The sequence below is a fragment of the Micromonospora sp. NPDC049662 genome (assembly GCF_040675055.1).
GTDB lineage: Bacteria > Actinomycetota > Actinomycetes > Mycobacteriales > Micromonosporaceae > Micromonospora.
Genome location: NZ_JBFAOC010000004.1, coordinates 1 through 56655, shown reverse-complemented (window position 1 = coordinate 56655; position 56655 = coordinate 1). Strand labels below are relative to the sequence as shown.

The following is a 56655-nucleotide window of genomic DNA, read 5'->3' as shown; positions in this document are numbered from 1 at the left end:
ACAAGAGCAACCTTCGGGACCTCGAGTTCAACCTGTTCGAGGTCTTCGGGGCGGACCGGTCGTTCGGCCAGGAGCCGTACTCGGAACTGGACACCGACACGGCCCGGAGCTTCCTCGCCGAGGTGGACCGCCTGGCCCGCGAGGACCTGGCCGCCAGCTACCCGGACAGCGACCGCAACCCACCGGTCTTCGACCCGGCCACGCACACCGCGCCGCTGCCGGAGTCGTTCAAGAAGTCGTACCAGGCGTTCATGGACTCGGAGTTCTGGCGGCTGGACCTGCCTCCGGCGCTGGGTGGCACCAACGCCCCGCGTGCCCTCTGGTGGGCCCTCGCCGAGCTGGTGCTCGGAGCGAACGCGCCGGTCTGGATGTACTCCTCCGGCCCCTCCTTCGCGCACGTGCTGCACGTCGAGGGGACCGAGCGGCAGAAGGCCTGGGCCAAGCTCTTCATCGACAAGCAGTGGGGCTCCACGATGGTGCTCACCGAGCCGGACGCCGGCTCGGACGTGGGCGCGGGTCGTACGCGGGCGATCCAGCAGCCCGACGGCAGCTGGCACATCGAGGGCGTGAAGCGTTTCATCACCTCGGGCGAGCACGACCTGAGCGACAACATCGTGCACTACGTGCTGGCCCGCCCGGTCGGTGTGGAGGGCGTCGGCGGCCCCGGCACCAAGGGCCTGTCCCTGTTCGTCGTGCCCAAGTTCCACTTCGACGAGACCACCGGCGAGCTGGGCGAGCGCAACGGCGTCTACGCCACGAACGTCGAGCACAAGATGGGTCTGAAGGTCTCCAACACCTGCGAGATGACCTTCGGCGAGCACGGCGTACCGGCCAAGGGCTGGCTGCTGGGCGACAAGCACGACGGCATCCGGCAGATGTTCATGATCATCGAGTACGCCCGGATGATGGTCGGCACCAAGGCGATCGCCACGCTCTCCACGGGCTACCTGAACGCCCTGGAGTACGCGAAGAACCGGGTGCAGGGCGCCGACCTGGTCCAGCAGGCCGACAAGACCGCCCCTCGGGTCACCATCACCCACCACCCGGACGTGCGGCGCTCGCTGCTGCTGCAGAAGTCGTACGCCGAGGGTCTGCGGGCCCTGGTCCTCTACACCGCCACCTGGCAGGACAAGGTCGCGCTCGCCGAGGCGGCCGGCGACGAGAAGGCCACCAAGCTGGCCAAGCGGGTCAACGACCTGCTGCTGCCGCTGGTGAAGGGCGTCGGTTCGGAGCGGGCGTACGAGTTGCTCGGCCACGAGTCCCTGCAGACCTTCGGTGGCTCTGGCTTCCTTGCGGACTATCCGCTGGAGCAGTACGTCCGGGACGCCAAGATCGACACCCTGTACGAGGGCACCACCGCCATCCAGAGCCTCGACCTGATCTTCCGCAAGATCGTCCGGGACAACGGCAAGGCGCTGCTGGCGGTGTCCGGCGAGATCCAGGAGTTCATCTCCACCGAGGCGGGCAACGGCCAGCTCAAGGAGGAGCGGCAGGCGCTCGGCAAGGCGCTCGCCGAGATCCAGAACATCCTCGGTGTGCTGACCGGCTGGCTGGGTGAGGCGCAGGCCGGCGACCCCCGCGCGCTCTACAAGGTCGGCCTGAGCAGCCGGCGGTTCCTGCTGGCGATCGGTGACCTGGTCGTCGGTTGGCTGCTGCAGAAGCAGGCCGACGTCGCGCTCAAGGCCCTCGCCGGCGAGGTGTCCGCCACCGACAAGGCGTTCTACACCGGCAAGGTGGCCGCCGCCCGGTTCTTCGCCCGGGAGGTGCTGCCGCGAATCGGCGCCGACCGGCGCATCATCGAGGGCACCGACCTCGACATCATGGACCTCCCGGAGGAGGCCTTCTGACCGCGCCACGGCACGCGTGAGCGGTTCCGGGTCGCACCACCCGGCACCCTCGGTGACGGCCGGTGGGGCCCACGCGCCCCGCCGGCCGTCGCCGTCTCCGAGGGCCACCAGCCGAGCGGTACGACGCGCGGCGCGTGTTGGCCGGGCGCGGTCGGGTATGCCGCTGCCGTGGCGGGTAACCCGCCTCGACCACGGGAACGCCCAGAGCCACCGCACGGGGGAGTGCAGCGCACATGGGTGTAGGAAGCGGCATCTTTCTCATCGCGCTCGGCGCGATCATGACCTTCGCGATCCGGGCCAACGTCTGGTGGATCGACCTGCGCGCGGTCGGCTGGGTGTTCATCCTGGCCGGGCTCGCCGTGCTCCTGACCACCCTCTGGTTCTGGCAGGACCGGCGCAAACGGGCCCGGACCCTCATCGTGGAGGAGAACCGGCTGTCCCATCCCACGGCGATGATGCCTCCGCCGCCGGACCCGCCGCCGCCGACCGCGCCACCGTCCTGACCCCCTGAGCGCGTACGCCTGAGCCATCCGCCGAACGGCGGGTGGCTCAGCCGCGTGCCGTGTGCCGCTGGGCGATCGGCGCTCCGCCCCGGTCCCACTGGGTCCAGGTGGCCGCGCTGCGGTGCACCGCCAGTTCGGCGGTCCGCAGCCCCTCCTCGTCCGCCGTCTCCGGGTCGAGAAACGCGGAGAGCAGCGAGACGCCCGGATTGTGGGCGATCAACAGCACCACCCGAGCCGCCGGATCGGCCGTCCGGGCCAGCGACAACAGCTCCTCGGGGTGGGCGTCGTACGCGCCGGGCTCGTAACGCACGCTCGGGCGGGGACCGGCCGGCCCGCCCTCCGGGGGCGAACCCGTCATTCCCATGGCCACGCCGTGCCAGGTCTGCCGGGTCCGCAGGGCGGTCGAGCAGATCACCACGTCGGGCAGCAGGTCGTGGTGGGCCAACCACGCGCCGGCCGCCGCCGCGTCGGCCTCCCCGCGGGCGCTCAACGGGCGCTGGGCGTCGTCCGTACCCTCGCTGCCCGGCTCGGCCTTCGCGTGCCGGAGCAACACCAGTGTCCGCGCCTCGGCAGGGCTGTCCGTCATGCCCCCAGCTTGCCCGATTGGCGATCTCCCTGCCGGGGTAAGTCCACGGATGCCGCACCCCCTACCAACGGCCGCGGCGGGTCGTACGCCAGGTTAGAGCCGAGGAGCGAGACATGGGCATTGGTGGCAGCATCTTCCTGATCGCGCTGGGCGCGATCTTCGCATTCGCCGTGGAGGCCGACCTCGGGTGGCTGAACCTGTCCGTGGTCGGCTGGGTGTTGATGCTCGCCGGTGTCGCCGGCCTGCTCGTCACCCTCTACTTCTGGAACGGTCGCCGTCGTACCGTGGTCGCCGCGCCGGTCCGCGAGGACGTGGTGGTCGACCGGGTGGTGCCGGTCCAGGACGACCAGGTCATGCGGGAGTACCGCGAGGTTCGTCGGCCGGGCCGTCCGGTCTGACCCGCAACCGCGTCAGCCGGGGCCCCGCAGCGTGGCGGGGCCCCGGCTCGCGTCTGCGGCTGCGGTAGCTCAGGCGAACAGCGCGAAGTAGATCGCGACGTGGTGGCACAGCGCGGCCACCAGCGTGCACGCGTGGAAGAACTCGTGGTGGCCGAAGACCGTCGGCCACGGGTTGGGCCGGCGCAGCGCGTAGAACACCGCGCCGACGCTGTAGATGGCACCACCGACGATCAGCAGCACCAACGCCGTGACACCGCCGCCGTGCAGGATGTCCGGCAGCATGGCGACCGCGACCCAGCCGAGCGCCAGGTAGAGCGGCGCGGACACCCAGCGCGGCGCGTGCGGCCAGACGAGCTTCAGCGCCACGCCGCCGAGAGCCCCACCCCAGACCAGGGCCAGCATGATGGTGGCCTGCCGGGTCGAGAGCAGCATGGTGCAGAGCGGGGTGTACGTGCCGGCGATGAACACGAAGATCATGCAGTGGTCCATCCGGCGCATCACCTGGTAGCCGCGCTCCGACCACACTCGACGGTGGTAGAGGGCGCTGGTGCCGAACAGTCCGCAGACCGTCAGGCTGTAGATGGCGCAGCTCACGAGGGGCGCCCAGCCCGGGCGGCTGGCGGCGATCGAGCAGAGCACGATGCCGGCGACCAGCGCGACGAAGAACGCGTACGTGTGTAGCCAGCCGCGCATCCGGGGCTTACCGATGTCGACCGGCTTCAGGCGAAGCGGGGCGGAGGTGCTCACGCCCTCAGGTTACGGCACCGTAGGTTACTTTCAAGTAGTCCAACCGGTGACGCGTGGCACGCGCCGATCTTGCGGTTTCGGTGGTTGAAATGAGTGGGCAGCTCCATTTGTCGCCACAGAAAGTGCAAGATCGCGAGGGATGGAAACGACACCTGTCGGTGAAGATGGGGCGATGCGGATTCGGCCCGTCGGGGCGCACGCCCTTCTGATCGAGTTCGGCGTACTTGCCGGCCTGCCTGCGGCTCACCTGGTCGAGGCGTGGCGGGCCGAGTTGTGGCAGCGCCGCGAACGCGGGGACCTGGCCGCAGTGGAGATCGTTCCCGCGGCCACCACGGTCCTACTGGACGGGCTACCAAACCCCACCGCGACCGCCACCCTGCTGTCCCGCTGGGCACCCGAAGTCACCACGGCAGCGCGTGAAGCCGCCCGCGCCCACCCCGCCGATCTTGCACTTTCTGTCCCGACAGAACGGTCTGATCGGGTCATGTCGACAGCAGAAACTGCAAGATCGACGCACGGGACGGGCGCGACGGAGGTCGTCGTTCCGGTCTTGTTCGACGGGCCGGACCTGTCGGTCGTCGCCGAGCACTGGGGCGTCGACGTGCCGGCGGTGCGGCGTCGCCTCACCGGCACGCCGTTTCGGGTGGCCTTTTGCGGGTTCGCCCCCGGCTTTCCCTACCTGACCGGGCTCCCCGCCGAGCTGGCGTTGCCCCGGCTGCCCACCCCACGCCCACGGGTACCGGCCGGCTCGGTCGCCCTGGCCGGCCAGTACGCCGGGATCTATCCCAGCGCGTCCCCCGGCGGTTGGCTGCTGGTCGGCCGGACCGACCTGACCCTCTTCGACGTCGACAGCGACCCGCCCGCCCGGCTCGGTCCCGGCACCCGCGTACGGATGGTGACGGCGTGACAGGTCCCGCCGAGATCGAGGTGCTACGCGCCGGGGCGCTCACCACCGTGCAGGACCTCGGCCGGCCCGGCTGGGCGCACCTCGGCGTACCCCGCTCCGGCGCTCTCGACCCCGCCGCCCTGCGGCTCGCCAACCGGCTGGTCGGCAACGCCGAGGAGGCCGCCGGCCTGGAGATCACCCTGACCGGCTGCGCGCTGCGGCTGACCCGCGCCTCCACCGTGGCCATCACCGGCGCGCCGGTGGCCGTCCGGGCCGGGGACCGGGCGGGCGACACCGGACGCCCGCTCAGCCTGCCCGCCGGTACGGTGCTGCGCGTCGGCCCGGCCCGTCAGGGCGTACGGAGCTGGCTGGCCGTGGCCGGGGGCATCGACGTGCCGGCGGTGCTGGGCAGCCGCGCCACCGACACCCTCGCCGGGCTCGGCCCGGCCCCACTGCGCGACGGTGACCGGCTGCCGCTCGGCGTACCGACCGGCGAGCCCGCACCGGTGGACGTGACCATCGGTGCGACCCCCGCACCGGAACTGCGCCTGGGCGTACGCCTCGGCCCCCGTGACGACTGGTTCACCCCGACCGCGCTCGACCGGCTGTTCGGCAGCGCGTACACCGTGAGCCCGGTCAGCAACCGGGTCGGCGCGCGGCTCGCCGGCGCGCCGCTGCCCCGCGCGGTGGCCGGCGAACTGCCCAGCGAGGGCATCGTGCTCGGCGCGGTGCAGGTGCCAGCGGACGGCCAACCCCTGATCTTCCTCGCGGACCATCCGACCACCGGCGGTTACCCGGTCATCGGGGTGGTCACCGACGTGACCCCGCTCGCGCAGGCCCGCCCAGGTACTACCGTCAGATTTCATGGACCTCAACGCTGACCTGGGCGAAGGATTCGGCATCTGGCGGCTCGGCGACGACGACGCCCTGCTGGCCCTGGTGACCAGCGCCAACGTGGCCTGCGGCTTCCACGGTGGCGACCCGTCCACGATGCGACGGGTCTGCGAGGGCGCGGTACGGCACGGGGTAGCGGTGGGCGCGCAGGTCGGCTACCGCGACCTGGCCGGCTTCGGTCGGCGACGGATCGCGTACGACTTCGCCGAGCTGCGCGACGAGATCACCTACCAGTTGGGGGCCCTGGACGCGTTCTGCCGGATCTTCCGGACCCGGGTGCGCTACCTCAAGCCACACGGCGCGCTGTACCACGCCGCCGCCACCGACGAGTCCCAGGCGGCGGCCGTGGTCGCCGCCGTCAGCGACCACAACCCCGACCTGCCCGTACTCTGTCTGCCCGGCTCCACGCTCGCCCAACTCGCCGTCGGCGCGGGCCTACCGGTGGTCGCCGAAGCCTTCGCCGACCGCGGCTACCTGCCCAACGGGTCGCTGGTGCCGCGCGGCGCGCCCGGCGCGCTGATCAGCGACCCGGAGGAGGTGGCCACCCGGGCGGTACGGATGGCCACCGAACGGACCGTCGTGGCGGTGGACGGCACCGTGATCCCCTGCCCGGTCGAGTCGATCTGCGTCCACGGCGACACCCCGGGCGCGGTGTCCGCCACCGAGCTCGTACGCGCCAGCCTGATCGACGCCGGCGTGACACTCACCCCGTTCGCGTGAAAGGAAGGGCCCCTTGTTATCGGATTTTGTATAACAAGGGGCCCTTCCTTTCACTTACGCGTCGAGGCCGCGCAGCACCAGGGGCAGCCGGGTCGCGGCGCCGTCGACCACGCGGACCGGGACCCCCCAGTCCTGCCGGGTCAGGTGGCAGGCCGCGTGCTCGACGTCCGCGTCGCAGGTCGCCGCCTGCGCGGTCACCTGGAGCACCCCGCCGGTGACCTCGCCGTTGAGCACCAGCCGGCGGGACAGTTCGGTGCCCGTACCGCCGCCGTCGAGCAGCAGCTCCGGCGGGGACGCCGAGACGACCAGACGGGTGGACGGCCCGTACGTCTCGTCCAGCTTCTGGCCCGGGGCGGGGGTGAAGACGATGTCCAGGGTGACCTCGCCGGCCGCCACGTCGGTCGGCTTGCGCTCGGTGCGGTGCCGAGGGCCGTCCACCGTGCTCGCGCCCGCCGCCGACAGGGCGCCCGGAGCGAGCCGGGTCAGTCGGTGCGCGGCGGACTCCACCACCAGCACCTCACCGGACGGGGTGAGCACCAGGTCGCTCGGCTCGGCCAACCCGTCCGCCACCGTGGAGACCTGGTTGCTGGCCGGGTCGAAGCGGCGCACCGCGCCGTTGTAGGTGTCCGCGATCAGCACCGAGCCGTCCGGCAACGCGCACACGCCCAGCGGGTGTTGCAGCAGCGCCGACTCGGCCGGCCCGTCCACGTGCCCGAAGTCGAACAGACCCTGGCCGACGGCGGTGCCCAGCACCCCGTTCTCGACGTACCGGACGGCGCTGGTCTCGCTGTCGGCCACCCAGAGCCGGACGCCGTCGGCCGAGACGGACAGCCCCGACGGCTGCGCCATCCACGCCTCGGGCAGCGGCCCGTCCCGCAGCGCCTCCACGGTGGTGCCCGCGTACATGCCGGCGGTCCGCTTGATCGGGTCGAACCACCAGAGCTGGTGGATACCCGCCATCGCGATGATCAGCTTGTCGTCGTACCAGGCCAGGTCCCACGGGGAGGAGAGGTCCACGGCGAGCGCGTCGTGGGCGTGGTCGTCGACCGCGGCACGCCACTGCCGGCCGCTGCCGGCGACGGTGACCACCTCGCCGGACTCCAGCCGTACGCCGCGCAGGAGGTGGTTGACGGTGTCGGCGACCACCAGGTCGTAACCGGCCACCTCGGCGACGTGCGTGGGCAGCAGGCACAGGCCCTGCGGCTCGGAGAAGGTCGCCGAGCCGACCGGCCCGTCGGCCCGACCCCGCTCGCCCGAGCCGATCCGGCGTACCGGCGTCTCGCCGTCCGGGGCCACCTCGACCAGCGAGTGCCGCGCCGAGTCGGAGACCAGCAGGTTGCCGTCCGGCAGCAGCACCGCCTTGCCCGGGAAGCGTAGCGCCGTCTCCGGCGCCGGCGGAGGAACGTACGGCCCGTCGCCCCGGTGCAGGGTGCCCTTCGCCTCGTGGGTGGCGATCAGCTCGTCGATCAGCCGGGCCAGCCCTTCGGCGTGACCCTCGCCGGCCATGGTGGCCACCACGTACCCCTCGGGGTCGATCACCGACAGGGTCGGCCAGGCGCGGGCCGCGTACTGCTGCCACATGTCCAGCTCAGGATCATCGAGTACGGGGTGGTGCACCCCGTACCGTTCGACGGCGGCGACCAGCGCGTCGGCGTCCTTCTCGTGCTCGAACTTCGGCGAGTGCACGCCGATCACGACGAGCACGTCGCCGTACTTCTCCTCAAGCGGCCGAAGCTCGTCCAGCACGTGCAGGCAGTTGATGCAGCAGAAGGTCCAGAAGTCGGCAAGAACGATCTTGCCACGCAGGTCCTGGAGAGTCAGATCCTTGCCGCCGGTGTTGAGCCACTGCCGGCCCCGAAGCTCGGGGGCCCGTACGCGCGCTGTCGTTCCCATGCCTGCCAGCCTGCCACGCGGCATCGGTGCGGCCGTCGTGACCCGGACGACATCACGCGCCGGGACCACCCGGACGCGAAGCGGCGGGGCCACGGTCGCCCGTGGCCCCGCCGTCGTCGGTCCTACTTGGTGGCCGGCTTGAGGCAGAGCACCCGGTTGGTGCCCTCGCCGGGTAGCACCACGTGGGGCTGCGCCGGGTCGGCGCACTTGTCCTTCGCATCCACCTTGGAGACGATCGTGAACGCGCCCGCCTCGGCGCAGTTCACCTCGGAGGCGCCCTGGCCGACCTGCTTGACGCAGGTGCCGACCGCCGGGTCGAAGGCTGGCGTGTCGTTCCCGCCACCGAACTTGCCGAGCAACATGAGCAGGCCGAGCGGCACCGCCAGGATGAGCACGGCGGCGATCAGCACCGCGGCCAGGACCCGCCCGTTGCGCACCTTCGGCGTGGGCGGTTCCACCTTGGGCTCGTCCGCGTCCGGCTTGAACGAGTCGAACCGGCCCTGGTCCGATTGGCTGGCCTCCTGGCCCCAGGACGGTGTGGGCTGCGGCGGCGGGAAGGCCGGGAACTGCGCCCCCGGCGGCTGCTCGACGGCTGGTCCGAAGCCCGCAGCGCCGTTCACCGTGGCGGTGCCGGCGGCCGGCGCGCCCGGTCCGAATCGGTCGTCCGGACGCTCGCCGCCGGACTGCGGCCGTACCCCGTTCATCGGCCGGTTGTTGCCCGGCGTGTCGACGAAGGACGGCACACCGGGCGGGAAGGCCGGCGGCGCGGCTGCGGCCGCCGCGGGCGGCTCACCGAAACCGTTCGGCGCGGACGGCGCTTCCTCGCCCCATCCGGGGAAGCCCTGCCGTTCCGGCCCGTTCTGCCAGTCCGGCGGGCTCTGGCGCTCGGGCGCCTGCGGCCAGTCGGGCACGCTGGGACGGCCGGCGTCCTGCTGCCAGTCCGGTACGGCCGGACGCTCGGGTGCCTGCGGCCAGTCGGGGGCGCTGGGGCGGTCGGCGTCCTGCTGCCAGTCGGGCGTGCCCGGGTGCTCGGGGCTCGGGTTGGCCTGGAACGCCTCGGGACCCGCCTGCTGCGGCTCGTCCTCCTCGGGCCGGGACGGACGGCCGTACACCCGGGGTTGGGGCGCGGCCGCGCTGGCCGGCCGCATCGCCTGGTCGGCCGGGGGCATCACGCGGCTGGCCAGCGGCACCGAGGCGCTCGCCGAGGCACGGCCCGCCGCGCCCGCGGCCGGTTCGGCGTCCGCCGCCGGTACGACCGCGCGGCCCGCCCCGGACTCCGGCGACGTACGCGGAGCGGGCACGAGGGCGGCACCCGGCGAGGCCTCCTCGCCCCGGCCCCAACCGACCGGCTCGGCGTCGTGCTGCACGTCCGGGGTGTCCCGCTCGGGGTACGCCGGCTGCTCGGGGAGCGCGGCGAATGGCGTCGGGGGCACGTAGTCGGCCGGTGGGGCGGCGGCGAGGCTCGCACCCGGTACACGCTGCTCCTGCGGTGGCAGCGGCACGGCGTTGGCGGGTGAGATGCCGGGTGCGGGCGCGGGCTGGTACACCGGCGGCTCGTCGCCCCGGTCGGCGTCCCAACCGCCGCGGGCCTGTGCGGATGCCTCCGCCTCGGCGCGGCCCCACACCTCGCCCGCTGACCACGGCTCGGCCTGGGCGACGCCGGGAGCGGCCGGCGCCTGGTTGTCTGGGCCGGCGGCGGCCCAGCCGGGCGTCGCGTCGTTGCCGGGCACGCTGACGCTGGCCCGGGCGGACGCGGGGCCGGCCTGCTCGGCTTGGGGCCATGCGGTCGGTTCCGGATGCTCGACGGGCTGGTCCTGGGACGGAAGCACCCAGTCCGGCTGCTGCGGACGGCTCTCTGCCGCACCCCAGGCGGTGGGCTGCGGGGCGTCGTCCTGCGCGGGCCAGGTACCGGCCGGGACCTGGGCCGCGCCGCGCGCTCCGGCCGCTTCGGCCGGCGCCCAACCAGGGGATGCCTCTTCGGCCTGCCCGGCCGGTTGGCCCCAGGTCTGGGGCAGCTGCTCGGCCGGCGTCCACACGGGCTGGTCTTCCCGGGCGGCGGCGGCCCCGACGGGCCATCCGCCCGATCCGGACGGGTCGTCCTGCTGCGCGGGTACGCCAGCGCGGCCGGCGTGCTGCGCCGGCTCGGCGTGCCACTGGGGGGCTGACGGGCTGACCGGGGCCGCCCCGCCGGCCCATCCGCCGGAGCGGGACGGGTCGTCCTGGGCGGGCCAGGCGGCGGTGGCCGGGGGCACCTGGGCAGCGCCACGCGCGGCCGGTTGGGTCTGCGCCCAGTCGGGCTGCTGCTCGGCCGAGGCGGCGGGCCAGGCGGGGGCCGGCTGCTCGGGTGGCGTCCAGGCCTGCTGCGCGGGAGTCCACTGGGCGGTCGGGGCCGGCTCCGGAGGGCCTCCGGCGGCCCAGGCGGGCTGTGCCGGATCGCTGGGCTGCGGCGCGGCGGCAGCGCCCCATGCGGGGTTCGGTTGCTGCTCCACCTGGGTCGCCCAGGACGGGTTCGGTCGCGCGGGCGGCGGGGGTGGTGCCCAGCCCAGGTCGGGGCCGGCGGCGTTGCTGCCGTTGTCCGGCTGCGCCGGGCGGTCGCCGTACGGCGCCGGTCCGCCGGCGCCCGGTGACACCTCGTCCGGCTCCTGGCCGGGACGGTGCGGGCCCTCGGACGTCATGGGTGCGCCTCCTCCATCACATGTCGGCCGCCGGTGCCGATCGGTCTCCTCGGCATGGCTGCCGGCGTCACCGGCGTACCGCCGTGCCGGCTCCCCGCACCGTATCCGGTGGCCCCTTGGGGCGTCCAAAGGAGCACCGGTCGTCACTGCCCGTCGCCGGGTGGTGTCGAGCAGCTTCTATCGGCTCGGCGTCGGCCGGGCCGGCGGGCGGCGACCGAAGCCCACCGTACCGGGCGCTGCGGCGGTGCGGAATCCCGGTGTCACGTGCGGGCGTCCCGGTGTGACGCACGGGCGGAACGCCGATGGCCCACCCGGTGGGCCGGGTGGGCCATCGATCTGGAGGAGGTGAGGAAAGTTGTGGAGCGTCAGCTCATGTGACGCTGGGCGATGACGAGAAGCTCCTCGCGAACGGCCGGCGAGTTCGCCGAGCGCAACGCGTGCTCGATGGCACGGGCGCGGCGGTTGGCGTCGCGGTGGTTGCGGATTCGCTCGATCATGCTGCTCATTGCTGGGTCCCCCTGGCTATTCGGTTGTCGGCCCCTGATGTGTCTATTCAACCGCAGAAGCCGGCCAACTTCCATCGATTATTAGGTGAGCTGAGACACCTGCCTAACAATCAAAGGTCAACAGGGCTCGCCGCCGACGGTTCCTTCGCCCAACGGACACGGCCGGTGTGCCGGGCGTTAACCCGTGGCACACCGGCCGTGGCTGGCGTCTCGAACCGTCAGGTCCAGGCGAGCAGCGCCGCCTCAGGGTCGGCGAGGAAGTCGCCGATGTCGCGCAGGAACTTCGAGCCCAGCTCACCGTCGATGATCCGGTGGTCGAAGCTCAACCCCAGGGTGGTCACCTGGCGAACCTTGACCTTGCCCTTGTGCACCCAGGGCATCTCCCGCACCGCGCCGAAGGCGAGGATCGCCGACTCGCCCGGCGGCAGGATCGGCGTTCCGGTGTCCACGCCGAACACCCCGACGTTGGTGATGGTCAGGGTGCCGCCGGACATGTCGGCGGGTGAGGTGCGGCCGGACTTCGCCGTCTGCACCAGGCCGTTCAGCGCGTCCGCCAACTCGCGCAGCGAGAGCCGACCGGCGTCCTTGACGTTGGGCACGATCAGGCCGCGTTCGGTCGCCGCCGCGATACCGAGGTTGACGTACTCCTTGACCACGATCTCGTCACCCGCCCAGGTCGAATTGACCATGGGGTGACGCTTGACGGCCAGCAGCACGGCCTTCGCCACCAGCAGCAGAGGCGAGACCCGTACGTCGCGCCACTCGCGCCGGCCCCGCAGGCGCTCCAGCGCCCGCATCGCCCGCGTCACGTCGACGGTCAGGAACTCCGTCACGTGCGGGGCGGTGAACGCCGAGCGGGACATGTTCTCGGCGGTGAGCTTGCGGACCCCCTTGACCGGGATGCGCTGCTCACGATCCGCGCCGAAGCTCGCGGCGCTCGTCGTGGTCGAGGTGGTCGCGACCGACTCGGCCGCCACGGCCCCGCGAGACGCCTGCTGTACGTCCTCCCGCGTGATCGAGCCCAACGGCCCGGACCCGACCACCGCCCGCAGATCAACCCCAAGATCCTTGGCAAGCTTCCGAACCGGCGGCTTCGCCAAAACGCCCGCCCCGCCGGACCCCGCCCCGTCGCGTCGATCATGGACTCGTGGTGTCGTACTTGCGGGAGTTGGGATGGCTTTGTCACCCACCACAATTCCATGATCGACCCCAGCGGGGGTCGCGGGGGTCGCGGCCTGCGCTGGGACGCCGTTCTTGCGGGGGCGACGCTTCGCGCTGGTCGTACGGGGGCCGTAGCCGACCAGGACCGCCGTGCGGCCGCCCGGGGCGGCGCCGCCGATGAGGCCGGGCTCGACCATGCCCTCGGCGGGGGCCACCTCCACGGCCGCCAGCGACGCCGCCGACGGAGTGGGCAGGTCACCGGTGGGCGTGGCCGTGGTGGACGGGACGTCCAGTGGACCCGCTCCCGGGTCGGTGTCGATCGCGATGATCGGCGTACCGACCTCGACCGTGGTGCCCTCGGGGTGGTGGATGGCCTGCACCTGTCCGGCCCACTTCGCCGGGATCTCCACCGCCGCCTTGGCCGTCTCGACCTCGACGATCGGTTGGTTCAGCTCGATGGTGTCGCCGACCTTGACCAGCCAGGCCAGGATCTCGCCCTCGGTCAGCCCTTCGCCCAGGTCGGGCAGGTTGAACGTCTTGATCCGGGACATGTCGCTCACCAGCCGAAGGTGCGGTCGACGGCGTCGAGCACCCGGTCGAGGTCGGGCAGGTACTCCTCCTCCACCCGGGCCGCCGGGTAGGGGGTGTCGAAGCCGGTCACCCGCAGCACGGGCGACTCCAGGGAGTAGAAGCACTCCTCGGTGATGCGGGCGGCCAGTTCGGCGCCCAGCCCGATGTTGGACGGCGCCTCGTGCACCACGACCGCGCGGCCGGTGCGCTTCACCGACTCGTAGACCGCGCCCAGGTCCAGCGGGGACAGCGTGCGGAGGTCGATGACCTCCAGCTCCCGGCCGTCCTCGGCGGCGGCCGTCGCGGCCTCCAGGCACGTGCGCACCATCGGGCCGTACGCCAGCACGGTCACGTCCGTGCCGGGCCGCACCACCCGGGCCGAGTGCAGCGGGTACGCGTCGGACAGCGACGCGTCCAGGTCCACCTGGCCCTTCTCCCAGTAGCGCCGCTTGGGCTCCAGGAAGACGATCGGGTCGTCGGACGCGATGGCCTGCTGGATCATCACGTACGCGTCCTGCGGGTTTGAGCAGGTCACGACCTTCAGACCGGCGGTGTGCGCGAAGTACGCCTCCGGCGACTCGGAGTGGTGCTCGACCGCGCCGATGCCGCCGCCGAACGGAATGCGGATCACCATCGGGATTCTGAGCTTGCCGCCGGAGCGGTAGTGCATCTTGGCCACCTGCGACACGATCTGGTCGTACGCGGGGTAGACGAAGCCGTCGAACTGGATCTCGCAGACCGGTCGGTAGCCACGGATGGCCAGGCCGACGGCGGTGCCGATGATGCCGGACTCGGCGAGCGGGGTGTCGATCACCCGTTGGTCGCCGAAGTCCTTCTGCAGTCCGTCGGTGATCCGGAAGACGCCGCCGAGCTTGCCGACGTCCTCGCCCATGATGACGACCTTGTTGTCGTTCTCCAGCGCGCGGCGCAGACCGGTGTTGAGGGCCTTGCCGAGGGTGAGCGTCTCCGTGGCCATCAGTGGGCGCTCCCCTCGAACGACTCCATGTAGCGGTTGAACTGCGCACGCTGCTCGTCGAGCAGCGGGGAGCCGTTGGGGTAGACGTGGTCGAACATCGTCACCGGCTCCGGGTTGGGCATGCTGAGCACCCGCTCGCGCAGGTGCACCGACTCGCGGCGGGCCTGCTCGTCGACCTCGACGAAGAAGGCCGCGTCGGCGATCTGCTGCTTCTCCAGGAAGGTCTTGACCCGCAGGATCGGGTCCTTCGCCTGCCACGACTCCACCTCGCTGGCGATCCGGTAGCGGGTCGGATCGTCGGAGGTGGTGTGCGCGCCCATCCGGTAGGTGTACGCCTCGATCAGGCTCGGGCCCTGCCCGTGCCGCGCGTTGTCCAGCGCCGTGCGGGTCACCGCGTACGACGCCAGCACGTCGTTGCCGTCCACCCGTACGCCGGGGAAACCGAAGCCGGCGGCCCGCTGGTAGAGCGGGACGCGGGTCTGTCGCTCCAGCGGCTCGGAGATGGCGTACTGGTTGTTCTGGCAGAAGAAGACTAGCGGCGCGTTGAACACGCTGGCCCAGACGAACGCCTCGTTGACGTCGCCCTGGCTGGTGGCCCCGTCACCGAAGTAGGCGATCGCGGCCTCGCCGTCGTCGGTGCCGACCTTGCCGTCCATGGTGATGCCCATGGCGTACCCGGTCGCGTGCAGGGTCTGCGCCCCGATGACGATCGTGTACATGTTGAACTTGAACTCGTTCGGGTCCCAGCCGCCCTGGTCGACGCCGCGGAACAGGCCGAGCGGCATGATCGGGTCGATGCCCCGGCAGTAGAGGACGCCGTGCTCCCGGTAGGTCGGGAAGGCCATGTCCTGGGTACGCAGGGCGCGCCCCGAGCCGACCTGCGCCGCCTCCTGGCCCAGCAGGCTGGCCCAGAGGCCCAGCTCGCCCTGCCGCTGCAACGCGGTCGCCTCGGCGTCCAGCTTGCGGACCAGCACCAGGTCGCGGTAGAGCCCGCGGTACTCCTCGTCGGTGAAGTCGACGCGGTACTCGGTGCCGTCCGGTCCGGTGGCGCTGTCGATCCGCTCGCCTTCGGGGGTGAGCAGCTGCACCAGCTCGGGGTTGCCGGCCGCGCCCTTTCTGGAGCGGGGAGCTGCCCGCCTGCTGCGGGTGGTGCCCCCGGGGTCGCCCTTTGCCATCGGTCTCTCCCTGTCGTGTCTGCGTCGGCACCGGGGGGTCACCCGGCCACGCAACTCGTGCGCCTGTCCGGCTGCTGCCGGACCGGTTCCTGGCGGCCGCGCCTAGCCCGGGTGGGGGTTGCCGCGCGGCGTGAGCCGGGTTCTGGCCGAACCCGGATCGGGAGCGCCGGCGCCGGGCCGCGTCTGCCGCGGGGGTGCGCGGAGGTCGCGGCTGCGTTGCCGTCGTGCTCCATATTCGCAGAGCAGGTGAGCGTGCCCACAGTACGCCCGGGTCGCATTCCGACCGTCTACGGTTTGCCGCCCTTTGTCGCCATCATGCCGCTGCGCGTCCACCGGGTGATCCGGTGCTGATTCGTCACCGTTCGGTCAGTGCCGCGTGTCGACACGCGGTGGGTGTTGGCTGACGGACCGTAACTGGGCGAGGCTGATTACGCAGGATCGCGCCGATCGGGTGATTAGCCGGATTACACCCTCGCGCGGTGCCCACAGCGACCCGCAGGGTCCGACGACGAGGGGTGTGCGGTGGACGAGTCAGGTGACGGGCCCGGCACACCCGTGCTCGGCCGCCACCGTTCGCCGGGCGGCTACCGCCGGGTGATCGGCGCGCACCGGGCATCCGGCGCGGGTGGTCCCTCCCGGGGATACCTGCTCACCGTCGCACTTCTGGCCGGCACCGCGTCGATGCCCGTGCTCGCGGCGATCAGCGCGGGCTCGGCCACTCCCGGCACCTCCGCGTTGCCGGACACCAGCACGCCGTTCATCCCGACCCCGTCGGTCGGACCGGTGGTCATCCCGATGCCGGTGACCAGTCAGCCGCCGTCGCCCGTGCTCCCGTCTCCCGGCCCGCCCAGCGCCGGCCCGACCGCGACCACCGGCTGGCTGCCCGGCGCGCCCCGGCGTGTCCCGGACGACTCGTGGTACGGCCCGCACGTCGACGACCGGGTGCCCACCCGCCGGGTGGTGTCCGCGCCGCCGGCGCCCCGGCCCACCCGCAGCGCCCCGCCGGCCGGGCCACCGGCCAGCCCGTCGCCGGTGCCGTCGCCGACCGCGCCCCCGGATCCGGATCCGGACCCGACCGAGACGTCCACCCCGAGCCCGTCGCCGACCGATCCGACGACCCCCACCGCCACCGATCCGGGAACCCCCGCCACGACCGACCCGACGACCCCCACCGATCCGACGACCCCCACCGATCCGACGACTCCCACCGCCGTCCCCACCAGCACCCTCTCCGCCCCGGCGACCACCGCCCCGCCGTCGCCCACCCCACGCCCATCCCCCACCCCACGCCCATCCCCCACCCCACCCCCATCCGCCACCTCAGCCACCTCACCCGAGCCCACCACCGCGCCGTCCCCGACGCTCGCGCCCGGTCCCGCCGCCGCACCCGGAGACCCCCGCGATCTTGCACTTCCTGTCGCGACATAAGACTCGATACGCCCATATCGACAACCCAAACCGCAAGATCGGCGCGATCGTGGACGCCCCGCCCGGACCCACGACGTCAAGCGCTCCGGCGACCCTGCGCGGCCCATCACCCGCGGAACTCCGGTGATCAAGAGCTTTGCGTCAAGGATCGTGGTCGCGATGACGCAAACTTCTTGATCACCGCGAGCGACCGCGGGGGGCGCGGGGGGTGGGGTGGGGTGGGGGCGTTGGGTGGGTCGGGCTGGCGGCGGCGGGACCTGTGCATTCGAGGGCCGTCTCGGCGGTACGGTGACGGGCAGGTGCCGCCGAGACGGCGCTGGTCAGCGGTGGCGAGTAGCAGGGGGTGGCGTGGGCGGCGGTGCGGAACCCCGCCCGGTCGCCCCTCGTCCCGGTCCGGGGCTGCGGGTCGCCCGGCTCGTCACCGAGCTGACCGCGCCGGCCGTGCTGGTGTCGCTACTGATCATCACCGTGAGCTGGCACAGCAGTCGGGACAGCGTTCGAGGGCTGGTGTGGGGCCTGCTCGCGACGGTCTTCGTCACCGGCATCCCGTTCGCCTACATCGTCGGTGGGGTCCGCCGGGGGCGACTCACCGACCACCACATCGGCCGTCGGGAGCAGCGCCGGGTGCCGCTGCTGGTCGGACTCGGCTCGGTCACCGCCGGGCTGGCCCTGCTCGTCGTCCTCGGCGCACCACGGCCCCTGCTGGCGCTGGCGGTGGCGGGGCTGGTCGGACTGGTGGTCGCCGTTTCGGTGAGCCACTGGTGGAAGATGTCGATCCACTCGGCGGTCTCCGCCGGCACCCTGGTCATCCTGGCGCTGACCTTCGGACGCGGGCTCCTGGTCGCCGCGCCGCTGTTGGGCGTGGTCGGCTGGGCCCGGGTACGCCTGCGGGACCACACCGTCGCGCAGGTGCTCGCCGGCGGGGTGCTCGGCGCGCTGATCGCCGCCGTCGTCTTCGGTGCCCTGCGCTGAGCGGGCGAAACCACGCGGCCGAGCGGACCCGTCGGGCGGGTGGCCTGGTGCTGCCACCCGCCCGGATGCCGTCAGGCGCCGTCGTCGGCGAGTCGGTGCCGGTTCGCCTCGATCCAGGCGTCGAGCGCGGCCGGGTCGTCCGGGTCCACGCCGTCGGCCATGAGTTGCGCGACGGCCGCCGTGGCCGGGCTACGCCGCTCGCCGGTCGAGTAGAGCCGGGCGAACTCCGGCACCATCTCCTCGATCGCCTCGTCGGTCCGTTCGGCGGCGGCCTCGGGCAGCCCGCGCTGCTGTGACGCGTACCGGGCCCAGGCGCGCAGCACCCGGGGCAGCATCGCCGCGTCGTCCATGTCGAGCACGGCACGGCGGTGCACCCAGTCGAGCAGGAAGAGCCCGGACACCGCCGGACTCCACCGCATCGGGTCGGAGTCGGGGAAGGACGCCGCGTGGTCCAGCAGCAGGCTCAGGCAGAAGTGCAGCGACGCGAGCTCGGGACCGTCGACGCTGTCGAGCCCGAACCGGGCGGCTTCTGGCGACGCCAGGAACCGCCGGACCAGGTCGGTGCGTTCGGCGGCGGACAGCGGTTCGACCTCCGCCGGGCCGGTCGGTCCGGCGGCCATGGGCAGCACCGCGAGCCGGGCGCCCACGAGCGCGCGGTCGGTGGCGAGCGAGCCCTCGCCGGGCAGTTCGCCCAGGTCGTCGGTGACCGAGAGGTGACGGGCCACCTCGCCCCGCAGGCGGGACGGGTCCTCGGTGCGGAACCAGGTCAGCTCGTCGTCCGCGCACATCTGCCGGACCTGGTCCAGGATCCGTTCGGCGGGCCCGCCGACGAAGATGTCCTTGGTGATTCCGATGTTGTGGTCGACGAGGGCCACCAGCGCGTGCTCCGGGCCGCCGGCCGAATCGTCGTACGCGAAGGTGGCGAGGTAGGAGGTCTGGTCGCCGTAGACGTCGCCGTACGCCCAACTGCCGGTGAGGTGCACCCGGGTGAGCTGGCTGGACCAGGCGGGGGCCTGGCTGCCGGGGCGTACCCGCTCGACGCCCTCGGCGGTCGGGACGAGGGCGGCGAAGACCTGGCGGATGGTGGTCGCCGCCGCGATCCGGCGGCGGGCGGTGGCGGCGAGGAAACCGGTGACGAACTCCCGTACGGCGGTGTCGCGGTCGGTCTCCGCGATTGCGTAGACACTGCCCAGCAGCGCGCTGCCGAGCATCTCGGCGTCGAGGGCGGACTCCAGCTTGGTCACGTCGCGTGCGGCGTGCAGCACCGCGTCGTAAGGGGTCTGAGGCGTGGCCATGCTTCGACCCTACGCCGCTCGGGGCGTACGCAGAGGCGTCAGCGGCGGGCAGCCTCACCGAGCGCGTCGCGCGCCTGCGCGTACGAGGTGAGCACGATCCGTACCGGGGCGAGCACGTACTCCTCGCCGACCGAGGCGACCCGGACCGTCAGCCGCTGCCGGGCGCGGGCCCGCGCACGTTGGGCCGCCCAGCGCACGACCGGTCGGGTCAGCGCCGCCGTCAGCAGCCCGGCCAGCAGGCCACCGAGCAGCAGCACGGTCGGCATCGGCACCTGCCCGACCATGGGGTTGTCCAGCGCGGGCAGGCCGAGCGCCCGCAGCGCGTAGCCGAGCGCCAGCCAGCCCAGGCCGACGGCGGCGGCCAGGGTGACCAGCCACTGCACGCCACCGACGACCCGCCACCACACCGGCTGATGGTCGAGGCCGAGGTCCGTGCCGGCGATCGCGCGGTCCAGCGCGTCCGGCAGGTCGTCGAGGCGGGACCGGGCCGCGGAGGTCACCGCCGTCGGCCAGGCGGCGGGCAGGTCGCCGCCGGCCCGGTCGGCCACCGCACGGATCGCCAGACCGAGCGCCGACCGCTGGGCGGCCGTCGGGTCGGGCACCGAGGTCGCCGCCACCAGGCTCTCGGCGGGGTCGGCGTCCGCGCCGGCCGGGCCGGGCAGGTGCAGCCGGCGCAGCGGGTCGGGCCGCAGCCGCCGCCAGCCCCGGACCACCGGCCAGCCGGTGGCCGCGCCGGCCCGATGTCGGTACGCCCGCTCCACCGCCTCGCTCACCGCCGGTACTCCGGCGGCGCCGGCCAGTGCCCGGTTCAACCCGGCGACGGTCGCGTCGTCGGGACCGCCCCCCGGCCGGGCCGAGCCGATCATCTCGTCCAGCCCGGCGACCACGGTGTCGACGTCGCCGGCCAGTCGACGCAGGGCGGCCTGCCGCTCGGCGACCGTGCGCTCCAGCGCGCTGCGCAGCCCGACCATGCCGGCCGGGTCGATGGCGGTGGTGGCGAGCAGGGGTACGCCGGTCAGCCCGTCGGAGTCGAGCAGTCGGCGCAGGTCGTCCAGGACGCGGGGCAGCTCGGCCGCCGGCAGCCGGTCGGCCTGGTTGAGCACGACCAGGGTGACGTCCCGGTGCCGGTGGAACTCGCGCAGGTAGCTGTCGTGAATGACCCGGTCGGCGTACTTCTGCGGGTCGACCACCCAGACCACCTGGTCGACCAGGCCGAGCAGCCGGTCGACTTCGAGGCGGTGGGACCGCTGGACCGAGTCGAAGTCGGGCAGGTCGAGCAGGATCAGGCCGTGCAGGGGCGTCTCGTCGTCGCCGTCGAGCGCGCTCTCGCGGACGAAGCGGTGCCGGGGCAGCACCCCGATCCAGTCGAGCAGCCGGTTGGCGTCCTCCAGTGGCCCCCACACGCACGCGTGCGTCACGCCGGTGGTGGGTCGGCGGACGCCGACCGGTGAGAGTTCGAGCTGGGCCAGCGCGTTGAACAGGCTGGACTTGCCGCTGCCGGTCGCGCCGGCGAGGGCGACGACGGTGTGGTCGCGGGACAGGGCGAGCCGGGTGCCGGCCCGTTCGACCAGGGTGTGCGCGGGCACCAGTTCGGCGTCGGGCAGCAGACCGTCGACGGCGGTCAGGAGGCGGCGTACGGCGTCCAGGCGGGCGATCAGCCCGTCCGCGTCGATCCGCTGGTTGCCGCGGAAGGCTTCGCGTACCCGGCCGGCGATGTTGCTCATCGCGAACTCTCCTCGTCACCGGCCGGCGGGTTGCCGTCGTCGCTGGCCAGGCCACTGCGGTGCCGGGCCAGCTCGACCCGCCCGGCGGCCTGGCGCAGCGTCTCGCCGGCCGCCTTCGTGGGCCGGGCGTCGGCGGTGCGGGTGAGGAAGCGGTCGGCCTCCGCGTCCAGCAGCGTCCGCACCCGCGCCAGGAGGTCGACCCGGGCCTTGGCGGCAAGGGTACGCACCGCCTGGTCGCCGAAGATCGCCTGGAGTACGGCCTGCGCGGCGACCGTCGTGCCGGCCCCCGTCGCCACCTCCAACCCGGTGGGGATGAACGCGGTCGAGGCGAACACGGCGATCATCACGGCCAGCCCGGTGGCGTTCACCGCGTACGCGGCCGTCCGGGCCACGAAGCGCTTGTCGCCGCCCTCGACGCGGACCAGCTCCAGCACCCCGCGCTGCCAGTCCCGGACCATCCGCTCGGCGCGTTCGGGCAGGTCTCCACTCGGGTGGGCGAGCGCCGGATCGAGCAGATCCGCGCCGGCCGGGTGCGCCTTCCACCCGGTGTACGCGGATTCGGCGGCCTCGGACGCCACCCCGCGCAGCAGGGTGACGAGTTGCGACTCGATGGCGTTGCGCAGTTCGGCGGAGGGCGCGGGACGGCCGGTGACGGCGGCCACCACCCGGTCCCGGAGACGCCCGATGCGGGCCTCCAGCGTGCGGAAGAACTCGCCCGTGCCGACGAACTCCTGCCAGCGGGCCAGCACCTCGCCGCGCAACAGTCGACCGTCCCGCAGACCCTGCTCCACGGTCCGTTCGGCACTGCGGTACGCCGCCCGTACCCTCTCGTCCAGCGCGTCGGCGGCGGTGACCTGCTCGTCGGCGGCGTCGGCCAGCTCCTCGACGGCGGGGTGCAGGGCGGCCAGCGCGCCGTCGAGCGTCTGCCGGACCACCGCGGCGCGGGCGTCGGCGTCGGCGGCCAGTCGGGCGAACCATTCGGCCAGCGGCGCCGTGGCCCCCTCGGGCAGCAGCCCCTGACCGTCGACCCAGGTCTCCGGCAGCACGAACAGGGGGGCGCGGTCGAGGCCCTGGGCGGCGAGCATCTCGGCGAGGTGCGCGGCGATCTCGTCGCTGGCCTCGGCGGGGACGCGGTCGAGCACCATGGCGATCACGGCACCCCGGGCCCGTGCGCTGCGCAGCAGCTCCCACGGCACCGCGTCGGCGTACCGGGCGGCGGTGGTGACGAACAACCACAGGTCGGCGGCGGCGAGTAGTTGGCTCGCGAGCGCGCGGTTGGCGTCGACCACCGAGTCGATGTCCGGCGCGTCGAGGAACGCGAGGCCCGGGGGGAGGGCCGGCGCGGTCACCAGGTGCAGGGAGCGCGGGTCATCGCTCGGCTCGGTCGTACGCGTCAACCCGGGCAGCAGGTCGCCCTGCCGGAACCAGGTCGCGTCGGCCGGGTTGCACACCAGCACCGGGGAGCGGGTGGTGGGTCGCAGCACCCCGGCGGCGCTGACCCGGGCCTTGACCAGGCTGTTGACCAGGGTCGACTTGCCCGCGCCGGTGGAGCCGCCGACGACCACGAGCAGTGGGGCGTCCAGCCGGGCGAGTCGGGGCAGCAGGTAGTCGTCGAGTTGGTCGGTGAGGGCGTTGGCGGCCTGCCGGGCGGAGGTGGCCGAGGGCAGCGCGAGCGGATAGCGGGTGGCGCCGATCGCGGCCCTCAGGCCCGACAGCGCGCCGGGGAGGCTGTCGTCCCCGCTGGTGACGGAGGGCTCCTCCGCGGCGTCCGGAGGGACGGTGCGGGCGGCGACGGCGGGCGCGCCGGAACGGGTGGCGGAGTCGCCGTGCGTCGTCACCGCTAAAGCGTGCCCGACCGATGCAAGGGAAGACAACCGGACGGTAATAACGTCTGGGTTGCGTCGGGTCGGCTCAACTCGACTTGACGATTCGCGGACGCGTGGCACTATTGAGTCAAGTTCACTCAACTTGTGGTGGGGCCCGCTGCGGGCGGCGCCCGCCGAGCAGTCGCGGGCGGTGCCCGTCACCTGCACAACCTTACGAAGCGAGGAAGCGAAGATGGCACGTGCGGTCGGTATCGACCTCGGCACGACGAACTCCTGCGTCAGCGTTCTCGAGGGCGGTGAGCCCACCGTCATCGCCAACGCTGAGGGCTCGCGGACGACCCCGTCGATCGTCGCGTTCGCCCGCAACGGCGAGGTGCTCGTCGGCGAGGTCGCGAAGCGCCAGGCGGTGACCAACCCGGACCGGACGATCCGCTCGGTCAAGCGTGAGGTCGGCACGAACTGGTCCGTCGACATCGACGGCAAGAAGTACACCCCGCAGGAGATCTCGGCCCGGACCCTGATGAAGCTCAAGCGGGACGCCGAGGCGTACCTGGGCGAGCAGATCACCGACGCGGTGATCACCGTCCCGGCCTACTTCAACGACAGTCAGCGTCAGGCCACCAAGGAGGCCGGTGAGATCGCCGGCTTCAACGTCCTGCGGATCGTCAACGAGCCGACCGCGGCCGCCCTGGCGTACGGGCTGGACAAGGGCTCCAAGGAGCAGACCGTCCTGGTTTTCGACCTTGGTGGCGGCACCTTCGACGTGTCGTTGCTGGAGTTGGCCGAGGGCGTCATCGAGGTCAAGTCGACGAGCGGTGACAACCACCTCGGTGGCGACGACTGGGACCAGCGGATCATCGACCACCTGGTCAAGACGTTCCGCGGTGAGCACGGCATCGACCTCGGTCAGGACAAGATGGCCCTCCAGCGCCTCCGTGAGGCCGCCGAGAAGGCCAAGATCGAGCTGTCCGCCGCTACCACCACCAACATCAACCTGCCGTACATCACCGCCGGTTCCGCCGGCCCGCTGCACCTCGACGTGACGCTGAGCCGCGCCGAGTTCCAGCGGATGACGCAGGACCTGCTGGACCGCTGCAAGGGCCCGTTCGAGCAGGCCGTGAAGGACGCCGGGATCAAGATCTCGGACGTCGAGCACGTCATCCTCGTCGGTGGTTCGACCCGGATGCCCGCCGTGACCGACCTGGTCAAGCAGCTCACCGGCCGGGACCCCAACAAGGGCGTCAACCCGGACGAGGTCGTCGCCGTCGGCGCCGCCCTGCAGGCCGGTGTGCTCAAGGGTGAGGTCAAGGACGTCCTGCTGCTCGACGTGACCCCGCTGAGCCTGGGCATCGAGACCAAGGGCGGCATCTTCACCAAGCTCATCGAGCGCAACACCACCATCCCGACCAAGCGCTCCGAGGTGTTCACCACCGCCGACGACAACCAGCCGTCGGTGCTGATCCAGGTGTTCCAGGGCGAGCGGGAGATCGCGGCCTACAACAAGAAGCTCGGCACCTTCGAGCTGACCGGCCTCCCGCCGGCGCCGCGCGGCGTGCCGCAGATCGAGGTCGCCTTCGACATCGACGCCAACGGCATCGTCAACGTGCACGCCAAGGACCTGGGCACCGGCAAGGAACAGAAGATGACGATCACCGGCGGCTCCTCGCTGCCGAAGGACGACATCGAGCGCATGCGCCGGGACGCCGAGGAGCACGCGGAGGAGGACAAGCGTCGCCGCGACGACGCCGAGACCCGCAACGTGGCCGAGGCGCTGCAGTGGCAGACCGAGAAGTTCCTGGCCGAGAGCGGCGACAAGCTGCCCAGCGAGAACCGGGAGCAGCTCAACGAGGCGCTCGGCGAGCTGCGGGGCGCCCTGGGCGGCCAGGACATCGAGAAGATCAAGTCGGCGCACGAGAAGCTGGCACAGGTCTCCCAGCAGGCGGGTTCGCTGCTCTACGCCCAGCAGGCCGAGCAGGGCCAGCCCGGCGGCGAGGCCGGCCCGGGTGCGACCGGCGCGACCGGTGCCACGGGTGGCGCCCAGACCGGCGGTGCGGACGACGTGGTCGACGCGGAGATCGTGGACGAGGACGGCAAGAAGTGACTGCCCACCTCCGACACGTATCCACGGCGAAGGGATGAGGTAGCCCCATGACGCAGAAGCCACGAGCCGCCGACTCGGACGACGCCGGGTCGACGCCGGGTGGCTCCGCGCCCACGGAGTCGACCACCGACGCCGAGGAGCGGGTCGTCATCCGCAACAACCGCAAGCTCAGTGACGCGACGGAGCCGGAGGGCACCGCCGCCGACGCGGAGACCGGCGCACCGGCCGAGGGTCTGGTCGAGGACGCCGAGGTCGTGGTCGACGAGATCGAGGCCGAGGTCAACGCCACCGACGGGCCGGAACCCTCCGGTCCGCCGGTGGTGGACGCCCCGGCGCAGCCGGTGGGCGGCACCGGGACCACGCTCGGCGCCGAGTTGGAGGCACTCCGCGCCGAGCTCGACGAGCGGACCAGGGACCTGCAGCGGGTGTCGGCGGAGTACGCCAACTACCGCAAGCGGGTCGACCGTGACCGTGCCCTGGTGCAGGAGCAGGCGACCGGCTCGGTGCTGGCCGCGCTGCTGCCGATCCTCGACGACCTGGACCGGGCACGGGAACACGGCGACCTGGTCGGACCGTTCGGAACGGTGGCGGACCAGCTCACCGCCGCGCTGGGCAAGTTCGGCCTGACCGCCTTCGGCGAGCAGGGCGACCCGTTCGACCCGACCCGGCACGAGGCCGTCGCGCACCAGACCTCGGCCGAGGTCGGCGAGCCGACCTGCGTGCAGGTCATGCGGCGCGGCTACCAGCTCGGTGAGCGGCTGCTGCGCCCCGCGCTGGTCGCGGTCGCGGATCCGGAATAGTGCGAGACGGTGACCGGGCCGTCCCGCCCCCCGCACTGCGGCGGGCGGGACGGCCGGGCCACGACGGTCGGAAGGGGGTGGACCGGTGAGTTCGAAGGACTGGCTCGAGAAGGACTTCTACGCCGTGCTCGGCGTGGACAAGGCCGCCTCCGCGGATGACATCAAGAAGACGTACCGCAAGCTGGCCCGGGAATCGCACCCGGATCACAATCCGGGCGACCCGAAGGCCGAGGAGCGGTTCAAGGCTGTCTCCGAGGCGTACAACGTGCTGTCGGACGCCGGCCGTCGCCGGGAGTACGACGAGATGCGTTCGCTGTTCGGTTCGGGCGCGTTCCGGCGCAACGCCCGCGCCGGCGGCCAGCCGGGCGGGATGCCGTTCGACGTCTCCGACCTGTTCGGCGGCGGAGCGGGCGGCGGCGACCGCCGCTTCGGCGGTGGCGCCGGTTTCCAGGACCTGTTCAGCTCGATCTTCTCGGGCGGGCAGGCCGGTGGGCAGGCCGCGGCGCGTGGTCCGGCCCGGGGCCGGGACGTCGAGACCGAGGTGGCGCTCGACTTCGGCGACGCGGTGCGCGGGGTGACCCTGCCGCTGACGTTGCGCGCCCCCGGTGTCTGCGACACCTGTCACGGCAACGGCGCCAAGCCCGGCACCCAACCGCGTACCTGCCCGGTCTGCCACGGCGCCGGGGTGACGACCCGCAACCAGGGGTCGTTCAGCTTCTCCGAGCCGTGCGGCAACTGCCAGGGTGTCGGGACCGTGGTGGAGGAGAAGTGCCCGGAGTGCCACGGCAGCGGCGGGGTCACCAAGACCCGCACGATGAACGTGCGCTTTCCGGCCGGGGTGGCCGACGGCCAACGCATCCGGCTGGCCGGGCGCGGCGAGCCGGGTGAGCGCGGTGGCCCGGCCGGCGATCTGTTCGTGCACGTGAAGGTTCGACCGGACGAGTTGTTCGGGCGTACCGGAGACGACCTGACGTTGACGGTGCCGGTGACCTTCCCGGAGGCCGTGCTCGGCACGGACCTGCGGGTGCCCACGCTCGACGGCGCGGTGACGCTGCGGGTGCCGCCGGGCACGCCCAGCGGGCGGGTGCTGCGGGCCCGGGGCAAGGGCGTGGTCCGCCGCGACGGGCAGGCCGGCGATCTGCTGGTCACCCTGGACGTGGTGGTGCCCGCCCGACTGACGGACGAGGCGCGGGCCGCGCTGGAGGCGTTCGCCGAGCAGAGTTCGCCGGCGGCGCGGGAACATCTCGACGCGCGTGTGCGTCGGGTCGGATAGTCCGGTGGGATGGACGCGGAGGTGAGCGGGATGTCGGGCGAGTTCCTCGGTTCGGGTGACCCTGCCTACGAGGCCAAGGTGCTCATGATCTCGGTGGCGGCGCGGATGGCGGGGATGCACCCGCAGACCCTGCGCCAGTACGACCGGCTGGGGCTGGTGCAGCCTGGCCGGGCGGCTGGCGGTGGTCGTCGCTACAGCGTCCGGGACGTGGTGCTGCTGCGCGAGGTGCAGCGGCTCAGCCAGGACGACGGGATCAACCTCGCCGGCGTCAAGCGGATCATCGGCTTGGAGCGGCTGCTGGAGCAGGCGCAGCAGCGGGTCGCGCGGTTGGAGGCGGAGTTGGACGCCGCCTACCGCCGGGTGGCCGAGCTGGAGTCGCTGGCGCGCTTCCCGGGTCGGGATCTGGTGCCGACCAACCGCACGTCCACCGCGTTGGTGGTCTGGCGTCCGCGCCGCAACACCGACCGCTGACCCCACGTACCGCTTCCTCGGCCCGGCCCGCGCTCCGATTTCCCGGCGCGGACCGGGCCGCTTCCGTTAACCTGTCGATACGGGGTCCAAACGGCTTAATTCGGGCCTACCGGCATGGCGAGGGGGAGCGATGGCGGAGCCGGCGAAGAAAGTCGCTCAGCAGACGGAGGAGCGGTTGGAAAGCCTGGCTGACACCGTCCGCGAGAAGTTCGACAAGGTCACCGAGGGAACGTTCCGCGACCGGATCAAGGAGGGACGGTTCGCCGAGCAGGGCGAGCCGACCCAACCGGAACCGGACCGCAAGCGCGACTGAACCGGCGACCGACGTACGGGCCGGGACCCACGGGGGGTCCCGGCCCGTTCGCCACGCCGCCCCTACCCCGCCGATCTTGCACTTTCGTACGGTGAAATGTTCCGATTCCCGGAGTAAGTCGGCACAGAAAGTGCAAGATCGGCGCAATGAGGGGCGCGGGCTCAGCCGAGGCGGCGGTTCTCGCGGACCAGGCCGCCCTCGCACCAGTCCCGGTAGACGAAGAGATCCGGCCGGGCCAGCAGTACGCGGCCGTTGTGCGCCCAGATCTTCATCAGCTCGTCGCCGTCGCGTTCGGCCTGCTCCACGAGTTTGCGGAAGCGGCGCTTGGGATGGGCCCGGAAGTTCGTCCGGATGCCGTCGGCGGCGTAGATGTAGAGGCAGTGCAGCGCGAAGCGCCGGGCCGGGCACGTCGGGTCCATGGCCAGATCGAAGAGCGTCAACACCAGCCGGTCACCCGAGACCAGCAGGTCCCAGTCGGGTGGCATGGACGCCAACGGGACCGAATCCGGCTGGTACGCCCAAGCTCGCAACTCCGCCGGGCTCGGATCGACGGGGTTCGCGAAGCCGTGGAACGTCGACTCCTGCACGCTCACCGGCCAACCTTCCGCTCTCGCCCGCGGGTGGCAACGCTGCCTGCGGACCCTGGCTGCTGGGGCGAAACGGTAACCCGCCGTCGGTTACTGCGGTAGTACCCGTAAGGCGCAATTCGGCAACCGTTGGCCGGCCCGACCCGAACGGCCGTTCGGGTGCCCTGGCCAGCGCCGCTGTCGCACCTCACCCGGGCAGGACAGCGGCGGCGAACGTCAGTCGTGGACGGGAACCGGTTGACGCCGCTGGGCCGAGGCGCGGTTGCGCAACCACCGCTTGAACCACGGGAAGTCGGGCAGCCGGGCCAGGACCGGTCCGGTCACCACGGTGATCAGGACGTACGTCGCGGCGAGCGCGGCCAACCGCGGCTCGACGCTGCCGGCCGCGACCGCGAGGCCGGCGATGACGATGGAGAACTCACCTCGGGGTACGAGCGCCAGACCGGCCCGCCAGCGACCGGGTTCGGCGATGCCGACCCGGCGGGCCGCCAGGTAACCGGTGAGCGTCTTCGTGCCCATGGTGACCACGGCCAGCGCGAGCGCCGGCAGCAGCACCGGCGGGATGTCCTGCGGGCTGGTGGTCAGGCCGAAGAACACGAAGAACACGGCTGCGAACAGGTCCCGCAGTGGCGAGAGCAGCTCGGTCGCGTGGTGGGCCACCGGGCCGGAGAGCGCGATGCCGACCAGGAACGCGCCGACGGCCGCCGACACCTGCAGCGACGCCGCGATGCCCGCGATCAGCAACGTCAGGCCGAGTACGCCGAGCAGCAGCGCCTCCGGGTCCTTCGCCGACAGGGCGGACGAGATCAGGTGGCCGTACCGGATGGCGACCACCAGCACGATCAGCACCGTGCCCACCGCGACGGTGAGCGCGATCCCGCCGCCGAGCAGGCCGGTGCCGGCCAGTACGGCGGTGACCAGCGGCAGGTAGAGCGCCATCGCCAGGTCCTCGATGACGAGCACCGAGAGGATCACGGGGGTCTCGCGGTTACCGAGGCGACCCAGGTCGGCGAGGACCTTGGCGATCACGCCGGACGAGGAGACCCAGGTGATGCCGCCGAGTACGAGGGCGGCCACCCAGTCCCAGCCGAGCAGCAGGGCGAACCCCGCGCCGGGCAGCGCGTTGAGCACCCCGTCGATCAGACCGGCGGGTGCCGCTGAGCGCAGGTTGCCGACAAGCTCGTTGGCCGAGTACTCCAGGCCGAGCATCACCAGCAGGAGGATCACGCCGATCTCGGCGCCGACCGCGAAGAACTCCTCGCTGGCGTCCAGCGGCAGCAGCCCGCCGTGCCCGAACGCGAGCCCGGCGAGCAGGTAGAGGGGGATGGGAGAGAGGCCGAAGCGGCGACTGAGCCGGCTCAGGAGCCCGAGCAGCAGGAGGAGCGCACCAACCTCGATGAGCAGTGTGGTGAAATCGTGCATCCGCCTCAGCCGTCCGGGTCACTGTCGGCGAGGATGGCGGACACACCGTCGAGACCTCTGCGGGTCCCGACGACGACCACCACGTCACCGGCGGCGAAGCGGAACGAGGGGAGCGGCGAGACGATGACCTCGCCGTCACGCAGCACCGCCACGATGGAGGCACTGGTGCGGGTACGCGCCTTGGTGTCCGCGAGCGGACGGTTGACGTACCGCGACCCCGCCGGGATGGCGATCTGCTCGGTGAGCAGCCCAGCGGCCTGCTCGCGCAGCCCGGAGAGCTGACCGAGCATCAGCGAAGCGCCGAGGATGTCGGCCAGCGCCTCCGCCTCGTCGTCCGTCAGCGGAATGTCCGCCTGGCAGGCGTCGGGATCGTCGGGGTCGTAGAGGACAAGATCACGGCGGCCGTTGCGGTGGGAAACCACGCCGAGCCGCCGGCCGGATTCGGTCACCAGATCGTGACGCACTCCGATGCCCGGTAAGGCAGTCTGTTCCACACGTACTCGCACCCGGGCAAGGCTACCGCTTCGGAGACGCCGATGATCGGACGGATATCGGGTCGGACAGTGGTGCTGCTGCTCGTAACTCTGTTGGCTGCGTGTTCGATCGGCGATGTCCGCCGTAAACCGCCGACCGCGTCGCCCGGGGCAACCGTCACCGCGCCGTCTCCAACGGCCGCCGTCGCGCGGGAGCGCCGCGTCCGGGTCGCCGTTCCCCAGCGGTACGACCCGCCGTACGTCGAGTTCGTCGACGCCGAGCGCGGCTACGCCCTCTTCGCCAACTGCGGCGAGCCGCCGCCCGACGACGCCTGTCCGGCGCGACTGTTCAGCACCGATGACGGCGGACGGTCCTGGCGGGAGTTGCGACATCCCCACCCGGCGGCGGAGAACCACCAGCTCTACGCCGCGCCGGGGGTTCTGACGCTGTGGAGTGAGCCGCACGGCTGGTGGACCTCGACCGACGGTGGCACCTCGTTCACGCACGCGCTGGACGGGCCGCCGCCGCAGTGGGTGGGCGCCCAGAGTCGATTTCAGGTGATCGAGGGCAGTGATCAAATCGGCGAGTGGGACGGCCAACGGCTGCGCCCGCTGGCCGCGCAGCCCCGCGTACCCGGATTGAACGCGGTCGACGCGGGCGACGGCCCGCTGCTGGTCGCGACCGGGGAGAAGGACGGGAAGCTGTACGCGGCTGTCTCCTTCGACCGGGGGCGGAGCTGGCAGCAGACCCCGGTGCCGGCACCCGACGGGCAAATCGCCGCTCTGAACGCCCACGTCGAGGGGGACGGGACGGCCTGGCTGGTCGGGACGCGCCCGGACCGCAGATCCTTCCCGGCGCTCTGGCGACTGCGCCGAGGGTGGGATCTGATCCGCGTCGACGGCGCTCCGCCACAAATCCAATCCGTCGCACCGATCGGCGGCGGGCTGCTCGCGGTGACCGGCCCGGCGGGCGCCGGGGCTGTCGGGGAGGACGGTCGCTACACCGGGTTGCCCTGGCCGATCGGCCCCGACCGCAGCCTGTCCGTGCTGACCGACGGCACGATCGTGGCCATCGGCGGGGACGGTGGGATCCTGCTCGGCGTCGGCTGGGTGACCGAGCGTCGCTGGACGAAGATCATCCTCGACAACGCCTGACGTCTAGCCTGATCGACTCGACGTCACGCAAGTCGGGGTGTCCGGACCTCCAGGACACCCCAACTTCCGGGAAACCGAGTCGATCAGAGCTGCGCGAAGAACTCGCGGATGTCGTCGACCAGGACGTCGGTCGCCTGGTGGGCGGCGTAGTGGCCGCCGACGTCACCGCGCCCCTCCACGTCGGTCCCGTAGGCCGTCCAGCGGACGATGTTCGCGTGGTCGCGATCGGCGAAGCGGCGGATGGACTGGAAGTCACCGGGGAACATGGCCACCGCGGTGGGCGTCGTGGTCGGCTCGGCCGGCTGCTCGTCGGCGTGGGCGTCCTCCCAGTAGAAACGGATCGCCGAGGCGGCCGTGCCGGTGAACCAGTAGAGGGCCACGTTGGCCAGGACGAAGTCGGCGTCCAGGCTCTCGTCGAAGAGTTGCGCGTTCCAGGCCAGCAGCCCGATGGGCGAGTCGGCCAGCGCGTACGCCAGGGTCTGCGGCTGCTGGCTGTGCACCTGGTTGAAGGAGAACTTGTTCTCGTAGAACCACTGGAGGTGCCCCAGCGCCGCCTGGTCCGCCTCGGAGAGGTCGGCGAACTCGGTCGGGTCGCCGGACGGGAACGAGAAGATCTGGGTGACGTGCACGCCGAGCACGTGCTTGCGGTCGATCCGACCCAGCTCCGGCGAGATCAACGAGCCGCCGTCGTTGCCGACCGCGCCGTAGCTGTCGTACCCCAGGCGGCTCATCAGCTCGGCCCAGGCGCGGGCCGTGCGGTGCCGGTTCCAGCCGGCGCTGCGGGTGGGGCCGGAGAATCCGAAGCCCGGCAGCGACGGGATGACCACGTGGAAGGCCGGTGCGGCCGGGTCGCTCGGCTCGGTGAGCGGGCCGATGACGTCCAGGTATTCGAGCACCGAGCCCGGCCAGCCGTGGGTGAGCACCAGGGCGGTGGCGTCCGGCCGGGACGACCTGACGTGCAGGAAGTGGATCTGCTCGCCGTCGATCTCGGTGACGAACTGCGGGTGGGTGTTGAGCCGAGCCTCGACGGCTCGCCAGTCGAACCCGTCGCGCCAGCGGTCGGCGAGCGCGCGGACCCGGTCGCCGCTCATCCCGTACGTGTCGCCGACGCCGGGCAGCTCGGCGGGCCAGATCGTGCGGTCCAGGCGGGCGGCCAGGTCGTCGAGGGCGGTCTGCGGGATCTCGACGCGGAACGGGCGGATCGCGGTGCCGGTCATCTCGGGACTCCTTCGGAACGGAATGTTTCGTTCTGCAATCACGGTAGCAGACCGGAACGATCCGTTCCAGTGGTAGCCTCGACCCATGTCGACGAAGCCCCTGGCCGGCCGCCGCGCCCAGGCCGCCCGCAACGACGAGGTGATCCTCGAAGCCGCCCGCGCCGTCTTCCTCGACGACCCGAAGGCCCCGATCGCCGCCGTCGCCGACCGCGCCGGCGTCGGGATCAGCGCGCTCTACCGGCGGTACGCGGGCAAGGAGGCCCTGCTGCGCCAGCTCTGCCACGACGGGCTGCGCCGCTACATCGCGGTGGCCGAGGAGGCGCACGCCGAGCCGGACGACTGGGCCGCGTTCGCCGGGTTCCTGGCCCGGGTGGTCGACGCCGACGTGCACTCGCTCACCGTCCACCTGGCCGGCACCTTCACGCCGACCGAGGAGATGGGTCGGGACGCGGTACGCGCGGGCGAGCTGGCCTCGGCGCTCGTCGAGCGGGCGCACGCCAGTGGGCGGCTGCGCGCCGACGTGGTCGTACAGGATCTGGGGCTGGTGCTGGAGGGGTGTGCGGCTGTGCGCGTACCCGACGTGGAGCGCACCCGTGAGCTGCGCCGCCGGCAGCTCGCGGTGCTGCTGGGCGGCCTGTCGACGGTGCCGGAGGCGGGCGAGCTGCCCGGCCCGGCGCCGGCCGCCGGGGAGTTCGACTGGCGGTGGCGACCCCGCGAGTGACAGGCGTCACACGGTAAGGTTGAGTGGAATACGCTCAACTCTGGTTGCGTCCAAGACAGTGGACAACGCCGATCCGGGGGAGCCCATGAACACCGAGAAACTCACCACCAAGAGCCGCGAGACCATCACCGGTGCCGTCTCCCTGGCCAACCAGCGTGGCCACGCGACCGTGGAGCCCTGGCACCTGCTGCTGTCCCTGCTCGACACCGAAGGCTCGACCGCCGCCGGTCTGCTGCGCGCCGTCGGGGCCGACCCCGCCGAGCTGCGCCGGGCCACCGATCGTGCGGTCGACGCCCTGCCGGCCGCGCGGGGCTCCAGCATCGCCGAGCCCACCCTGGCCCGCGAGTTCGTCAACGCCATCGGGGCCGCCGAGCAGATCGCCCGCCCGCTGGGTGACGAGTACACCTCCACCGAGCACCTGCTCGCCGGTCTGGCCCGGGTGGGCGGTGCCGTGTCGGCCGCGCTGAAGTCGGCCGGGGCCACCGAAGAGGCCCTGATCGCGGCCTTCCCGACCGTTCGGGGCGGAGACCGGCGGGTCACCACCGCCGACCCCGAGCAGACCTACCAGGCGCTCAGCAAGTACGGCGTCGACCTGACCGCCAGCGCCCGCGACGGCAAGATCGACCCGGTCATCGGCCGGGACTCCGAGATCCGCCGGGTCATCCAGGTGCTCTCCCGGCGTACGAAGAACAACCCCGTGCTGATCGGCGAGCCCGGCGTTGGCAAGACGGCCATCGTCGAGGGTCTCGCCCAGCGGATCGTGGCCGGTGACGTGCCGGAGTCGCTGCGCGACAAGAAGCTGGTCTCGCTGGATCTCGGGGCGATGGTTGCCGGCGCGCAGTACCGGGGCCAGTTCGAGGAGCGGCTGAAGTCCGTCCTGGAGGAGATCAAGAACTCCAACGGGCAGGTCATCACGTTCCTCGACGAGCTGCACACCGTCGTCGGCGCCGGCAAGGGTGAGGGCTCGATGGACGCCGGCAACATGCTCAAGCCGATGCTGGCGCGTGGTGAGCTGCGGATGGTCGGCGCCACCACGCTGGACGAGTACCGCGAGCACATCGAGAAGGACCCGGCGTTGGAGCGCCGCTTCCAGCCGGTGCTGGTGGGCGAGCCGACGATCGAGGACACGATCGGCATCCTGCGCGGGCTCAAGGAGCGCTACGAGGTGCACCACGGCGTACGGATCACCGACGCCGCGCTGGTCGCCGCCGCCACGCTCTCCGACCGGTACATCACCGACCGGTTCCTGCCGGACAAGGCGATCGACCTGGTCGACGAGTCCGCGTCCCGGCTCCGAATGGAGATCGACTCCCGGCCGGTCGAGGTGGACGAGATCGAGCGGGCCGTACGCCGGCTGGAGATCGAAGAGATGGCGCTGGCCAAGGAGCCCGACGCCGCCTCCGCCGAGCGGTTGGCCCGGTTGCGCCAGGAGTTGGCCGACAAGCGCGAGCAGCTCACCGTGCTCTCCGAGCGCTGGCAGACCGAGAAGAGCCACATCACCAAGCTCTCCACCGCGAAGGAGGAATTGGAGCGCCTGGGCGGCGAGGCCGAGCGGGCCGAGCGCGACGGCGAGCTGGAGCGCGCCGCCGAGCTGCGGTACGGGCGCATCCCGGCCCTCAAGGTCGAGCTGACGCAGGCCGAGGAGGAGCTGGCCCGGCTCCAGGCCGACGGCGCGATGCTCAAGGAGGAGGTCGGCTCGGACGACATCGCCGCGGTCGTCGCCTCCTGGACGGGCATCCCGGCGGGCCGGCTGCTGGAGGGCGAGACGGCCAAGCTGCTGCGGATGGAGGAGTCGCTCGGCAGCCGGGTGGTCGGCCAGGCCGAGGCCGTCGGCGCGGTCTCCGACGCCGTACGCCGGGCTCGGGCCGGTGTCGCCGACCCGGACCGTCCGACGGGCAGCTTCCTCTTCCTCGGACCGACCGGTGTCGGCAAGACCGAGTTGGCCAAGGCGCTCGCCGGGTTCCTCTTCGACGACGAGCGGGCGATGGTCCGCATCGACATGAGCGAGTACGGCGAGAAGCACTCCGTCGCCCGCCTCGTCGGTGCCCCGCCCGGCTACGTCGGCTACGAGGAGGGCGGCCAGCTCACCGAGGCCGTCCGCCGCCGGCCGTACTCGGTGATCCTGCTCGACGAGGTGGAGAAGGCGCACCCGGACGTCTTCGACGTGCTGCTCCAGGTGCTCGACGACGGTCGGCTCACCGACGGCCAGGGCCGGACGGTCGACTTCCGTAACGCCATCCTGATCCTCACCTCCAACCTCGGGTCGTCGGTGATCAGCGACCTGACGCTGGCCGAGGAGCAGCGCCGCGAGGGCGTCCTCGCCGTCGTCCGGTCGCACTTCAAGCCCGAGTTCCTCAACCGGCTCGACGACATCGTGGTGTTCGCGGCGTTGCGCGGGGACGATCTGCGCTCCATCGTGGACATCCAGCTCGACCGGATGCGAAGCCGTCTTGCGGACCGTCGGTTGGCGCTGGACATCACCGAGTCCGCCCGTGGGTGGCTGGCCGAGCACGGCTACGACCCGATCTACGGCGCCCGACCGCTGCGCCGCCTGGTGCAGACCGCCATCGGCGACCAGTTGGCCAAGGCCCTGCTCTCCGGAACCATCCGGGACGGCAACACGGTCAAGGTCGACCTCAACCCCGCCGGAAACGCCCTGACGGTCACCCCCGCCTGAGCCCCGCGATCAAGAGGTTTGCGTCATCGGGACGTCTTCCCATGACGCAAACCTCTTGATCAACAGGGTGAGAGGCGGGCCGGCGGGGAAAGGAGTGGGGCATGTTCGGGATGAGTAGGTGGGAGCGGGACCTTCGCGCGGCGGTCGACGAGCTGATGACCGCCGACACGCTGGCCTTCGGCGGTGTCGGGTTCGCCGGTGAGGTGCTGCCGGTGACCGAGGCGTACCACCGCGTCGAGGCAGCACTCGACGAGCACCCCGAGGAGGTACGCCGGCAACTCGACCACCTGCTGGCAGAGGGATCGCCCGCCGGCCGCGCGTACGCGGCGACGCTGCTGGAACGAGTCGACCCGGCCGCCGCCCAGGCGACCTGGACGTCGCTGCGCGACGACTCCACCGAGTTCACCACCTTCGTCGGCTGCGTCATGGGTCGCTCCACCCTCGGCGACTACGCCACGCAGCGACTCGCGGCGGCCTGACAATCGCCGCACACCCCCACGCGTTCCGCGGTCCGTCGTGGGTGGCTGAGCTTTCGGTCACGACGCGACTCATTTCGGTGCGCCAGGTTGTTACCGTCTGCGCCGACGTACCTGGGGAGGTGGTCGGGTGGACGGGTCGCTGGCGTCCCTGGTGGGGGCCGTTGTCGTACTCATGACGGTCGTGCTCGTGGCCGTCGTGCGCGCCCGGCGCCGGGCCGCGGCCGGGCCCACCGGCCTCCCGCCGACCCGCCGGCTGGCTCCGGGTGACCGCGTGCGGATCCGCCAGCGGGAGTACGTCGTGAGCGGCACCATCCGACTGGTCGAGGGGGGCTGGACGTGGGTGCAGCACCTCCTCGACGACGCCTCCGGCACGCCGCACCGGCTCTCTGTGGAGGGTGATGGTGGTCCCGAGCTGGAGCTGGTGCTCTGGACCGCCGAGCCCGGCGCGACAGTCACCCCCGGCGCGCCGACCATCGACCTCGGCGGGCGGCGGTACACCTGGGCCGAGACCGGGCAGGCGCGCTACACCTCCACCGGGGAGACCGGCCTGCCGGCGGCGGGGACGATGCGCTACCACGACTACGAGTCGGGCGGGCGTGACCGGCTCTCCTTCGAGGCGTACGGCGAAGAGGGCTGGCGGGTCGCGCGCGGTGACCTGCTAGATCCGGCCGACCTGGCGATCCGACCCGTCGACGACGCGCGCTGAGCGACCTCGCCGGGCGCGCCGCTTTCGGCACGGCATGCCGCAGTGGCCGGTTGCCGATACGGTGTGGGCCCAATCTAGGAAAGGAGAATCGTGGTCGACTCCCCGAGCACGCCGACCCGCCAACGGCCCTCCACCGTGACGATTTCCAGCTATCTGCTCTACCTGTTCCTGGCGTGCCAGGTGATCAGTCTCATCATCACCCTCTCCACCATCGGCAAGACCCGGGACGTGCTCCGCGACGCGTACGCGGGCAGTTCCGCCGACGGGGCGGAGCAGGTCGCGGACTTCTTCTTCGCCTTCGGCCTCGGCAGCGCGATCCTCGTGCTCCTGCTGGCCGTCGTGCTGGGCGTGCTGGCCATCTTCAACAACCAGGGTCGTAACGGCGCCCGGATCACCACCTGGATCGTCGGCGGCATCATGGTCTGCTGCACGGGTGGCACCCTGCTCAGCGGGGCGGCCGGCGGTTTCAACACCGGTGGGAGCGGCAGCGGCGACATGCCGAGCCCCGAAGAGGTCCAGCGCCGCCTCGACGAGGCGCTGCCGTCCTGGATCACCCCGGTCAGCCTCCTGCTCGGCGTGGTCAGCCTGCTCGCTCTGCTGGCGGCACTGATCCTGCTGGCCCTGCCGAAGTCCAACGAGTTCTTCCGCAAGCCCGCCGCCGCATGGGAGCCGCCGACCCCGGGCGCCAGCTACCCGGCCTACCCGCAGGCGTCCGGCCAGCCCGGCTACCCGCAGGCGTCCGGCCAGCCCGGCTACCCGTCGACTCCCGGTCAGCCGTCCAGCGGGGAGCCGGCCTACCCGTCGACTCCCGGCCAGGCGTCCGGGCCGGAGCAGCCGACCGCCCCGCCGGCCAACCCGTCCAGCTCGGACCGTCCGGACGACACGCCGCCGACGGACCGTCCCGACACGACCCCGCCGTCGACGAGTTGATCCACGGATAGGCACGACGCCGACGATCCCTCCGAGTAGGTTGCAACCCGACGCCTACCGGAGGGATCCGTCGTGTCGTACCCCGAACCGGCACCGCCCCGCCGGCCCGCCGTGGTCCCGGCGGCCACGGCCGTGCTGCTGCTGATGGCGGTCGGCGCGCTCGCGTACACCGCCGTCGACCTGGCGGTGCTGGGCCGGACGGTGGGGGAGTTCCGCGCCGTGGCGCGCAACACCTCGGCCAGCCCGCAGCAGATCGACGGTGTGGTGGCCCTGCTGCGCGCGTCGGCGGCGCTGACCGCGGTGGTCGCCGGGCTGTCCGCGCTCGTGCTCGCCGGACTGGCCCTCGGACTGTTGACGGGTCGACGGGGCGTACGCGTGGCCATCTGGGTGGTCTGCGGGCTCGGCCTGCTCGCGGGCTGTTGCAGCGTGGCGGTGCTCGTCGGCGAACGCGCCGCGCCGCTGCGGCTGGGGGCGGACGAGCGGGCCACCGCCGAGCTGTTGGGCCTGCTCTCGGACGCGTACCCGTCCTGGTGGATTCCGCTCAATGCCGGGCTTTCCGTCGGGCAGGCCCTCGGTTACCTTGTGGTAGCCGCGCTGCTGGCCCTGCCGGCGGCGAACGCCTGGTTCGGTCGACACCGCCGCACGGCACCGACCGCGCCGTCCGCGTTCCCGCCCGCGTCGCACCAACCCCCGCAGGCGCCGGCCACGCCCCCGTACCCGCCCAGGTGAGGACCGCCCGTGACGCTCGAATCCACGACCCCCGAGCGACGGGCCCTGATCACCGGCGCCACCGCCGGCATCGGCGCGGCGTTCGCCCGGCGCCTGGCGGCCGACGGCTGGCACCTGGTGCTGGTCGCCCGGGACGCGGATCGACTGGCCGCGATGGCCACGGAGCTGGGCGCCCGACACGGGCACGACGTCCAGACGCTGCCGGCGGACCTGTCCACCGATGACGGCTGCGCCACCGTCGAACAGCGGCTGGCGTCCGACGCTCCCGTTCACCTCCTGGTCAACAACGCCGGCATCAGCCTGAACAAGCCGTTCCTGCGCTCCACAGCGGAGGACGAGGCGCGGCTGCTCCGCCTCAATGTGCACGCCGTCATGCGATTGACACTGGCGGCGCTACGTCCGATGACCGAACGGCGCGATGGGGCAGTGATAAATGTCTCTTCAGTTGCTGGGTTTGGCGCGGTGATGCCCGGGTCGACCTACTCGGCCAGCAAGGCGTGGGTCACCAATTTCAGTGAGTCCGTGGGCCAGTCGGCCCGCCCTTTCGGCGTCCGGGTGATGGCTCTGTGCCCCGGTTACACCCGTACCGAATTCCACGAGCGGGCCGGCATCAACATGTCCAAAACGCCGAACTGGATGTGGCTGCGAGCCGAGGACGTCGTCGAAGAGGGCCTGCGTGACCTGCGCAAAGGCAAGTTGGTGAGTGTTCCGGCGTGGAAGTACAAGGTGGCCGTCGCCGGTCTGCGGCACGCGCCGCGCCGGCTACTCGAAGTGGTCTCGCGCGACACCCGCGGCCGGATCGGTCGCGAGGAACGCTGAGCCCTGGGCGCGTCGTCGCGCCGGAGACGCCGCCGTCGGTCGTTGGCGCACCGCGACCGAGCCAGTCGCTGAGCGTAGTCGGACATCGCCCGTCATCGGTGTCTCACCGCCCTGATTCGGCAGGCCCGTCCACACGGCGTTCAGAGTTGCGCAGTAACCTCTATCGCCATGGGGGACCACGACGACCTGCGCAAATTCATTACCGACCTGGCTGTGGTCCACGGACGGGTCACGTTGTCATCGGGGCGCGAGGCAGACTGGTACGTCGATCTGCGACGCGTCACGCTCCATCACCAGGCCGCTCCGTTGGTCGGTAAGGCGCTGCTCGACCTGACCGCCGACTGGGAGTACGACGCGGTCGGTGGCCTCACCCTGGGCGCGGACCCTGTCGCGCTCTCGATGCTGCACGCCGCCGCTGGAACCGGCCGCGCCTTGGACGCCTTCGTGGTGCGCAAGGCGGGCAAGGCACACGGTCTACAGCGACGGATCGAGGGACCGGAGGTGGCCGGCCGCCGGGTGTTGGCGGTGGAGGACACGTCCACAACGGGCGGAAGTGTGTTGACCGCCGTCGAGGCTCTTCGCGAGGCCGGAGCCGAAGTCGTGGGCGTGGCGGTTATTGTTGATCGAGGCGCCGGCGACGCGGTGCGAGCCGCCGGATTGCCGTACCGGGCGGCCTATACGTTGGCTGACCTCGGCCTTGTGGCGTAAAAGTCTGCCGATTCGTATCTGCTGATATGCAGGCGGATCGATGCTGCTGGTGGAAGGATGGAATACGTGGGAACTGCGTTGGCCGAAATGACTATGCCTCAGATCTCGCCGCTTGCCGGTGAGCCGATCGAACGTGCCGATGCCGAGCGTCTCGCGGGGGTCCTCAAGGCCCTTGCGGATCCCGCCCGGTTGCGGCTGCTCAGCCTGATCCAGTCGGCCCCCGAGGGCGAGGCGTGCGTCTGTGACCTGACCGCGCCGCTCGGCCTCTCCCAGCCGACGGTCAGTCACCACCTGCGTATCCTCACCGAGGCCGGCTTGCTGGAGCGGGAGAAGCGCGGTGTCTGGGCGTACTACCGGCTGGTCCCGAGCGCGATCGCGACGATCGCCGACCTGCTGACCCCGCCGCGTAAGCGGGCCACCAAGAAGGCCCGCTGACGTAAGGCGCTGCGCACCGTCTCGTACCCGGGGCGGTGTCCGGTGGCGAACCAGGGGTGGCGCCACCGGTAGCTGATACCTGCTCGTCCCCGGCCGCACCGCCGGAGGCCGGGTCCGACATGCCGACGGCCGACCCCCACACCAGGGGGCCGGCCGTCGTCGTACCCGGGATCAGCGCTGCTGACCGTTGCCGTGCCCCCCGCGACGGTCGTGCGGGTGCTCGTCGTGGTCGAACTTCTCACGCACCGCGTCCACGGCGCCCGCGGCGCTGGCCGCCGCGACGACCGCGACCGCCTCGCCCCGCTTGCGCGCCCGCCGGTCGCGGAGGAACTCGAAGAAGATCGGCAGCACCGAGATCAGGATGATCAGTGCGACCACCGGCAGGATGTAGTGGTCGATCTTATCGCCGATCGCCTTGTAGATCCGGTCGGCGAGCAGGTAGCCGATCAGCAGGATGCCGTCCACCCAGAGCACCCCGCCGACGATGTTCCACAGCAGGAACTGCCGGGCCGGCATGCCCAGCGCCCCGGCGACCGGGTTGAGGAACGTCCGCACGATCGGGATGAAACGCGCCAGCACCACGGCCTTGGCCGGGCCGAACTTCTGGAAGTAGTACTCGGCCTTCTCCACGTACTCCTTCTTGAAGAGCCGCGAGTTGGGCCGCTCGAACATCCGTCGGCCGTACCGCGCACCGAGCCAGTGCCCCAACTGCGCGCCGAGGATCGCGCAGATCGGTCCCCCGATCAGCAGACCGGCCAGCGAGAGGCGGGTTCCGTCGCCGAAGATAGCGTCCGCCACCGGCGAGGCGGCCACCCCGGCGAGGAACAGCAGCGAGTCGCCGGGGAAGAAGAAGCCCACCAGCAGGCCGGTCTCGGCGAAGAGGATCACCCAGACGCCGACCAGCCCGAAGGTCTGCAACAGGTCCTTGGGATCGAGCGGGTTCAGGGCGACGCTCTCCGTGAGAGCGCGGGTCTTCTCAGCTGTGTCCACGGCCACAAAGGGTACCGAAGCCCGCAGTCCGGGCCGCGCCGGACCGGTGCTCACCACCCGGTTGCCGGATACGACGGTGCCCCGCCGACCAGCGTGGTCGACGGGGCACCGGTACCGCTGGGATGGATCAGGCGACGAAGCGGGTCCGGCGGCGCTTGGCCACCAGGTAGCCGCCGACGCCCGCGGCGAGCAGCAGCGCGCCGAGGCCGGCGAGCAGGCCGGTCGACTGACCGGTGATCGGCAGCGAGCCACCGTCACCGTTGCCGCCACCCTCGCCGCTGGACGAGGCCGGGTTGATCACGATCGTCGCCGTGTTGTTGCCCTTGTTCGGGTCACCGGCGAGCACGGTGGTGACAGCACCCGAGGCGTTCGCGTCGACCTTGTCGATCCGAAGTCGGAACTCGTACGTGGTCACGTCGTCCGGCCAGGTCTCGAGGCTCAGGCACGCGTACTCCTTCGCGCCCGGCTCACCCCAGGCCGCGTCCCACGGGTCCCACGCGGTGCCCGGCTTGAACGGCACGCAGTTGGGGTCGACCTCTACCGCCGTGGTGCCGGCCGGAACGGTCACCCGAACCGGCAGGTCCTCCATCCCGAGGTCCGGCGTGCCCTGGCCGATGTACTCCAGCACCGCCGGCCCCAGGTTGGTGAAGCTCGGCGCGACGGTGACCACGTCGCCCTTCTTGCCACTTGCGGTCGCGCCCTTGGCCGCGAGGTCAGCCGAAGTGTTGCCGGTTACCCGAACGCTCCCGATGGTGACGTCGTTCGACACGTCGACGTCGGTCTGCGGCACCCGTGCTGCCTGCATCGACTGCTCGACCAGGCGGAGCTTGTCGCCGTTGCCGGGCTTGAAGTCCTCCATGGGCGAGTCCTTGGACGCCAGGTCCCAGTCGTCAGTGGTCCACCAGGACAGCGCCACTGAGAAGGTCGCACGGGTGCGTGCCTTCGCGCTCACCTTGATCGGCATGCCGTTCGAGAGCTTGTACGACTTGCCCGGCTCGATCTTCGTGTCGAACGCGCAGACGGCGACCATGCCCCACTCGTCGGACCTGCAGTTCGAGTGGTCGCCGCCGTAGGCGGCGAGTTCCTGGGCCTGCAACACGAGAACGGCGCCATCGATGGCGGTCTCGCCGGTGTTACGAACGACACCCGGCAGTCCTGCCGTGGTGCCCGGGGCGCCGCTGGCCTCGACGGTCGGGTCGCCCGCCAGGTCGACGCCCTCGGCGATGGTGACGCCTGCCGTCGCCTTGGCGGTCTTGCCCCCGGAGGTGATGCTGATCGCCAGGGATCCCTGCTGCCCCGGCTTCGCGTCGTCCTTACCCGAGACCGTGTAGTCGAACCACGGCGGCATGCCGTCCTCGGTTTCGCTCTCGCAGTGCAGCTTCGTCGGCGAGACGTCGCAGGTCCAGCCCCACATCGGCTCCACGATGGCGAAGTCCGCGACTGCGGAGAGGTCGACGTCCACCGAGGTCTCGCCGAACGTCGGCTCGGACTCGTCATCGGTCGGCCGGGCGTAGAGGTAGCCGGACGTGGAATGACCCGGTGCCACGAGCACGTCATGCGTGGCGATATCGAAACGGGCCTCGTCGGCGAGGGCCGGGCTGGCGGAGGCGGCGACGAACGCGCCTGCGACGCCCAGTCCGGCGAGCCAGCGCCGGCTGGAGTGGGTGAGCATGAGGGGGATTCCTCCAGTAGGGGGATTCAGGTGCAGCCTGTGGATCTTAAGGAACCGCTAAGGTTCGGCGTCGTCCCTGATCACCGCCTGGTCAGCAGGACGAACCGAAAGGCTGATCACCGCCACCGCAATGTTCAGCGCGTCCGCTCCCGTCAACTGAAGCAGGAACCCGGGAGGTGCAGTGACGTACGAGGAGTTCGCGGACACGCGGCTTGCCCCGCTGCTGCGGTACGCGGTGATGCTCACCGGTGATCCGCACCAGGCGCAGGATCTGGTGCAGGAGACGATGGTCCGGGTCCAACTGAACTGGCGGCGGGTCGCCCGCGCGGACTCGCCCGAGCGGTACGTGCGCCGCATGCTCACCAACCAGTACGTCGACTGGAAGCGCGGCTCGTGGATGCGTCGGGTACTGCTGCGCGGGGAGCCCGACGAGTCCCTGCCGGCGTCCGCCGACCACGCCCAGTCCGCCGTGGACCGGGACCAGATCTGGACCTGGCTGTCCCGGCTGCCGCGCCGGCAGCGCGCCACCCTCGTGCTGCGTTACTACGAGGATCTGCCCGACGCCGAGATCGCCGACATCCTCGGCTGTGCCGTCGGGACCGTCCGTTCGTCCATCTCCCGGGCCCTTGCCACGCTCCGGGCCGAGTACGTGGAGGTTCCCTCATGATCGAGGATGACCTGCGTGCCGCCTTCGCCCGGCACGAGCCGCTGACCCCGCCGACCGGCCCGCTGCGCGCGGCGATCGACCGCCTGACCATCCGCCGTCGCCGTCGGCGTCGCCGCTGGCAGGCCGGTGGTGTCGCGTTGGCGCTGCTCGGGGTGCTGGGGATCGGGGTGCCGCTGCTGACTCCGGAGCGCGGGGGGCCGCCGCCGGCCGCCGAACTGCTCGGTGAGTCCGCTCGACCGGTGCCAACCGGCGCGCTGAACATCCTGCTGCTCGGCATCGACGGCGACGGGCCGGCGGCGACGCGGGCCGACGCGGTGCTGTTGGTGCACATCCCGGCCGACCGCAGTCGCCCGTACCTGGTGTCGCTGCCCCGCGACCTGGGCGTGTCGATCCCGGGCCACGGCACCGACAAGCTGAACGCCGCTTTTCCGGCCGGCGTCGGGTCGACCCGGCCGGAGATGACCAAGGGGTACGAGTTGACCCGGCGCACGGTGGCCGAGCTGACCGGGGTACGGGTGGATGCCGGCGTGGTGCTGACGTACCGCACCGTGAGCGCGCTGACCGACGCCGTGGGCGGTGTGCCGGTCTGCCTGAGCGAGCGGGTGCGATCCGTGCACACCCGGCGGGTCTTCCCGGCCGGCTGCCAACGTCTCGACGGCGCCGCGTCGGTCGACCTGCTCCGCCAGCGCTACGGTCTGCCCGCGGGGAGCCAGGACCGGGACCGCAACGCCCGTCTCTTCGCCGCCGGTCTCGTCCGCCAGACCACCGACCGGGGCGCACTCACCGATCCGGTACGCCTCGCCAGACTGCTGGCCGCCGTCGGCCCGGACCTCGTGGTGTCACCCGACCGGGCGGCCGTGCTGGACCTGCTGCGGCTCGTGCCCACGCTGCGGTCGGTCGAGCCGGTCGGGCTCGGTCTGCCGGTGGCCCTGCCGAGCGCGAGGGACCGCTCGCTGCGGGCCGACCCGACGTTCGTGCCGGATTTCCTGAAGGCGCTGCGGGAGGACCGCCTCGGCGACTGGGCGGCCCGTCACCCGACGTTGGTCGACCAAGCCCGGTGACTCCGTGGACTGCGACGGCACCCCACCGCCAAGGGGACGAACGACGGCGGGGTGCCGGTCAGGCGGGGTCGGTCAGGCGACGAAGTGGCTGCTGCGACGTCGGGCGATCAGGTACGCGCCGAGGCCGGCGGCGAGCAGCAGACCACCGAGGCTGGCGAGCAGGCTCGTGGGGGTGCCGGTGATGGGCAGCGAACCACCGCCACCGCTGCCTCCGTCACCGCTGCCGCCGCCCTGGCCCGGGTTGACCAGGATCGTGGCCCGGTCGTTGGCCGGCTTGATGTCGCCCCTGAAGCCCCCGCCGGCGGGACACTCACACGGCGCGTTGACCCATACCGTGCCCTTGGCGTTGGGGACGACCCTGTCGATACGTAGGCGGAACTCCACGGTGTAGGTCTCGCCCGCCACCAGGAGCATTTCCGATGCGCACTGGTACGTGCGGGTGCCCGGCCGCAGTTCGCAACTGTCGGGGACTCCGACGGCTGTGGTGCCGGGCGGCAGCTCGACGACTGTGTGTGTGGCGGCCTCGTATTCCTCGCTCACGTTGTCGAGCGTCGCCGGGCCGTTGTTCCGGAAACCGACGGTGGCCGTGACGACAGCGCCAGACCTGCCCTTGAGCGTGGCGCCGATCGCCGCGAGGTCGGTGCCGTTCCTGCCGGTGACCTTGATGATCCAGCCGGTGTGGTCGTAGCCCGGGCCGACGTCGGTCTGGTCGGCCTGCCGCATCCCGCTGGGTGCCCCGGTCAGGGTCAGCTTCGGGCCGCTGCCACGCGCGCCCTCTCGCGCGCCAACGGCTTCGCGAACCCGGGTCAGGTCCGCAAAGTCGGCAACGGTCATGAACTGGGCATAGCCGGACAGGTTGCTCGGGGCGTAGGTGTCCCTGGCGAGTTCGAGGTTCAACGTGGTGGCGAGCCCCTCGCCCGCCGGGATCTCCTGGTCGAACTGGCAGGAGACCAGGTGGTCGTCGGAGTACAGGCAGTTGCTGAACCGATCCTTGGTCCGGATCGCGTACGGAAGGTCGAAGACCGCGACGAAGCCCGTGACGGTCTCGTCGCCGACGTTGGACACGGCCAGCGGCACCGAAACCTTCCCGCCCGGCTTCGAGGAAGGGTAGGTGAACGGCCCGCCGGCCAGGTCGACGCCCTCGCCGATGCGGACCCGCGAGGTGTAGCTGCCCTGCCGCCCGCCCGCTGCCTCGAAGCTGATCACCACGTCGCCGGAGTCGCCGAGCTGCGCGTCCTGAGTGGCGGTCAGGGCCACCCGTTTGGTAGCGCCTCGGTAGATCCCGCTGCCGAGCGGCGGCACCTCGTTCAGGGTGACGCCGAAGGACTCCGCGCAGACGAGAACGCCCGGCTCCGGTGTGGCGCACTCCTGCTGGTCAAAGGGGCCAATAGTGATCTTGTTGGCCAGTGAGCGGTAGTCGTACCGCACGGCGACGTCGCTGAGGCTCGTCGCCTCGTCGGCGTACAGAAACAGGCTTCTGACCTTCTCCGAGCCGCCGGCCAGGGTGGAGTCCTGGAAGTACGGCTCGATCGTTGCCGCGGCGACGGCGGGGGTTGCCGAGGCAACGATCAACGCTCCTGCGGCACCCAGCCCCGCCAGCCAGCGGATCGATTGCTTGAGCATGGGGGTCCTCCCGATGAGACAGTGGTGGCGCTCGCCCAACCTAGGGAGACCCCGACACTTTCGGTGACCCGGTGCTATCGATATTTGTCGAACGAACCGAACGGCTGGACACCTCTGCCCCAACGGACAACGGTCGTGGGGCAGGTCAGCGGTAGTCGTCCTCATCCCCGGTGACCACCCGGGCCTGCTCCATGGCGTCCCAGTCGTCGACCTCCATGCCGCGGTGTGGCTCGCCGTCGACGTAGGCGGGGTCGACCGAGGTGGCCTGCTCGACCGCGTCGGCCGGCTCCGCCTCCGGATCGCGTTCGTCCGCGGCGAGGTGGTCGCCGGGGGTGAAGTCCTCATCGGGCTGACCCATCGTCCCTCCCGGGGTCTCGGGGCACGGCTCCCACCACCGTACGGGCTGCGGCCACTCCGCGCCGGCAAGCCGAGTCGGCCGAATCACCCCGGGACGGCGGGAGCCGGTGCCAGGATGGTGCCGTGGGCTTCCTCATCCGACTGGCGATCACCGCGGTCGCGCTGTGGGTGACCACGCTGATCGTGCCCGGGGTGGACGTGCACGGCCGTTCGGGTGGCAACACCGTGCTCACGCTGATCGTGGTGGCGCTCATCTTCGGTGTGATCAACGCCGTACTCAAGCCGATCATCCGGGTGGTCGGCTGTGTGTTCTACCTGCTCACCCTCGGCCTGTTCGCCCTGGTGGTGAACGCGCTGCTCTTCCTGCTCACCGACCGGATCGCGCGCGGGCTCGACCTGCCGTTCCAGGTGGACGGCTTCTGGGCGGCGTTCTGGGGAGCGATCGTGATGACCGTGGTCACCTGGCTGATCAGCGTCATCGTGCCGGACCGTCTGGACACCCGGTGAGCGGCTGACACCCCCTCGGTTGGTCCTGCGCACCTCACCTGCGGGATACTGCCGGGCGGAGGACAGCGCGGTCCGGCGCACAGACGAACAACAGCGGCCAGCACGGCCGAGAGTGGTAAGTAAGGAGCACATCACATGCCCATCGCTTCCCCCGAGGCCTACGCGGAGATGCTGGACCGCGCCAAGGCTGGCCGGTACGCGTACCCCGCGATCAACGTGACCTCCTCCCAGACGCTGAACGCGGCGCTCAAGGGCTTCGCCGACGCGGAGAGCGACGGCATCATCCAGGTCTCCACCGGTGGCGCGGAGTACCTGTCCGGTCCCTCGATCAAGGACATGGTCACCGGCGCGGTGGCGTTCGCCGCGTACGCGCACGAGGTGGCCAAGAAGTACTCGGTGAACATCGCCCTGCACACCGACCACTGCCCGAAGGACAAGCTGGACAAGTTCGTGCGTCCGCTGATGGCCATCTCGCAGGAGCGGGTCAAGCGCGGCGAGGAGCCGCTGTACCAGTCGCACATGTGGGACGGCTCGGCCGTGCCGGTCGCCGAGAACCTGCAGATCGCTTCCCAGCTCCTCGACGAGGCCGCCAAGGCCAAGATCGTCCTGGAGATCGAGGTCGGCGTCGTCGGTGGTGAGGAGGATGGCGTCGAGAACGCCATCAACGACAAGCTCTACACCACCACCGAGGACGGCCTGGCCATGGTCGAGGCGCTCGGCCTCGGCGAGAAGGGCCGCTACATGGCGGCGCTGACCTTCGGCAACGTGCACGGCGTCTACAAGCCGGGCAACGTCAAGCTCCGCCCCGAGATCCTGAACCAGATCCAGGAGGCGGTCGGTACCAAGTACGGCAAGGAGAAGCCGCTGAGCCTGGTGTTCCACGGCGGCTCGGGCTCCCTGCTCAGCGAGATCCGTGAGGCGCTGGACTACGGCGTGGTGAAGATGAACATCGACACCGACACCCAGTACGCCTTCACCCGGCCCGTCGCCGACCACATGCTGCGCAACTACGACGGCGTGCTGAAGATCGACGGCGAGGTCGGCAACAAGAAGCAGTACGACCCGCGCGCCTGGGGCAAGGCCGCCGAGGCCGGCCTGGCCGCCCGCGTCGTCGAGGCGTGCGAGCACCTGCGCTCCACCGGCACCACGATGACCAAGTAGTTGCTTGAAAGGAAGGGCCCCTTATTAACAGACGTCTGTTAATAAGGGGCCCTTCCTTTCAAGCGGTCAGCAGGCGGACGGCCTCGCGGACGTCGTCGGTGAGGTGGATCGTCGACGACAGGTCACCGAACGGCGAGGCGGCCAGCAGCGGGCGCAGCAGCGCCTCCACCGGCAGCTCCCGCGTCCAGTAGTCACGGTCCAGGAAGATGTACGCGCCGCTGGCCCCGTCGGTGCCGTAGTAGGTCTTGGTGGCCGCCTGGAACACCTCCTGCACCGTGCCCGCCCGCCCCGGCGCGAACACGATCCCGCCCCGGGCGAGGCGCAGGATGGTGTCCTCCCGGATCGCGTTCGAGAAGTACTTCGCGATCCGCCCCGCGAACAGATTCGCCGGCTCGTGCCCGTACAACCAGGTCGGGATGGCCAGCCCGCCGGCCCGCGCCCAACCGAGGTCGTCGCCCCGCTGGCGGGGTACGCCCGCGTACCGCTGCCGGATCGTCAACGCCACCGCCGTGTACCGGTGGTGGTCGGTGAAGTCGGGCGCGGTGGCCAGCAGGTCGATCGCCGCGGTCAGGTCCGCCGCCGGTCGGTCCGCCAGGAAGGCGCCGAGATTCGCGGCCTCCATCACCCCGGGGCCGCCGCCGGTCACCACCAGCCGGTCGGCCCGCGCCAGCTCCCACCCCAGCACCGCCGCCATCCGGTACGCGGGACTGCCGCGCCGCACCGCGTGACCGCCCATGATGCCCACCACCGACTGTGACCCGTGCGCGGCCAACCAGGCCCGGGTGGCGTCACCCAGCGCGTTGTCCACGCCGTGGTCGTGCAGCCGCTGGCCGAGCGCCTCCTTCACGTCCGGCAGCGCGCCGCCGTGTGCCCGGTAGTGCTCGTACACCCGGGTGTCGTACATCCCGGCGAACCCGCCCTCGACGAACCCGGCGGCAAGGTCGTCCGGGGTGTAGAGGTGCGCCGGCTGGGTCGGGTACGGCAGCCCGGAGAACGGCGGCACCACGTTCGCGCCGCGCCGGACCAGGTCGGCGCCGACCTCCCGGGAGGCGAACCGGCAGCCGACGAAGAGGGCGCCGGTGACCTCGATGCCGGTCAGGTCGGGCACCGGGGCGAGGTCGAGGCGTAGCCCCTGCACGGTCAGCCCGGTCAGCCGGCCGGTGACCAGTTGCCGGTCGAATTCGTCCCGGGTCTGGATCTCGTCGGCGTGCAGGTGCGGTTCGATGACGTCGGTGGGTGGTGGGGTCGGCACCGGGCCATCCTGCCCCTTCGGCGGGGTCGGCCAAACCCCGGATGGCCCCGGGACGCGACAGGAGCCCGGCGGTCGTGGCCACCGGGCTCCTGCGTAACCGGGTCCTGGGGAGGCTCCGGACCATTAGTTGTAGTGGAAAACACCTGGCGGCGGCATAGGCCGCAGGCGTGATGAACTCCTCAGCCGTTCAGCGGGACGCGTCCGCCGACCCGCTCGCATGTCGCCCTGTCCAGCGGGTTGAATGGGGCGATGCAGAACCTTTTGCCGGAGCCACCGGCCACCCTCCTGCCCGCGAACGACGAGGCCGACGCCGCCTTGGCCGCTGCCCAGGAGGCCGGCACCGACGAGGCGTACGCCGAGGTCGCGGCCCGCTTCCCGACCTTCAGCGCAGCGTGGGGCGCGCTCGCCGCCCGGGCGTTCGCGACCGGCGCGGTGGTGACGGGCTACGCGTACGCGCGCACCGGCTACCACCGTGGCCTGGACCAGCTCCGCCGCAACGGCTGGAAGGGCCACGGGCCGGTGCCGTGGTCCCACGAGCCCAACCGGGGCTTCCTGCGCTGCCTGTACGTGCTCTCCCGCGCCGCCGACGAGATCGGCGAGGCCGACGAGGCGGCCCGCTGCGCCCAGTTCCTGCGCGACTGCGACCCGGCAGCGGCGGACGCGCTGGCCAGCAACTGACCTCATTCCGACGGCCGGCCCGACACCGGGCCGGCCGTCGGCTGCTCAGAGCCCTTCGGCGACCGCTGCGGCGATCTTCAGCCAGGCGTCCCGGGTGGCCGCGGAGAGACCGCCGTACCGGATCGGCTCGCCGCTGTCGATGAGCCGCTCGTACGGCGCCAGCAGCACCGCCCTGGTACGAGCCGCGAAGTGCTCCTGAATGGCCGGCAGGTCGATCTCCTTGCGGGACGGTGGCATCGACACCACCGTCACCGCCTGCCGGACCAGCCGCTGCCGGCCGCTCTGCTCGAGGTGGTCGAGCATCCGGGCGGCGGTCTCCGCCGAGTCGTTACGGGCGGACATGGTGACCACGAGCTGGTCGGTGGCGTCCATCGACGCCTGCCAGTTCTGCGCCCGTACGTTGTTCCCCGTGTCCACGAAGATCAGCTTGTAGAACCGGCTGACCACCTCGCGGATCTCGGCGAACGCGGCTGCGGTCAGCATTTCGCCGCCGGTGGCCGACTCGTCCGAGGCGAGCACGTCGAACATGCCCTCGCCCTGCGACCGCACGTACTGCGACAGGTCGCCGACCCGCCCGTGCGCGCCCTGGAACTGCCCGAGGTCACGCAGCATGTCGCGCACCGTGCGGGCGTGGAAGTCCTGCTGGGCGCGCATCCCGAGGGTGCCCTGGGTCTCGTTGTTGTCCCAGGCCAGCACGTAGCCGCCGCGCTTCTGACCGAACGTCATGGCGAGCAGCAGGATGGCCACCGTCTTACCGGCGCCGCCCTTCGGGTTGACCACGGTCACCTGCCGCAGCCCGCCGAAGTTGCGGCGCACCATTTCGATGTCCCGCTTGAGCTCCTGCTCGTGCCGGCCCGGAGAGAGCCGGAGCAGGCCCATCTTGTTGACCACCGCCCGTACGCCCATGGTGGCCACCGGGTCGGCGGGCCGGACCTGCCGACGGCGGGCGAAATCCTCCGCCGTCGGCGCGGCCGTGGTCTCCGGCGTCCACGTGGCGTCCGGGTAGCCCGTGGCCGGCACCCGCGCCACCGGGTCGGTCTCCTGGTACTGCTGCGGCGGGACCGGTGGAGCCGCCGCCGCGCCCTGCTGCCAGGGCGGCGGATACCAGCCCGGCGACGGGGGGAACGGCCCCGGCGGCGGGGTCGGCACGGCGTCCTGCTGCGGTGGCTCCGCCGGGCCGGCCTGGCCAGGAATCGCCGCCTGGCCGCCGTAGACCTGCCCCGCGTACGTCTGCCCCGCCGCGCCGCCGCTGTCGACGGCGGGTGTCGGGGGTGGCGGAACCGGCGGGGTGGGGATCGGTGGCGGCGGAATGTCGACCTGCTCCGGTGCCGATGGGGTCGGGCTGGCCGGTCGCTGCGGTGGATACGCCCAGGGTGACTCGGCCGCGGGCCGAGCCGCCCCGACGGCAGGCGTGGTCTCCCCGCCACCCTGCGACACCGGTTCCGCTGCCGGCCCTGCGGCCTGGCCGGCCGTGCCGGGGTCCGCCGTTGCCGCGCCGGCTGCGGGCTGCCCTGCTGCGGGTGGCGCTGTTGCTCCGGGGCTTGCGGTGGCCGCACCGTCGGCGGGCGCGGCCACGACCGGCGGGCGATCCAGGGAGAACGGTAGGTCCAGGTCGACGCCACCCGACGCGCCCGATTGGCCGGGGGTCGGGACGGCGGCGGTGGCCGCCGGGTTCGGCGTGGCGCCCTCGGCGGTCGGCGTGCCGGTGGACGACGGCGACGAGTCGTTGCCGGCCCCGATGAGCCCGCCCACGGCGGGCGGCAGCGGTGGCGTCGGCGGTGCGGGCAGCGCCGGAGGAGCGGGCGACGTCGTCGACGCGGCCGGCGGGTCGGCCGGAGGCCAGCTCGGTTGCGCCGGCGCCCAGCCCGTGCCCGGCCCGCCCGGCCCGTTCGCGCCCCAGCCCGTCGGTGGCGGCACCGCCCCGGTCAGCGACGGATAGTCCGACGGCGACGGCGGCGGCAGGGCCGCCGCGCCCGGCTGCCCGGGGACGCCAGGACGGCCGACCGACGGCGCCGTGATCGGCGGTGCGGCGACCGGCGGTGACACGGCCGCAGGCGCGGACTGCGACGGGGCGACCCGCTGCTCGGCGACCGCCGCCCACGGCGGTACCACCTCTGCGCCCTGCTCGGCCGGATCCGGCGGCCACAGTGGTTCGATGTCCCGCTCCGGCACCGGCTGCTGGCCGGGCACCTGCGCCCGGTCGGCGTTCTTGTCCATTACGGTTCCTCCCCAGTCCTCCTGCGAGGATAGGCCCACCGGCCGACCGGGGCCGGTCGGCGAAACGGGGGTCAGACCACCCAGACCGCCCAGGCACCCGGTTCGACCCACCACGAGCGCTTGCGGGTCAGCTCACCCTCGACGCCGTCGTCGAGGTAGGGCACCTTTCCCTCGCGGGGCAGCACCGACACCGCCCGTCCGCGAGCCCGCCGCACTTCGAGGCGTACCCGCTTGCGACCCCACGTCGACCTGACGACTACCGGAACGGCCACCGCGACCTCGACCTGGCCGTCCGCCGGGTCCGGCGCGGCCAGCAACGTCACGTCCTCGAGCGACGCGTACCCGCCGGCGTTGCCGACCGCGCAGGCCAGCAACGGTTCGTCACCGTTCGTGAGGACGGTGTCGTCGACCTCCACCCGGGCCCGCCAGTGCAGCGGCCGACCCGCGTCGTCGGCGGCCCCGAACAGCGCGCCGTCCAGGGTCACCGAGCCGCCGTCATTGCGCAGCAGATCCAGCCGACGCGGCGTGCCGTCGAGCACCGCGGCCGCCACGGCCGCCGGGTCGCGGGGCAACCCGAACTGCGCGGCCAGGTCCCGCTGGGCGCCGCCGCGCGCCGGGTCGAGCGGGAGTACGGCGACCGGCGGCAGGTCGGGCAGGGTCCGGTCGTCACGCAGGTCCGCCGGGCGACGGCTCGGCGCTGGCGCGTACCGCCGAACGAGCCGGCGCAGCACGGCGCGCAACTGACCGTCGCTGGCCGTGGCGACGACCAGCCGGGTCTTGCCGTCCGCGTCCGGCCAGGTGAGGCCGTCCGGACGGGCCGGGCCGTCGAGCTGCGCGAGTACGGCGTCGATCTCCGCGTCCGAGCGGGCGGTGACCATCTGCACCCGGGCACCCCGGGCGGTCAGCGCGTCGGCGCAGGCCAGCACCGGCACCCGGGGCCGATCGGTGGCGCAACTGTCGGCGTCACCCGGCGTCGGTCCGGTTCCGTCGACGCCCGCGCCGGTCGCGTCCGCGCCGCCGCAGCAGGCCTCGCCGCTGCCGCACCCGCCGGAAGCGTCCCGCTCCGACGAAAGGGTGAGCAGCACCACGTCGTACACCGAAGGAGCCTCCCGCCTCTCGACGCGACCCCTGCCGGTCGCGCCGTCACTACTTGTTAACCTGACACCCCGGGCTCGCCAACCGGTCGCCATCTGGCACCCGAGCCTTCTGGAGGCGGAAGAGATGCCAGCGATCGTGCTCATCGGCGCTCAGTGGGGCGACGAGGGCAAGGGCAAGGTTACCGACCTGCTGGGTGAGCGGGTCGACTACGTCGTGCGCTACTCCGGCGGCAACAACGCCGGGCACACGGTGATCACCCCGGACGGCCAGAAGTACGCGCTCCACCTGATGCCCTCCGGGGCGCTCTCGCCGAGCGCGATGATCGTCATCGGCAACGGCGTGGTCGTCGACCCGAAGGTGCTCCTCGCCGAGATCGACGGTCTCGCCGAGCGTGGCGTGGACGTGTCCCGGCTGCGGATCTCCGGTGACGCGCACCTCATCATGCCGCACCACCGGGCACTGGACCGGGTCGTCGAGCGGTACCTCGGCTCGTCCCGGATCGGCACCACCGGTCGGGGCATCGGCCCCGCGTACGGCGACAAGGTCGCCCGGATGGGCATCCGACTCCAGGACCTGCTCGACCCGGGCATCCTGCGCAAGAAGCTGGAACTCGCACTGCGCGAGAAGAACCAGATGCTGTTCAAGGTCTACAACCGCAAGGCGATCGACCTCGAGGCCACCGTCGACGAGTACCTGGAGTACGCGGAGCGGCTCAAGCCGTACATCGCCGAGACGCGGGCGATGCTCTGGGACGCGCTGGACCGGGGCGAGACGGTGCTGTTGGAGGGCGCGCAGGCCACCATGCTGGACATGGACCACGGCACGTACCCCTTCGTGACCTCGTCCAACCCGACGGCCGGTGGCGCCTGCGTGGGCGCCGGCATCCCGCCGACCGCGATCAACCAGGTGATCGCGGTGAGCAAGGCGTACACCACCCGGGTCGGCTCGGGGCCGTTCCCGACCGAGCTGTTCGACGCCAACGGCGCGCACCTGCGCAAGATCGGCGCGGAGTACGGCACCACCACCGGCCGGGAGCGCCGGTGCGGGTGGTTCGACGCGGTGGTGGCCCGGTACGCCTGCCGCCTCAACGGCGTCACCGACCTGGTCATCACCAAGCTGGACGTGCTCACCGGGCTGCCGAAGGTGCCGATCTGCGTCGGCTACGAGATCAACGGCAAGCGGGTCGACGACATGCCGATGAGCCAGACGGACTTCCACCACGCCACGCCGGTGTACGAGGAGTTGGACGGGTGGTGGGAGGACATCACCAAGGCCCGCACCCCCGAAGACCTGCCGGAGAACGCCCGTCGCTACATCGCCCGCGTAGAGGAACTCTGCAACACGAGGGTGAGCGTCATCGGCGTAGGCCCAGGCCGAGACGAAAACGTACTCCAACACCCCCTCCTCCCCTAACCCCCAAACCCCACCCCACCCCACCCATTCGCCTCGGTGATCAAGAGGTTCGCGTCAGGAATCGGCGCGAATTTGACGCGAACCTCTTGATCGACGGGAACAAGCCGTCTGGGTTTTCCACAGGGAACTGGGGTTATCCACAGGGGCTTGGGTGCGGGTGTGGCGGTGGGCAGGGTGTGGGGGTGGGACCACACCAGGTGCTTCGTGATGTAGCGGCCGGGCAGGACGGGATCGTCACCCTGGCCCAGGCCCTGCGCGCCGGTCTGACGAGAGACCAGGTCCGACAGTTGTGTCGGTCCGGCAGGTGGCAGGGGCTCCTGCGTGGGTGCTACGTCCCGGAGGCAGCGTCGTCCGATTCGACGCTGCGACGCGCCCGCATCCGGGCAGCGACCGCGAGCCTCGGGCCGGCTGCCTTCGCGGTCCTCGACACGGCGCTCGAGATGTACGGCATCGCCGGCCTGCGGCGGACGTCACAGGTGCACGTATCGGTGCCGGTCGACAGGCCCCGGCCTCAGCGCGCGCTGGCGCCCTGGTTGGTCGTACACCAGGTCACCGTGGGTCCCGGCGAGATAGCAACGGTCGCGGGTGTCCGCGCGACCGCTCCGCTTCGCACGATTTCGGACGTCATTCTGCGTGCTGATCGATACTCGGCAGTCTCCGTCCTCGATTCGGCGCTCTGCCAGGGGCTCGTCACGCCGGACGACCTCGACGTGATCCCGCGTCTGATCCGGGGTCGGCGGGGTGCGGTCGCGGCACGACCCTGGCTGGCGGAAGCAGACGGCCGTGCACAGTCGCCCCTGGAAACGCGTACCCGGCTGCGATGTGTCGACGGTGGGGTGCCGCCGGACGCCTTGCAGTTGGAGGTACGCGACGACGACGGCTACCTGCTCGGCATCGGTGACCTCGGTGGCGCGCGCCGAGGGTGATAGCGGAAGCCGACGGTCGCAGCGCCCATGACACCCCGGAGGCGGCCTTCGCTGACCGCCACCGTCAGAATCGCCTGGTCAACGCCGGCTGGACGATCCTCCGTTTCACCTGGCAGGACACCCTGCGCCCCGACTACATCCCCTGGACCGTCCGCCGGGCGATCACGAAAAACCAGGACCAACGCCGGTGATCAAGAGGTTTGCGTCAAATCCGCGCCCCTTCCTGACGCAAACC

General features: G+C 71.9%; 53 protein-coding genes (1 of these 53 only partly in view). 31 read left to right on the top strand and 22 right to left on the bottom strand.

All coding sequences use genetic code 11. The annotated features are described in order from the left end of the window. Together AB0J36_RS04600 and AB0J36_RS04595 are read left to right on the top strand one after the other, a co-directional pair. Window positions 1-1847: the 3' portion of an acyl-CoA dehydrogenase gene (locus AB0J36_RS04600; RefSeq protein ID WP_357171697.1), read on the top strand. It extends 10 nt beyond the left edge of the window; 1847 of the gene's 1857 nt are visible here — the last part of the coding sequence; the start codon falls outside the window, past its left edge; it ends in the stop codon at window positions 1845-1847. Window positions 1848-2080: 233 nt separating this feature from the next. Continuing rightward, window positions 2081-2350: a DUF6458 family protein gene (locus AB0J36_RS04595; RefSeq protein ID WP_007454197.1), complete on the top strand. Its 270-nt coding sequence runs from the start codon at window positions 2081-2083 to the stop codon at window positions 2348-2350. Window positions 2351-2396: 46 nt separating this feature from the next. On the opposite strand, the gene AB0J36_RS04590 is transcribed toward AB0J36_RS04595, so the two are convergent. Further along, window positions 2397-2936, bottom strand: coding sequence for a histidine phosphatase family protein (locus AB0J36_RS04590; RefSeq protein WP_357171696.1), 540 nt, complete (start codon window positions 2934-2936; stop codon window positions 2397-2399). A gap of 113 nt (window positions 2937-3049) precedes the next feature. Here AB0J36_RS04590 and AB0J36_RS04585 point away from each other — a divergent pair, with 113 nt between their 5' ends. Beyond that, window positions 3050-3334, top strand: a complete 285-nt coding sequence (locus AB0J36_RS04585) for a DUF6458 family protein (protein WP_357129517.1) — start codon at window positions 3050-3052, stop codon at window positions 3332-3334. 69 nt (window positions 3335-3403) lie between these two features. Here AB0J36_RS04585 and AB0J36_RS04580 read toward each other — a convergent pair whose 3' ends face one another. Continuing rightward, window positions 3404-4081, bottom strand: a complete 678-nt coding sequence (locus tag AB0J36_RS04580; RefSeq protein ID WP_357129520.1) for a hemolysin III family protein — start codon at window positions 4079-4081, stop codon at window positions 3404-3406. 172 nt (window positions 4082-4253) lie between these two features. On the opposite strand from AB0J36_RS04580, the gene AB0J36_RS04575 reads away from it, so the two are divergent. Genes AB0J36_RS04575 through AB0J36_RS04565 form a run of 3 tightly spaced genes read left to right on the top strand, consistent with a single transcriptional unit; the run spans window position 4254 to window position 6581 of the window. Next, window positions 4254-4988 carry an allophanate hydrolase subunit 1 gene (locus AB0J36_RS04575; RefSeq protein WP_363660108.1) on the top strand — a complete coding sequence of 245 codons (735 nt, stop codon included), beginning with the start codon at window positions 4254-4256 and terminating at the stop codon, window positions 4986-4988. After that, window positions 4985-5848 carry a biotin-dependent carboxyltransferase family protein gene (locus tag AB0J36_RS04570; protein ID WP_357392145.1) on the top strand — a complete coding sequence of 288 codons (864 nt, stop codon included), beginning with the start codon at window positions 4985-4987 and terminating at the stop codon, window positions 5846-5848. Before AB0J36_RS04575 ends, AB0J36_RS04570 begins: the two co-directional genes overlap by 4 nt. Continuing rightward, a complete protein-coding gene (locus AB0J36_RS04565) occupies window positions 5832-6581 on the top strand; it encodes a 5-oxoprolinase subunit PxpA (RefSeq protein ID WP_357129529.1) in 750 nt (249 codons plus the stop codon). The genes AB0J36_RS04570 and AB0J36_RS04565 overlap by 17 nt, the downstream gene beginning before the upstream one ends. Before the next feature lie 54 nt (window positions 6582-6635). Here the strand turns inward: AB0J36_RS04565 and AB0J36_RS04560 are convergent, their stop codons facing one another. The 6 genes from AB0J36_RS04560 to pdhA form a co-directional block, all read right to left on the bottom strand. After that, the gene (locus AB0J36_RS04560) at window positions 6636-8474 is read right to left on the bottom strand and encodes an NHL domain-containing thioredoxin family protein (protein WP_357129532.1); all 1839 of its coding nucleotides are present in this window, start codon (window positions 8472-8474) and stop codon (window positions 6636-6638) included. 122 nt (window positions 8475-8596) lie between these two features. After that, the gene (locus AB0J36_RS04555; RefSeq protein ID WP_357171695.1) at window positions 8597-11149 is read right to left on the bottom strand and encodes a hypothetical protein; all 2553 of its coding nucleotides are present in this window, start codon (window positions 11147-11149) and stop codon (window positions 8597-8599) included. Window positions 11150-11514: 365 nt separating this feature from the next. Beyond that, window positions 11515-11655: a hypothetical protein gene (locus AB0J36_RS04550; RefSeq protein WP_357129538.1), complete on the bottom strand. Its 141-nt coding sequence runs from the start codon at window positions 11653-11655 to the stop codon at window positions 11515-11517. Between the two features lie 218 nt (window positions 11656-11873). Continuing rightward, a complete protein-coding gene (locus AB0J36_RS04545) occupies window positions 11874-13376 on the bottom strand; it encodes a dihydrolipoamide acetyltransferase family protein (RefSeq protein WP_357129541.1) in 1503 nt (500 codons plus the stop codon). After that, on the bottom strand, window positions 13373-14362 hold the full coding sequence (locus AB0J36_RS04540; protein WP_357129543.1) for an alpha-ketoacid dehydrogenase subunit beta: 990 nt from the start codon (window positions 14360-14362) through the stop codon (window positions 13373-13375). Before AB0J36_RS04540 ends, AB0J36_RS04545 begins: the two co-directional genes overlap by 4 nt. Next, on the bottom strand, window positions 14362-15537 hold the full coding sequence (gene pdhA, locus AB0J36_RS04535) for a pyruvate dehydrogenase (acetyl-transferring) E1 component subunit alpha (RefSeq protein ID WP_357129546.1): 1176 nt from the start codon (window positions 15535-15537) through the stop codon (window positions 14362-14364). Before pdhA ends, AB0J36_RS04540 begins: the two co-directional genes overlap by 1 nt. 522 nt (window positions 15538-16059) lie before the next feature. Here pdhA and AB0J36_RS04530 point away from each other — a divergent pair. Continuing rightward, window positions 16060-16965, top strand: a complete 906-nt coding sequence (locus AB0J36_RS04530) for a hypothetical protein (RefSeq protein WP_357392143.1) — start codon at window positions 16060-16062, stop codon at window positions 16963-16965. Window positions 16966-17313: 348 nt separating this feature from the next. Further along, window positions 17314-17937, top strand: coding sequence for a phosphoesterase PA-phosphatase (locus tag AB0J36_RS04525; RefSeq protein WP_355048472.1), 624 nt, complete (start codon window positions 17314-17316; stop codon window positions 17935-17937). Window positions 17938-18008: 71 nt separating this feature from the next. Here AB0J36_RS04525 and AB0J36_RS04520 read toward each other — a convergent pair whose 3' ends face one another. From AB0J36_RS04520 to AB0J36_RS04510, 3 genes are read right to left on the bottom strand one after another with little or no spacing between them, the layout of a single operon-like run. Further along, window positions 18009-19232: a hypothetical protein gene (locus AB0J36_RS04520; protein WP_357392141.1), complete on the bottom strand. Its 1224-nt coding sequence runs from the start codon at window positions 19230-19232 to the stop codon at window positions 18009-18011. Window positions 19233-19270: 38 nt separating this feature from the next. Further along, window positions 19271-20956: a GTPase gene (locus AB0J36_RS04515; protein WP_357392139.1), complete on the bottom strand. Its 1686-nt coding sequence runs from the start codon at window positions 20954-20956 to the stop codon at window positions 19271-19273. Beyond that, entirely contained in the window at window positions 20953-22794 is a 1842-nt protein-coding gene (locus tag AB0J36_RS04510) for an ABC transporter (protein WP_357392137.1), read from the bottom strand. The genes AB0J36_RS04515 and AB0J36_RS04510 overlap by 4 nt, the downstream gene beginning before the upstream one ends. A gap of 220 nt (window positions 22795-23014) precedes the next feature. On the opposite strand from AB0J36_RS04510, the gene dnaK reads away from it, so the two are divergent. From dnaK to AB0J36_RS04485, 5 genes are all read left to right on the top strand, one after another. Then, entirely contained in the window at window positions 23015-24883 is a 1869-nt protein-coding gene (dnaK, locus tag AB0J36_RS04505; protein WP_357129564.1) for a molecular chaperone DnaK, read from the top strand. Window positions 24884-24930: 47 nt separating this feature from the next. After that, window positions 24931-25683, top strand: coding sequence for a nucleotide exchange factor GrpE (gene grpE, locus AB0J36_RS04500; RefSeq protein WP_357392135.1), 753 nt, complete (start codon window positions 24931-24933; stop codon window positions 25681-25683). 85 nt (window positions 25684-25768) lie between these two features. Beyond that, window positions 25769-26956, top strand: a complete 1188-nt coding sequence (dnaJ, locus tag AB0J36_RS04495; RefSeq protein WP_357392133.1) for a molecular chaperone DnaJ — start codon at window positions 25769-25771, stop codon at window positions 26954-26956. Between the two features lie 30 nt (window positions 26957-26986). Beyond that, window positions 26987-27427 (top strand): helix-turn-helix transcriptional regulator, encoded by a 441-nt coding sequence (locus AB0J36_RS04490; protein WP_355048782.1) that lies wholly within the window; start codon window positions 26987-26989, stop codon window positions 27425-27427. Between the two features lie 130 nt (window positions 27428-27557). Beyond that, entirely contained in the window at window positions 27558-27740 is a 183-nt protein-coding gene (locus AB0J36_RS04485; protein ID WP_357129573.1) for a hypothetical protein, read from the top strand. Between the two features lie 161 nt (window positions 27741-27901). On the opposite strand, the gene AB0J36_RS04480 is transcribed toward AB0J36_RS04485, so the two are convergent. The 3 genes from AB0J36_RS04480 to AB0J36_RS04470 form a co-directional block, all read right to left on the bottom strand. Continuing rightward, window positions 27902-28333: a hypothetical protein gene (locus tag AB0J36_RS04480; RefSeq protein ID WP_357129576.1), complete on the bottom strand. Its 432-nt coding sequence runs from the start codon at window positions 28331-28333 to the stop codon at window positions 27902-27904. 210 nt (window positions 28334-28543) lie between these two features. Further along, window positions 28544-29749 (bottom strand): cation:proton antiporter, encoded by a 1206-nt coding sequence (locus AB0J36_RS04475; RefSeq protein ID WP_357129579.1) that lies wholly within the window; start codon window positions 29747-29749, stop codon window positions 28544-28546. 5 nt (window positions 29750-29754) lie between these two features. Beyond that, complete coding sequence (locus AB0J36_RS04470) at window positions 29755-30255, bottom strand: TrkA C-terminal domain-containing protein (RefSeq protein ID WP_355048462.1); 501 nt, start codon at window positions 30253-30255, stop codon at window positions 29755-29757. 30 nt (window positions 30256-30285) lie between these two features. Between AB0J36_RS04470 and AB0J36_RS04465 the strand changes: the two genes are divergently transcribed. After that, complete coding sequence (locus AB0J36_RS04465) at window positions 30286-31377, top strand: hypothetical protein (protein ID WP_357129583.1); 1092 nt, start codon at window positions 30286-30288, stop codon at window positions 31375-31377. Window positions 31378-31460: 83 nt separating this feature from the next. Here the strand turns inward: AB0J36_RS04465 and AB0J36_RS04460 are convergent, their stop codons facing one another. Continuing rightward, entirely contained in the window at window positions 31461-32594 is a 1134-nt protein-coding gene (locus tag AB0J36_RS04460) for an epoxide hydrolase family protein (protein ID WP_357129586.1), read from the bottom strand. A gap of 85 nt (window positions 32595-32679) precedes the next feature. Between AB0J36_RS04460 and AB0J36_RS04455 the strand changes: the two genes are divergently transcribed. From AB0J36_RS04455 to AB0J36_RS04415, 9 genes are all read left to right on the top strand, one after another. Then, the gene (locus AB0J36_RS04455; RefSeq protein WP_357129589.1) at window positions 32680-33315 is read left to right on the top strand and encodes a helix-turn-helix domain-containing protein; all 636 of its coding nucleotides are present in this window, start codon (window positions 32680-32682) and stop codon (window positions 33313-33315) included. An 85-nt stretch (window positions 33316-33400) separates the two neighbouring features. Next, complete coding sequence (clpB, locus tag AB0J36_RS04450; protein ID WP_357129592.1) at window positions 33401-35992, top strand: ATP-dependent chaperone ClpB; 2592 nt, start codon at window positions 33401-33403, stop codon at window positions 35990-35992. Between the two features lie 101 nt (window positions 35993-36093). Then, the gene (locus tag AB0J36_RS04445) at window positions 36094-36471 is read left to right on the top strand and encodes a hypothetical protein (protein ID WP_357129595.1); all 378 of its coding nucleotides are present in this window, start codon (window positions 36094-36096) and stop codon (window positions 36469-36471) included. A gap of 127 nt (window positions 36472-36598) precedes the next feature. Continuing rightward, window positions 36599-37177, top strand: coding sequence for a DUF4178 domain-containing protein (locus tag AB0J36_RS04440; protein WP_357129598.1), 579 nt, complete (start codon window positions 36599-36601; stop codon window positions 37175-37177). Between the two features lie 90 nt (window positions 37178-37267). Continuing rightward, the gene (locus tag AB0J36_RS04435; RefSeq protein ID WP_357392131.1) at window positions 37268-38107 is read left to right on the top strand and encodes a hypothetical protein; all 840 of its coding nucleotides are present in this window, start codon (window positions 37268-37270) and stop codon (window positions 38105-38107) included. A 72-nt stretch (window positions 38108-38179) separates the two neighbouring features. After that, on the top strand, window positions 38180-38836 hold the full coding sequence (locus AB0J36_RS04430; protein ID WP_357392129.1) for a hypothetical protein: 657 nt from the start codon (window positions 38180-38182) through the stop codon (window positions 38834-38836). Window positions 38837-38845: 9 nt separating this feature from the next. Continuing rightward, window positions 38846-39655, top strand: a complete 810-nt coding sequence (locus AB0J36_RS04425) for an SDR family oxidoreductase (RefSeq protein ID WP_357129607.1) — start codon at window positions 38846-38848, stop codon at window positions 39653-39655. Between the two features lie 168 nt (window positions 39656-39823). Continuing rightward, window positions 39824-40363 carry an orotate phosphoribosyltransferase gene (gene pyrE, locus AB0J36_RS04420; protein WP_355048453.1) on the top strand — a complete coding sequence of 180 codons (540 nt, stop codon included), beginning with the start codon at window positions 39824-39826 and terminating at the stop codon, window positions 40361-40363. Window positions 40364-40420: 57 nt separating this feature from the next. After that, entirely contained in the window at window positions 40421-40798 is a 378-nt protein-coding gene (locus tag AB0J36_RS04415; protein ID WP_007454255.1) for a metalloregulator ArsR/SmtB family transcription factor, read from the top strand. 171 nt (window positions 40799-40969) lie between these two features. Here AB0J36_RS04415 and AB0J36_RS04410 read toward each other — a convergent pair whose 3' ends face one another. Together AB0J36_RS04410 and AB0J36_RS04405 are read right to left on the bottom strand one after the other, a co-directional pair. Beyond that, on the bottom strand, window positions 40970-41794 hold the full coding sequence (locus AB0J36_RS04410) for a DedA family protein (RefSeq protein ID WP_357129610.1): 825 nt from the start codon (window positions 41792-41794) through the stop codon (window positions 40970-40972). A gap of 121 nt (window positions 41795-41915) precedes the next feature. After that, window positions 41916-43460 carry an LPXTG cell wall anchor domain-containing protein gene (locus AB0J36_RS04405; RefSeq protein WP_357392127.1) on the bottom strand — a complete coding sequence of 515 codons (1545 nt, stop codon included), beginning with the start codon at window positions 43458-43460 and terminating at the stop codon, window positions 41916-41918. 181 nt (window positions 43461-43641) lie between these two features. Here AB0J36_RS04405 and AB0J36_RS04400 point away from each other — a divergent pair, with 181 nt between their 5' ends. Both AB0J36_RS04400 and AB0J36_RS04395 read left to right on the top strand, forming a co-directional pair. Then, complete coding sequence (locus AB0J36_RS04400) at window positions 43642-44127, top strand: SigE family RNA polymerase sigma factor (RefSeq protein WP_357129616.1); 486 nt, start codon at window positions 43642-43644, stop codon at window positions 44125-44127. Further along, entirely contained in the window at window positions 44124-45188 is a 1065-nt protein-coding gene (locus AB0J36_RS04395) for an LCP family protein (RefSeq protein WP_357129619.1), read from the top strand. The genes AB0J36_RS04400 and AB0J36_RS04395 overlap by 4 nt, the downstream gene beginning before the upstream one ends. A gap of 72 nt (window positions 45189-45260) precedes the next feature. On the opposite strand, the gene AB0J36_RS04390 is transcribed toward AB0J36_RS04395, so the two are convergent. Both AB0J36_RS04390 and AB0J36_RS04385 read right to left on the bottom strand, forming a co-directional pair. Then, on the bottom strand, window positions 45261-46811 hold the full coding sequence (locus AB0J36_RS04390) for an LPXTG cell wall anchor domain-containing protein (RefSeq protein ID WP_357392125.1): 1551 nt from the start codon (window positions 46809-46811) through the stop codon (window positions 45261-45263). Between the two features lie 145 nt (window positions 46812-46956). After that, the gene (locus tag AB0J36_RS04385; protein ID WP_357129625.1) at window positions 46957-47169 is read right to left on the bottom strand and encodes a hypothetical protein; all 213 of its coding nucleotides are present in this window, start codon (window positions 47167-47169) and stop codon (window positions 46957-46959) included. Between the two features lie 122 nt (window positions 47170-47291). Here AB0J36_RS04385 and AB0J36_RS04380 point away from each other — a divergent pair, with 122 nt between their 5' ends. Both AB0J36_RS04380 and fbaA read left to right on the top strand, forming a co-directional pair. Beyond that, on the top strand, window positions 47292-47675 hold the full coding sequence (locus AB0J36_RS04380; RefSeq protein ID WP_354860252.1) for a phage holin family protein: 384 nt from the start codon (window positions 47292-47294) through the stop codon (window positions 47673-47675). A gap of 135 nt (window positions 47676-47810) precedes the next feature. Further along, on the top strand, window positions 47811-48836 hold the full coding sequence (fbaA, locus tag AB0J36_RS04375) for a class II fructose-bisphosphate aldolase (RefSeq protein ID WP_357392123.1): 1026 nt from the start codon (window positions 47811-47813) through the stop codon (window positions 48834-48836). 58 nt (window positions 48837-48894) lie between these two features. On the opposite strand, the gene AB0J36_RS04370 is transcribed toward fbaA, so the two are convergent. Next, complete coding sequence (locus tag AB0J36_RS04370; protein ID WP_357392121.1) at window positions 48895-50088, bottom strand: hypothetical protein; 1194 nt, start codon at window positions 50086-50088, stop codon at window positions 48895-48897. Window positions 50089-50337: 249 nt separating this feature from the next. Here AB0J36_RS04370 and AB0J36_RS04365 point away from each other — a divergent pair, with 249 nt between their 5' ends. Continuing rightward, complete coding sequence (locus AB0J36_RS04365) at window positions 50338-50766, top strand: DUF3151 domain-containing protein (protein WP_357129635.1); 429 nt, start codon at window positions 50338-50340, stop codon at window positions 50764-50766. 45 nt (window positions 50767-50811) lie between these two features. Here the strand turns inward: AB0J36_RS04365 and AB0J36_RS04360 are convergent, their stop codons facing one another. Together AB0J36_RS04360 and AB0J36_RS04355 are read right to left on the bottom strand one after the other, a co-directional pair. Continuing rightward, window positions 50812-52983 carry a chromosome partitioning protein gene (locus AB0J36_RS04360; protein ID WP_357171684.1) on the bottom strand — a complete coding sequence of 724 codons (2172 nt, stop codon included), beginning with the start codon at window positions 52981-52983 and terminating at the stop codon, window positions 50812-50814. 71 nt (window positions 52984-53054) lie between these two features. Beyond that, complete coding sequence (locus AB0J36_RS04355; RefSeq protein WP_357392119.1) at window positions 53055-54080, bottom strand: hypothetical protein; 1026 nt, start codon at window positions 54078-54080, stop codon at window positions 53055-53057. 124 nt (window positions 54081-54204) lie between these two features. On the opposite strand from AB0J36_RS04355, the gene AB0J36_RS04350 reads away from it, so the two are divergent. From AB0J36_RS04350 to AB0J36_RS04340, 3 genes are all read left to right on the top strand, one after another. Next, window positions 54205-55494 carry an adenylosuccinate synthase gene (locus AB0J36_RS04350; protein ID WP_357129644.1) on the top strand — a complete coding sequence of 430 codons (1290 nt, stop codon included), beginning with the start codon at window positions 54205-54207 and terminating at the stop codon, window positions 55492-55494. 197 nt (window positions 55495-55691) lie between these two features. Beyond that, complete coding sequence (locus AB0J36_RS04345; RefSeq protein WP_357392117.1) at window positions 55692-56420, top strand: type IV toxin-antitoxin system AbiEi family antitoxin domain-containing protein; 729 nt, start codon at window positions 55692-55694, stop codon at window positions 56418-56420. Further along, a complete protein-coding gene (locus tag AB0J36_RS04340) occupies window positions 56417-56611 on the top strand; it encodes a hypothetical protein (RefSeq protein WP_357392115.1) in 195 nt (64 codons plus the stop codon). Before AB0J36_RS04345 ends, AB0J36_RS04340 begins: the two co-directional genes overlap by 4 nt. The last annotated feature ends 44 nt before the right edge of the window (window positions 56612-56655 follow it).

Coding starts and splice junctions, on each gene's coding strand:
- AB0J36_RS04595 (WP_007454197.1), top strand. CDS start 2,081: ATGGGTGTAGGAAGCGGCATCTTTCTCATCGCGCTCGGCGCGATCATG.
- AB0J36_RS04590 (WP_357171696.1), bottom strand. CDS start 2,936: ATGACGGACAGCCCTGCCGAGGCGCGGACACTGGTGTTGCTCCGGCAC.
- AB0J36_RS04585 (WP_357129517.1), top strand. CDS start 3,050: ATGGGCATTGGTGGCAGCATCTTCCTGATCGCGCTGGGCGCGATCTTC.
- AB0J36_RS04575 (WP_363660108.1), top strand. CDS start 4,254: ATGCGGATTCGGCCCGTCGGGGCGCACGCCCTTCTGATCGAGTTCGGC.
- AB0J36_RS04565 (WP_357129529.1), top strand. CDS start 5,832: ATGGACCTCAACGCTGACCTGGGCGAAGGATTCGGCATCTGGCGGCTC.
- AB0J36_RS04560 (WP_357129532.1), bottom strand. CDS start 8,474: ATGGGAACGACAGCGCGCGTACGGGCCCCCGAGCTTCGGGGCCGGCAG.
- AB0J36_RS04555 (WP_357171695.1), bottom strand. CDS start 11,149: ATGACGTCCGAGGGCCCGCACCGTCCCGGCCAGGAGCCGGACGAGGTG.
- AB0J36_RS04550 (WP_357129538.1), bottom strand. CDS start 11,655: ATGAGCAGCATGATCGAGCGAATCCGCAACCACCGCGACGCCAACCGC.
- AB0J36_RS04540 (WP_357129543.1), bottom strand. CDS start 14,362: ATGGCCACGGAGACGCTCACCCTCGGCAAGGCCCTCAACACCGGTCTG.
- pdhA (WP_357129546.1), bottom strand. CDS start 15,537: ATGGCAAAGGGCGACCCCGGGGGCACCACCCGCAGCAGGCGGGCAGCT.
- AB0J36_RS04520 (WP_357392141.1), bottom strand. CDS start 19,232: ATGGCCACGCCTCAGACCCCTTACGACGCGGTGCTGCACGCCGCACGC.
- AB0J36_RS04515 (WP_357392139.1), bottom strand. CDS start 20,956: ATGAGCAACATCGCCGGCCGGGTACGCGAAGCCTTCCGCGGCAACCAG.
- dnaK (WP_357129564.1), top strand. CDS start 23,015: ATGGCACGTGCGGTCGGTATCGACCTCGGCACGACGAACTCCTGCGTC.
- grpE (WP_357392135.1), top strand. CDS start 24,931: ATGACGCAGAAGCCACGAGCCGCCGACTCGGACGACGCCGGGTCGACG.
- AB0J36_RS04490 (WP_355048782.1), top strand. CDS start 26,987: ATGTCGGGCGAGTTCCTCGGTTCGGGTGACCCTGCCTACGAGGCCAAG.
- AB0J36_RS04485 (WP_357129573.1), top strand. CDS start 27,558: ATGGCGGAGCCGGCGAAGAAAGTCGCTCAGCAGACGGAGGAGCGGTTG.
- AB0J36_RS04475 (WP_357129579.1), bottom strand. CDS start 29,749: ATGCACGATTTCACCACACTGCTCATCGAGGTTGGTGCGCTCCTCCTG.
- AB0J36_RS04465 (WP_357129583.1), top strand. CDS start 30,286: ATGATCGGACGGATATCGGGTCGGACAGTGGTGCTGCTGCTCGTAACT.
- AB0J36_RS04460 (WP_357129586.1), bottom strand. CDS start 32,594: ATGACCGGCACCGCGATCCGCCCGTTCCGCGTCGAGATCCCGCAGACC.
- AB0J36_RS04455 (WP_357129589.1), top strand. CDS start 32,680: ATGTCGACGAAGCCCCTGGCCGGCCGCCGCGCCCAGGCCGCCCGCAAC.
- clpB (WP_357129592.1), top strand. CDS start 33,401: ATGAACACCGAGAAACTCACCACCAAGAGCCGCGAGACCATCACCGGT.
- AB0J36_RS04445 (WP_357129595.1), top strand. CDS start 36,094: ATGTTCGGGATGAGTAGGTGGGAGCGGGACCTTCGCGCGGCGGTCGAC.
- pyrE (WP_355048453.1), top strand. CDS start 39,824: ATGGGGGACCACGACGACCTGCGCAAATTCATTACCGACCTGGCTGTG.
- AB0J36_RS04415 (WP_007454255.1), top strand. CDS start 40,421: ATGGAATACGTGGGAACTGCGTTGGCCGAAATGACTATGCCTCAGATC.
- AB0J36_RS04405 (WP_357392127.1), bottom strand. CDS start 43,460: ATGCTCACCCACTCCAGCCGGCGCTGGCTCGCCGGACTGGGCGTCGCA.
- AB0J36_RS04395 (WP_357129619.1), top strand. CDS start 44,124: ATGATCGAGGATGACCTGCGTGCCGCCTTCGCCCGGCACGAGCCGCTG.
- AB0J36_RS04390 (WP_357392125.1), bottom strand. CDS start 46,811: ATGCTCAAGCAATCGATCCGCTGGCTGGCGGGGCTGGGTGCCGCAGGA.
- AB0J36_RS04385 (WP_357129625.1), bottom strand. CDS start 47,169: ATGGGTCAGCCCGATGAGGACTTCACCCCCGGCGACCACCTCGCCGCG.
- fbaA (WP_357392123.1), top strand. CDS start 47,811: ATGCCCATCGCTTCCCCCGAGGCCTACGCGGAGATGCTGGACCGCGCC.
- AB0J36_RS04365 (WP_357129635.1), top strand. CDS start 50,338: ATGCAGAACCTTTTGCCGGAGCCACCGGCCACCCTCCTGCCCGCGAAC.
- AB0J36_RS04360 (WP_357171684.1), bottom strand. CDS start 52,983: ATGGACAAGAACGCCGACCGGGCGCAGGTGCCCGGCCAGCAGCCGGTG.
- AB0J36_RS04350 (WP_357129644.1), top strand. CDS start 54,205: ATGCCAGCGATCGTGCTCATCGGCGCTCAGTGGGGCGACGAGGGCAAG.